The organism is Actinomadura sp. NEAU-AAG7 (assembly GCF_018603865.1).
Classification (GTDB): Bacteria; Actinomycetota; Actinomycetes; order Streptosporangiales; family Streptosporangiaceae; genus Spirillospora; species Spirillospora litoris.
In genome coordinates this window covers 530,788-587,063 of sequence record NZ_JAHFZY010000003.1, presented here as the reverse complement: position 1 = coordinate 587,063, position 56,276 = coordinate 530,788, and the positions used below count along the sequence as shown (strand labels likewise).

Annotated in this window: 54 protein-coding genes (1 of these 54 running past the window's edge); 14 read left to right on the top strand and 40 right to left on the bottom strand. The window is 74.0% G+C overall.

Annotation, left to right across the window (positions count from 1 at the left end; all coding sequences use genetic code 11):
• Positions 1-68: 68 nt before the first annotated feature.
• From KLI87_RS17325 to KLI87_RS17240, 18 genes are all read right to left on the bottom strand, one after another.
• Positions 69-1,532 (bottom strand): glutamate synthase subunit beta, encoded by a 1,464-nt coding sequence (locus KLI87_RS17325; RefSeq protein ID WP_156218420.1) that lies wholly within the window; start codon positions 1,530-1,532, stop codon positions 69-71.
• 15 nt (positions 1,533-1,547) lie between these two features.
• Positions 1,548-6,107, bottom strand: a complete 4,560-nt coding sequence (gene gltB / locus KLI87_RS17320) for a glutamate synthase large subunit (RefSeq protein WP_214617856.1) — start codon at positions 6,105-6,107, stop codon at positions 1,548-1,550.
• A 324-nt stretch (positions 6,108-6,431) separates the two neighbouring features.
• Positions 6,432-7,595 carry a hypothetical protein gene (locus KLI87_RS17315; RefSeq protein WP_214617855.1) on the bottom strand — a complete coding sequence of 388 codons (1,164 nt, stop codon included), beginning with the start codon at positions 7,593-7,595 and terminating at the stop codon, positions 6,432-6,434.
• Between the two features lie 64 nt (positions 7,596-7,659).
• A complete protein-coding gene (locus tag KLI87_RS17310; protein WP_214617854.1) occupies positions 7,660-8,469 on the bottom strand; it encodes a hypothetical protein in 810 nt (269 codons plus the stop codon).
• An 81-nt stretch (positions 8,470-8,550) separates the two neighbouring features.
• On the bottom strand, positions 8,551-9,273 hold the full coding sequence (locus tag KLI87_RS17305) for a VIT1/CCC1 transporter family protein (protein WP_214617853.1): 723 nt from the start codon (positions 9,271-9,273) through the stop codon (positions 8,551-8,553).
• A gap of 23 nt (positions 9,274-9,296) precedes the next feature.
• On the bottom strand, positions 9,297-10,565 hold the full coding sequence (gene lgt / locus KLI87_RS17300; protein ID WP_214617852.1) for a prolipoprotein diacylglyceryl transferase: 1,269 nt from the start codon (positions 10,563-10,565) through the stop codon (positions 9,297-9,299).
• 11 nt (positions 10,566-10,576) lie between these two features.
• Entirely contained in the window at positions 10,577-11,377 is an 801-nt protein-coding gene (locus tag KLI87_RS17295; protein WP_173390849.1) for a thioredoxin domain-containing protein, read from the bottom strand.
• Between the two features lie 144 nt (positions 11,378-11,521).
• Complete coding sequence (locus KLI87_RS17290) at positions 11,522-12,298, bottom strand: thioredoxin domain-containing protein (RefSeq protein WP_156218426.1); 777 nt, start codon at positions 12,296-12,298, stop codon at positions 11,522-11,524.
• Between the two features lie 57 nt (positions 12,299-12,355).
• A complete protein-coding gene (locus KLI87_RS17285) occupies positions 12,356-12,847 on the bottom strand; it encodes a vitamin K epoxide reductase family protein (protein ID WP_156218427.1) in 492 nt (163 codons plus the stop codon).
• Between the two features lie 224 nt (positions 12,848-13,071).
• Positions 13,072-13,884 carry a tryptophan synthase subunit alpha gene (trpA, locus tag KLI87_RS17280; protein ID WP_214617851.1) on the bottom strand — a complete coding sequence of 271 codons (813 nt, stop codon included), beginning with the start codon at positions 13,882-13,884 and terminating at the stop codon, positions 13,072-13,074.
• A complete protein-coding gene (gene trpB, locus KLI87_RS17275; protein WP_214617850.1) occupies positions 13,881-15,095 on the bottom strand; it encodes a tryptophan synthase subunit beta in 1,215 nt (404 codons plus the stop codon). The genes trpA and trpB overlap by 4 nt, the downstream gene beginning before the upstream one ends.
• 118 nt (positions 15,096-15,213) lie before the next feature.
• On the bottom strand, positions 15,214-16,017 hold the full coding sequence (trpC, locus tag KLI87_RS17270) for an indole-3-glycerol phosphate synthase TrpC (RefSeq protein ID WP_156218430.1): 804 nt from the start codon (positions 16,015-16,017) through the stop codon (positions 15,214-15,216).
• A gap of 92 nt (positions 16,018-16,109) precedes the next feature.
• Positions 16,110-16,553 carry a DUF2752 domain-containing protein gene (locus tag KLI87_RS17265; protein ID WP_308166049.1) on the bottom strand — a complete coding sequence of 148 codons (444 nt, stop codon included), beginning with the start codon at positions 16,551-16,553 and terminating at the stop codon, positions 16,110-16,112.
• Between the two features lie 75 nt (positions 16,554-16,628).
• Positions 16,629-17,306 (bottom strand): response regulator transcription factor, encoded by a 678-nt coding sequence (locus KLI87_RS41555; RefSeq protein ID WP_214617849.1) that lies wholly within the window; start codon positions 17,304-17,306, stop codon positions 16,629-16,631.
• On the bottom strand, positions 17,303-17,956 hold the full coding sequence (locus KLI87_RS17255; RefSeq protein WP_214617848.1) for a Trp biosynthesis-associated membrane protein: 654 nt from the start codon (positions 17,954-17,956) through the stop codon (positions 17,303-17,305). Before KLI87_RS17255 ends, KLI87_RS41555 begins: the two co-directional genes overlap by 4 nt.
• Complete coding sequence (gene hisI / locus KLI87_RS17250; protein ID WP_156218432.1) at positions 17,953-18,336, bottom strand: phosphoribosyl-AMP cyclohydrolase; 384 nt, start codon at positions 18,334-18,336, stop codon at positions 17,953-17,955. Before hisI ends, KLI87_RS17255 begins: the two co-directional genes overlap by 4 nt.
• Positions 18,337-18,511: 175 nt before the next feature.
• Complete coding sequence (locus KLI87_RS17245; RefSeq protein ID WP_018657218.1) at positions 18,512-18,718, bottom strand: cold-shock protein; 207 nt, start codon at positions 18,716-18,718, stop codon at positions 18,512-18,514.
• A 253-nt stretch (positions 18,719-18,971) separates the two neighbouring features.
• Entirely contained in the window at positions 18,972-19,718 is a 747-nt protein-coding gene (locus KLI87_RS17240; RefSeq protein ID WP_156218433.1) for a TIGR03085 family metal-binding protein, read from the bottom strand.
• A 186-nt stretch (positions 19,719-19,904) separates the two neighbouring features.
• Here KLI87_RS17240 and KLI87_RS17235 point away from each other — a divergent pair, with 186 nt between their 5' ends.
• The 4 genes from KLI87_RS17235 (at position 19,905) to KLI87_RS17220 (ending at position 25,440) form a co-directional block, all read left to right on the top strand.
• Positions 19,905-21,755: an ABC transporter ATP-binding protein gene (locus KLI87_RS17235; protein WP_250903998.1), complete on the top strand. Its 1,851-nt coding sequence runs from the start codon at positions 19,905-19,907 to the stop codon at positions 21,753-21,755.
• On the top strand, positions 21,752-23,533 hold the full coding sequence (locus KLI87_RS17230) for an ABC transporter ATP-binding protein (protein WP_156218435.1): 1,782 nt from the start codon (positions 21,752-21,754) through the stop codon (positions 23,531-23,533). The genes KLI87_RS17235 and KLI87_RS17230 overlap by 4 nt, the downstream gene beginning before the upstream one ends.
• A 114-nt stretch (positions 23,534-23,647) precedes the next feature.
• A complete protein-coding gene (locus KLI87_RS17225; protein ID WP_214617846.1) occupies positions 23,648-24,895 on the top strand; it encodes a hypothetical protein in 1,248 nt (415 codons plus the stop codon).
• 86 nt (positions 24,896-24,981) lie between these two features.
• Positions 24,982-25,440 (top strand): hypothetical protein, encoded by a 459-nt coding sequence (locus KLI87_RS17220; RefSeq protein ID WP_214617845.1) that lies wholly within the window; start codon positions 24,982-24,984, stop codon positions 25,438-25,440.
• A 15-nt stretch (positions 25,441-25,455) separates the two neighbouring features.
• On the opposite strand, the gene KLI87_RS17215 is transcribed toward KLI87_RS17220, so the two are convergent.
• Positions 25,456-26,055, bottom strand: coding sequence for a 1-hydroxy-2-methyl-2-butenyl 4-diphosphate reductase (locus KLI87_RS17215; RefSeq protein ID WP_173390850.1), 600 nt, complete (start codon positions 26,053-26,055; stop codon positions 25,456-25,458).
• 144 nt (positions 26,056-26,199) lie between these two features.
• Between KLI87_RS17215 and KLI87_RS17210 the strand changes: the two genes are divergently transcribed.
• The gene (locus KLI87_RS17210) at positions 26,200-26,532 is read left to right on the top strand and encodes a hypothetical protein (RefSeq protein WP_156218438.1); all 333 of its coding nucleotides are present in this window, start codon (positions 26,200-26,202) and stop codon (positions 26,530-26,532) included.
• Positions 26,533-26,584: 52 nt separating this feature from the next.
• Positions 26,585-27,760: a winged helix DNA-binding domain-containing protein gene (locus KLI87_RS17205; protein ID WP_156218439.1), complete on the top strand. Its 1,176-nt coding sequence runs from the start codon at positions 26,585-26,587 to the stop codon at positions 27,758-27,760.
• Between the two features lie 17 nt (positions 27,761-27,777).
• Here KLI87_RS17205 and KLI87_RS17200 read toward each other — a convergent pair whose 3' ends face one another.
• The 9 genes from KLI87_RS17200 to KLI87_RS17160 all read right to left on the bottom strand — a co-directional run bounded on the left by KLI87_RS17200 (position 27,778) and on the right by KLI87_RS17160 (position 34,730).
• Positions 27,778-28,368: a hypothetical protein gene (locus KLI87_RS17200; protein ID WP_214617844.1), complete on the bottom strand. Its 591-nt coding sequence runs from the start codon at positions 28,366-28,368 to the stop codon at positions 27,778-27,780.
• Positions 28,369-28,473: 105 nt separating this feature from the next.
• The gene (gene hisF, locus KLI87_RS17195; RefSeq protein ID WP_214617843.1) at positions 28,474-29,235 is read right to left on the bottom strand and encodes an imidazole glycerol phosphate synthase subunit HisF; all 762 of its coding nucleotides are present in this window, start codon (positions 29,233-29,235) and stop codon (positions 28,474-28,476) included.
• Complete coding sequence (priA, locus tag KLI87_RS17190) at positions 29,232-29,951, bottom strand: bifunctional 1-(5-phosphoribosyl)-5-((5-phosphoribosylamino)methylideneamino)imidazole-4-carboxamide isomerase/phosphoribosylanthranilate isomerase PriA (protein WP_156218441.1); 720 nt, start codon at positions 29,949-29,951, stop codon at positions 29,232-29,234. Before priA ends, hisF begins: the two co-directional genes overlap by 4 nt.
• A gap of 54 nt (positions 29,952-30,005) precedes the next feature.
• Positions 30,006-30,653, bottom strand: coding sequence for an imidazole glycerol phosphate synthase subunit HisH (hisH, locus tag KLI87_RS17185; protein ID WP_214618104.1), 648 nt, complete (start codon positions 30,651-30,653; stop codon positions 30,006-30,008).
• The gene (locus KLI87_RS17180; RefSeq protein ID WP_156218442.1) at positions 30,650-30,820 is read right to left on the bottom strand and encodes a hypothetical protein; all 171 of its coding nucleotides are present in this window, start codon (positions 30,818-30,820) and stop codon (positions 30,650-30,652) included. The genes hisH and KLI87_RS17180 overlap by 4 nt, the downstream gene beginning before the upstream one ends.
• A gap of 2 nt (positions 30,821-30,822) precedes the next feature.
• A complete protein-coding gene (gene hisB, locus KLI87_RS17175) occupies positions 30,823-31,416 on the bottom strand; it encodes an imidazoleglycerol-phosphate dehydratase HisB (RefSeq protein WP_214617842.1) in 594 nt (197 codons plus the stop codon).
• Positions 31,413-32,531 carry a histidinol-phosphate transaminase gene (locus KLI87_RS17170; RefSeq protein ID WP_214617841.1) on the bottom strand — a complete coding sequence of 373 codons (1,119 nt, stop codon included), beginning with the start codon at positions 32,529-32,531 and terminating at the stop codon, positions 31,413-31,415. Before KLI87_RS17170 ends, hisB begins: the two co-directional genes overlap by 4 nt.
• Positions 32,528-33,835: a histidinol dehydrogenase gene (gene hisD / locus KLI87_RS17165; protein WP_214617840.1), complete on the bottom strand. Its 1,308-nt coding sequence runs from the start codon at positions 33,833-33,835 to the stop codon at positions 32,528-32,530. The genes KLI87_RS17170 and hisD overlap by 4 nt, the downstream gene beginning before the upstream one ends.
• Positions 33,836-33,914: 79 nt before the next feature.
• Positions 33,915-34,730, bottom strand: a complete 816-nt coding sequence (locus tag KLI87_RS17160) for a PhzF family phenazine biosynthesis protein (protein WP_214617839.1) — start codon at positions 34,728-34,730, stop codon at positions 33,915-33,917.
• A gap of 168 nt (positions 34,731-34,898) precedes the next feature.
• On the opposite strand from KLI87_RS17160, the gene KLI87_RS17155 reads away from it, so the two are divergent.
• Both KLI87_RS17155 and ybaK read left to right on the top strand, forming a co-directional pair.
• Positions 34,899-35,570 (top strand): LON peptidase substrate-binding domain-containing protein, encoded by a 672-nt coding sequence (locus tag KLI87_RS17155; RefSeq protein ID WP_214617838.1) that lies wholly within the window; start codon positions 34,899-34,901, stop codon positions 35,568-35,570.
• A gap of 23 nt (positions 35,571-35,593) precedes the next feature.
• Positions 35,594-36,091, top strand: coding sequence for a Cys-tRNA(Pro) deacylase (ybaK, locus tag KLI87_RS17150; protein WP_156218444.1), 498 nt, complete (start codon positions 35,594-35,596; stop codon positions 36,089-36,091).
• Here the strand turns inward: ybaK and KLI87_RS17145 are convergent.
• Positions 35,975-36,577 carry a hypothetical protein gene (locus KLI87_RS17145; protein WP_308166048.1) on the bottom strand — a complete coding sequence of 201 codons (603 nt, stop codon included), beginning with the start codon at positions 36,575-36,577 and terminating at the stop codon, positions 35,975-35,977. The genes ybaK and KLI87_RS17145 overlap by 117 nt on opposite strands.
• Before the next feature lie 131 nt (positions 36,578-36,708).
• Here KLI87_RS17145 and KLI87_RS17140 point away from each other — a divergent pair, with 131 nt between their 5' ends.
• Positions 36,709-37,422 carry a DUF6882 domain-containing protein gene (locus KLI87_RS17140; RefSeq protein ID WP_156218445.1) on the top strand — a complete coding sequence of 238 codons (714 nt, stop codon included), beginning with the start codon at positions 36,709-36,711 and terminating at the stop codon, positions 37,420-37,422.
• A gap of 157 nt (positions 37,423-37,579) precedes the next feature.
• On the opposite strand, the gene dnaE is transcribed toward KLI87_RS17140, so the two are convergent.
• Positions 37,580-41,110 (bottom strand): DNA polymerase III subunit alpha, encoded by a 3,531-nt coding sequence (gene dnaE, locus KLI87_RS17135; protein ID WP_214617837.1) that lies wholly within the window; start codon positions 41,108-41,110, stop codon positions 37,580-37,582.
• A 193-nt stretch (positions 41,111-41,303) separates the two neighbouring features.
• Positions 41,304-42,161, bottom strand: a complete 858-nt coding sequence (locus KLI87_RS17130; RefSeq protein WP_156218447.1) for an AraC family transcriptional regulator — start codon at positions 42,159-42,161, stop codon at positions 41,304-41,306.
• Positions 42,162-42,502: 341 nt separating this feature from the next.
• On the opposite strand from KLI87_RS17130, the gene KLI87_RS17125 reads away from it, so the two are divergent.
• The 3 genes from KLI87_RS17125 (at position 42,503) to KLI87_RS17115 (ending at position 43,943) form a co-directional block, all read left to right on the top strand.
• Positions 42,503-42,844, top strand: a complete 342-nt coding sequence (locus KLI87_RS17125) for a chorismate mutase (RefSeq protein ID WP_214617836.1) — start codon at positions 42,503-42,505, stop codon at positions 42,842-42,844.
• Positions 42,845-42,906: 62 nt separating this feature from the next.
• A complete protein-coding gene (locus KLI87_RS17120; protein ID WP_214617835.1) occupies positions 42,907-43,641 on the top strand; it encodes an AzlC family ABC transporter permease in 735 nt (244 codons plus the stop codon).
• On the top strand, positions 43,638-43,943 hold the full coding sequence (locus KLI87_RS17115) for an AzlD domain-containing protein (protein ID WP_214617834.1): 306 nt from the start codon (positions 43,638-43,640) through the stop codon (positions 43,941-43,943). The genes KLI87_RS17120 and KLI87_RS17115 overlap by 4 nt, the downstream gene beginning before the upstream one ends.
• Positions 43,944-43,959: 16 nt before the next feature.
• On the opposite strand, the gene KLI87_RS17110 is transcribed toward KLI87_RS17115, so the two are convergent.
• From KLI87_RS17110 to KLI87_RS40085, 3 genes are all read right to left on the bottom strand, one after another.
• Positions 43,960-44,892 carry an RluA family pseudouridine synthase gene (locus KLI87_RS17110; RefSeq protein WP_156218450.1) on the bottom strand — a complete coding sequence of 311 codons (933 nt, stop codon included), beginning with the start codon at positions 44,890-44,892 and terminating at the stop codon, positions 43,960-43,962.
• Positions 44,892-45,455, bottom strand: coding sequence for a signal peptidase II (lspA, locus tag KLI87_RS17105; protein WP_308166047.1), 564 nt, complete (start codon positions 45,453-45,455; stop codon positions 44,892-44,894). The genes KLI87_RS17110 and lspA overlap by 1 nt, the downstream gene beginning before the upstream one ends.
• Before the next feature lie 68 nt (positions 45,456-45,523).
• A complete protein-coding gene (locus tag KLI87_RS40085) occupies positions 45,524-45,904 on the bottom strand; it encodes a TraR/DksA C4-type zinc finger protein (protein WP_246250205.1) in 381 nt (126 codons plus the stop codon).
• Positions 45,905-46,648: 744 nt separating this feature from the next.
• Between KLI87_RS40085 and ileS the strand changes: the two genes are divergently transcribed.
• Positions 46,649-49,828 carry an isoleucine--tRNA ligase gene (gene ileS / locus KLI87_RS17095; protein ID WP_308166046.1) on the top strand — a complete coding sequence of 1,060 codons (3,180 nt, stop codon included), beginning with the start codon at positions 46,649-46,651 and terminating at the stop codon, positions 49,826-49,828.
• Between the two features lie 103 nt (positions 49,829-49,931).
• Positions 49,932-50,693: a DUF1707 domain-containing protein gene (locus KLI87_RS17090; RefSeq protein WP_308166045.1), complete on the top strand. Its 762-nt coding sequence runs from the start codon at positions 49,932-49,934 to the stop codon at positions 50,691-50,693.
• A gap of 234 nt (positions 50,694-50,927) precedes the next feature.
• Here KLI87_RS17090 and KLI87_RS17085 read toward each other — a convergent pair whose 3' ends face one another.
• The 6 genes from KLI87_RS17085 to ftsZ form a co-directional block, all read right to left on the bottom strand.
• Positions 50,928-52,286 (bottom strand): hypothetical protein, encoded by a 1,359-nt coding sequence (locus tag KLI87_RS17085; protein ID WP_214617833.1) that lies wholly within the window; start codon positions 52,284-52,286, stop codon positions 50,928-50,930.
• 138 nt (positions 52,287-52,424) lie between these two features.
• Positions 52,425-53,345 carry a DivIVA domain-containing protein gene (locus KLI87_RS17080; protein WP_214617832.1) on the bottom strand — a complete coding sequence of 307 codons (921 nt, stop codon included), beginning with the start codon at positions 53,343-53,345 and terminating at the stop codon, positions 52,425-52,427.
• Between the two features lie 50 nt (positions 53,346-53,395).
• On the bottom strand, positions 53,396-53,680 hold the full coding sequence (locus tag KLI87_RS17075; RefSeq protein WP_214617831.1) for a YggT family protein: 285 nt from the start codon (positions 53,678-53,680) through the stop codon (positions 53,396-53,398).
• A gap of 21 nt (positions 53,681-53,701) precedes the next feature.
• A complete protein-coding gene (locus tag KLI87_RS17070; protein ID WP_156220930.1) occupies positions 53,702-54,250 on the bottom strand; it encodes a cell division protein SepF in 549 nt (182 codons plus the stop codon).
• Between the two features lie 278 nt (positions 54,251-54,528).
• A complete protein-coding gene (pgeF, locus tag KLI87_RS17065; RefSeq protein WP_214617830.1) occupies positions 54,529-55,260 on the bottom strand; it encodes a peptidoglycan editing factor PgeF in 732 nt (243 codons plus the stop codon).
• Positions 55,257-56,276, bottom strand: the 3' portion of a protein-coding gene (gene ftsZ / locus KLI87_RS17060) for a cell division protein FtsZ (protein ID WP_214617829.1). The gene runs 447 nt beyond the window's last position; the window shows 1,020 of its 1,467 coding nt (coding positions 448-1,467); the start codon falls outside the window, past its right edge — the gene reads right to left on this strand; its stop codon occupies positions 55,257-55,259. Before ftsZ ends, pgeF begins: the two co-directional genes overlap by 4 nt.

Below are 56,276 nucleotides of genomic sequence, written 5' to 3'. Positions count from 1 at the left end.
CTCCGTGCCCAGGCGGTGGGTGCCCAGGCGGTGGGTGCCCAGGCGGTGGGTGCTCAGGCGGTGGGTGCTCAGGCGATCGGACGCGCGGTCGGCGGGATCGGGTACGGCAGCGCCGTCTCCCCGCTGAGGTAGGCGTCGACGCCGTGCGCGGCGGCGCGGCCCTCGGCGATCGCCCAGACGATCAGCGACTGGCCGCGGCCCATGTCGCCGGCGGCGAACACGCCGTCCACCGACGTCCGGTAGTCGGCGTCGCGGACGACGTTGCCGCGCTGGTCCAGCTCGACGCCGAGCCGGTCGAGCAGCCCCTCGCGCTGCGGGCCGAGGAAGCCCATCGCGAGCGTGACCAGCTCCGCCGGGATCTCCCGCTCGGTGCCCTCGATCGGCTTGAACCCGGTCGAGGGGCCGCCGACCTCGACGAGCCGCAGCGCCCGCACGTTCCCGTCGGCGTCGCCCACGAACTCCGTCGTGGACACCGCGTACACGCGGTCGCCGCCGAGCCCGGCGAGCTCCTCGTGGGCGCTCTCCATCTTGAACAGCATCGGGTAGGTCGGCCAGGGCTGGGCGTCGGGCCGGGTCTCCGGCGGCCTCGGCATGATCTCCAGCTGGGTGACGGACGCGGCGCCCTGCCGGATCGCGGTGCCGACGCAGTCGGCACCGGTGTCACCGCCGCCGATCACCACGACGTGCTTGCCCTTCGCGGAGATCGGCGACTCGGCGAAGTCGCCCTCCTGCGCCCGGTTGGACGGCGGCAGGTACTCCATCGCCTGGTGAACGCCGTTCAGCTCCCGCCCGGGGACGGGCAGGTCGCGCCAGACGGTGGCGCCGCCCGCGAGGACGACGGCGTCGTGGGAGGCGCGCAGCTCGTCCGCGGTGACGTCGACGCCGACGTCCACCGACGTGCGGAACGCGGTGCCCTCGGCGCGCATCTGCGCGAGCCGGCGGTCCAGGTGCCGCTTCTCCATCTTGAACTCGGGGATGCCGTAGCGCAGCAGGCCGCCGATCCGGTCGGCGCGCTCGTACACCGTGACGTCGTGCCCGGCGCGGGTGAGCTGCTGCGCGGCGGCGAGCCCGGCGGGCCCCGAGCCGACGACCGCGACCTTCTTGCCGGTCTTCACCGCGGGCGGGCGCGGCCGCACCCAGCCCTCGGCGAACGCCCGGTCGATGATCTCGACCTCGACCCGCTTGATCGTCACCGGGTCCTGGTTGATGCCGAGGACGCAGGCGCTCTCGCACGGGGCGGGGCACAGCCTCCCGGTGAACTCCGGGAAGTTGTTGGTGGCGTGCAGCCGCTCGATCGCCTCGTGCCAGTCCCCCCGGTAGACCAGATCGTTCCACTCGGGGATGAGGTTGCCGAGGGGGCAGCCCTGGTGGCAGAACGGGATGCCGCAGTCCATGCAGCGGCTCGCCTGCCGCTCCAGCCGGTCGGTGCCGAAGTCCTCGTAGACCTCCGACCAGCTCCGGATGCGGACGTCGACCGGGCGGCGCTTCGGAAGCTCCCGTCCGGCGGTCAGGAAACCCTTCGGGTCGGCCATGTGCGGATCCCCCTCTCAGCTCTGCGCGGCGGCCATGACGGCCTCGTCGACGTCGCGCCCCTCGGCCTCGGCCTGGGCCATCGCGTCCAGGACGCGCCGGTAGTCACGCGGCATGATCTTGGTGAAGCGGAGCGCGGCGGTGTCCCAGTCGGCCAGCAGCCGCGCCGCGACCCGCGACCCGGTCTCGGTGAGGTGCCGCGCCGCCAGCGTCCGGACGAACTCCAGGTCGGCCTCGTCGAGCGGCTCCAGGTCGACCATCTCGCCGTTGACCCGCTCGGGCACGAGGTCCAGGACGTAGGCGATCCCGCCGGACATCCCCGCCGCGAGGTTGCGCCCCGTCCGGCCGAGGATGACCGCGCGGCCGCCGGTCATGTACTCGCAGGCGTGGTCGCCGACGCCCTCGACGACGGCGGTCGCGCCGGAGTTGCGGACGCAGAACCGCTCGCCGACGACGCCCCGGGCGAACAGCTCGCCCGAGGTCGCGCCGTACAGGATGACGTTGCCGCCGATGATCTGCTCCTCGGCCGCGAACGCCGAGCCCGGGTGCGGGCGCAGCGTCAGCCGCCCGCCCGACAGGCCCTTGCCGACGTAGTCGTTGGCGTCGCCGACGAGCCGCAGCGTGATCCCGCGCGGCACGAACGCGCCGAAGGAGTTGCCCGCCGAGCCGGTGAAGGTGACGTCGATGGTGTCGTCGGGCAGCCCGCCGCCGCCCCACGTCCGGGTCACCTCGTGGCCGAGCATCGTGCCGACCGTCCGGTTGACGTTGCGGATCGGCAGCTCCAGCCGCACCGCGTCACCGAACGCGATCGCGCCCTCGGCGAGCTGGATCAGCGTGTTGTCCAGGGCCTTCTCCAGGCCGTGGTCCTGCTCGGCGACGCGGTGCAGCGCCGCGCCGGGCGCCCGCTCGGGCGCGTGCAGGATCGGCGCGAGGTCGAGCCCGGCCGCCTTCCAGTGCTCGACGGCCTCGCGGGTGTCGAGCATCTCGACGCGCCCGACCGCCTCCTCCAGCGTCCGGAAGCCGAGCGCCGCGAGGTACTCGCGGACCTCCTCGGCGACGAACTCGAAGAAGTTGACGACGAACTCCGGCTTCCCGGCGAACCGCTCGCGCAGGACGGGGTTCTGCGTCGCGACGCCGACCGGGCAGGTGTCGAGGTGGCAGACCCGCATCATCACGCAGCCCGACACCACGAGCGGCGCGGTCGCGAAGCCGAACTCCTCGGCGCCGAGCAGCGCCGCGACGACCACGTCCCGGCCGGTCTTCATCTGCCCGTCGGCCTGCACGACGATCCGGTCGCGCAGCCCGTTCAGCAGCAGCGTCTGCTGGGTCTCGGCGAGGCCCAGCTCCCACGGCGCGCCCGCGTGCTTGAGCGAGGTGAGCGGCGAGGCGCCGGTGCCGCCGTCGTGCCCGGAGATCAGCACGACGTCGGCGTGCGCCTTGGACACCCCGGCCGCGACCGTCCCGACACCGACCTCGGAGACGAGCTTGACGTGCACCCGCGCCGCCGGGTTCGCGTTCTTCAGGTCGTGGATGAGCTGCGCGAGGTCCTCGATCGAGTAGATGTCGTGGTGCGGTGGCGGCGAGATCAGCCCGACGCCCGGCGTGGAGTGCCGGGTCTTGGCGATCCACGGGTAGACCTTGTGGCCGGGGAGCTGGCCGCCCTCGCCGGGCTTGGCGCCCTGCGCCATCTTGATCTGGATGTCGTCGGCGTTGGTGAGGTACTCGGAGGTGACGCCGAACCGGCCGGAGGCGACCTGCTTGATCGCGCTGCGGCGCAGGTCGCCGTTCTCGTCCGGGACGAAGCGGGACGGGTCCTCCCCGCCCTCGCCGGTGTTGGACTTGCCGCCGAGCCGGTTCATCGCGATCGCGAGGGTCTCGTGCGCCTCGGCCGAGATCGAGCCGTAGGACATCGCGCCGGTGGAGAACCGCTTGACGATCTCCGATACCGGCTCGACCTCCTCGATCGGCACCGGCGGCCGCTCGCCCTCGCGGAGCCGGAACAGGCCCCGCAGCGTCATCAGCCGCCCGGCCTGCGAGTCGACCCCGGAGGTGTACTCCTTGAAGATCTCGTACCGGCGGGTGCGGGTCGCGTGCTGGAGCTTGAACACCGTGTCCGGGTCGAACAGGTGCGGCTCGCCCTCGCGGCGCCACTGGTACTCGCCGCCGACCTCCAGCGTGCGGTGCGCGGGCTCGTTGCCGCCCGCCGGGTAGGCGCGGCGGTGCCGCGCGGCGACCTCGCGGGCGAGCACGTCGAAGCCGACGCCGCCGAGCCGGGACGTCGTCCCGGTGAAGCAGCGCGCCACCACGTCCGCGCCGAGCCCGATCGCCTCGAAGATCTGCGCGCCGGTGTAGGACGCGACCGTGGACACGCCCATCTTCGACATGACCTTCAGGACGCCCTTGCCGTAGGCCTTCACGAGGTTGCGGACGGCCCGTCCGGACGGCACGCCCTCGATCGCGCCGCCGCGGACGAGGTCCTCGACGGTCTCGATGGCGAGGTAGGGGTTGATCGCGGACGCGCCGTACCCGATCAGCAGCGCCATGTGGTGGCACTCGCGGGCCTCGCCGGTCTCGATCACGAGGCCGACCCGGGTGCGGGTCTTCTCCCGGATCAGGTGGTGGTGGACGGCGCCGGTGAGCAGCAGCGACGGGATCGCGGCGCGGGCGGAGTCGGCGCCGCGGTCCGACAGCACGATGATCCGCGCGCCGGCGTCGATGGCCCGGCTCACCTCGGAGTTGATCTCCGCCAGGCGCGCCTCCAGCGCCGCTCCCCCGCCGGCGACGTCGTACAGGCCGTGCACGACGTGGGCGTGCAGGTGCGGCAGCGAGCCCTCGTCGTCGATGTGGATGATCTTGGAGAGCTCGTCGTTGTCGAGGATCGGGGTCGGCAGCACGAGCCGCCGGCACGAGTCCGGGCCGGGCTCCAGGAGGTTGCCCTCCGGCCCGAGCGTGGACTGGAGCGAGGTGACGAGCTCCTCGCGGATCGCGTCCAGCGGCGGGTTCGTGACCTGCGCGAACAGCTGCTTGAAGTAGTCGAACAGCAACCTCGGACGCTGCGAGAGCACCGCGACCGGGGTGTCGGTGCCCATCGAGCCGATCGGCTCCGCGCCCGTCCGCGCCATCGGCGACAGGATGACGCGCTGCTCCTCCAGCGTGTAGCCGAACGTCTGCTGGCGCTTGACGAGCGTCTCGTGCGTCGGGATCTCCCGCTCGCGCTGCGGCAGCTCCTCGAACCGGACGAGGCCCTCGTGCAGCCACCGGCCGTAGGGGTGCTCGGCGGCCAGCTCGGCCTTGACCTCGTCGTCCTCGACGATCCGCCCCGCCTCGGTGTCGATCAGGAAGATCTTGCCGGGCTGCAGGCGGCCCTTGCGGACGACCTTGGCGGAGGGGATGTCCAGCACCCCGGCCTCGCTCGCCAGCACGACCAGGCCGTCGTCGGTCACCCAGTAGCGGCCGGGGCGCAGGCCGTTGCGGTCCAGCACGGCGCCCGCGAGCGTCCCGTCGGTGAAGCTGACGCTGGCCGGGCCGTCCCACGCCTCCATGAGCGTCGAGTGGAACTCATAGAACGCGCGGCGCTCGGCGTCCATCTCCGCGTGGTTCTCCCACGCCTCGGGGATCATCATCAGCACCGCGTGCGGCAGCGACCGGCCGCCCAGGTGCAGCAGCTCCAGGCACTCGTCGAAGGAGGCCGTGTCGCTCGCCTCGATGTCGATCACCGGGAAGATCCGGGACAGGTCGCCGGGGATCAGGTCGGAGGCCAGCAGCGCCTCGCGGGCGCGCATCCAGTTCCGGTTGCCCTTCACCGTGTTGATCTCGCCGTTGTGGGCGATGAACCGGTACGGGTGGGCCAGCTCCCAGGCCGGGAACGTGTTGGTCGAGAAGCGCGAGTGGACCAGCGCGATCGCGCTGGTGAAGCGGGGGTCGGACAGGTCGGGGAAGAACGGCTGGAGCTGCGGGGTCGTCAGCATCCCCTTGTAGACCATCGTCCGGCTGGACAGGCTCGGGAAGTAGACCGGCGCGTCCTGCTCGGCGCGCTCGCGCATGCAGAAGACGGCACGGTCCAGCTCCAGGCCCGCCTTCCCCTCGTGCGGGCCGCCGGCGGCGGGCGCCACGAAGAGCTGGGCGAAGTGCGGCATGACCCGCCGCGCGGCGGGGCCGGTGAAGTCGGGGTCGTAGGGCAGCTCGCGCCAGCCGAGGACCGTCAGGCCCTCCTCCGCGCAGAGCGCCGCCACCTGCGCGACGGCGGCCTCGCGCTCGTCGCGGCCCGCGGGCAGGAACGCCAGCCCGGCGGCGTACCGGCCCGGCTCGGGCAGCGCGAAGTCGCAGACCTCGCGCAGGAACGCGTCGGGGATCTGGACGAGGATGCCGACGCCGTCCCCGTCGTCGGGCTCGGCGCCGACGGCCCCGCGGTGGTCCAGGTTCCGCAGGACGGTCAGCGCGTTCTGGACGATGTCGTGGCTCTTGCGTCCGTGCAGGTCGGCGACGATGCCGACGCCGCATGCGTCGTGCTCGTTCGCCGGGTCGTAGAGCCCCTGGGAATGGGGGCGGCCCGGTGGTGTGAGGGCAGCAGAAGCCATCGACCCTCCCGTCGTCGTCGTGTCGGTTCACTGCTTCGGTGTCAGTGCAGACCGGGACGACGTTGGCCCTGCTGCGGTGAGATGACATTACAGCACTGTCGGGATCATGCCCGACTACACCGGATCGCGAAACTTCTCCGCGCTCATCGGCTGTGCGACATCTCTGAGTGGTTTAGACCAGGATAGCCGGAGGCCCCGCCGGGACAGGGCATCCGATCCCGGTGAAAATCATCACCGGGGAGGGATGTTTACCGGCGGGAGGCAGAGAGTTGCTCAGAGTGGCCGGTCGGCTTCTCTCTGAAGGCGCGGGTGAGTCGGGGCGGGTCAGCGGGGGGCGCGGGCCGCCCGGCCGAGGACCGCCGGGGCCTTGCCGCCCTCGATCAGCAGCGACAGCAGCGTCTCGTCGCGCTCGTCGCCGCCGCCGTCCAGCCGCTGCGCCCAGGACACGACCGCGAAGTGGCCCATGGCGAGGCCCCGCGCCATCCCGAAGCCCTGGCCGAACGCGCCGAGCGGCCCGGTCGCGGCCGGCGGCCGGACGAAGCCGCCGCCGCGCGTGCGGTCGAGCAGCCCCACGAACCGGTCGGCGTCGGCGGAACCGGCCAGGTTGAACACCGCGACGGCCATGCCGTAGGCCCGCTCGCCCCGGCCCGTGCTCGCGTACAGGCCCCGCGCCGCCTGCGTGCAGCCGCCGCGCCGCAGGTCGGCGGCGACGGTGGCGCCCCAGACGGCGGCGGCGCAGTCGCCGTCCAGTCGTTTGGTACGCAGAGTCAACTTCACGTCACTGTCGGGTACCGGAATTGTCGCCGCCGAGGGCGGGAACGCCTCGCCGGCCGTCAGCGGTCCCGCGTCGGACGTGCGCGCGGCGATCCCCGCGTAGGCGGCGGACGTCGGCGAGCTGGAGTAGGACGTCGGCGAGGGTCCGCTCCCCGCCGGACGGCCGATGACCGCGGCGGGCGCGTGGGTCGGGACCGGGTCGTCGCCGCCGCGCAGCAGGACCACGGCGCCCAGCCCGACGATCACCACCGCGCCGAGCGCGCCCGCGGCCCCGAAGTAGGCGCGGGACCCGAGCGCGGCGCGCGGGCGCCGGGCCGATCCGGGGTCGCCGCCGGAGGCGGCGGGGCGGCGGGGCGTGCGGGAGCCTCCGCGCCCGGAGGGGCGCTTGCGGCCCTTGGCGGGACGCCGCGTCTCGCGCGGCGCCGCGGCGTACACGGGTTCCTGGTACGCCTGGTCCTGATACGCCTGATCTTGGTAGGACGCGTCGTCGTAGGGCGCCTCGTAGCCGGCGGGGTCCTGGTAGGGGACCTCCGGACGGGGGACCTCGGGGCGCGGGGCGGGGCGGGGGCGCCGACCGGGGCGGCCCTGCCCGGCGCCGCGGGGCGCGGCGGACCGGCCGGACGTGCGGCGCGGGGCCGCCCGCCCGCGGCCGGAGCGGCTCACCGGGGCTCGGCGGGGACCGCCCTCGCGGCGGCCCGGGTCATCGGAGTCCACGACCGCGCAGACTACAACCCGCGGGGCCGTGCCGCGCGAGGCCGCGCCAGGGGCCGCCGCCGGGTCACGGCCGCTTCCCGCCGCCGGTCCCGCCGCCGACCAGGTCGAGGCGTCCCCACACGAAGTCGGCGGGCTTCTCGATGACCAGGCTCACATCGATCATCTCGTTGAGCGAGGCGGGCTGGACGCCGCCGGCCCGCTCCACCCAGGTGATCACCACGTAGTGGCCGTAGGTCTTGGCGTAGGCGGCGCTGAACCCGGCACCGAACTCGGGGACGCCGGGCGGGTTCAGCGGCCGCACCCAGCCCGCGCCGGTGGCCCGGTCGAGGTCGCGCTGGACCTGCTTCACGCCCTCCTCGTCGGCCATGTTGATCGCGATGAACTGGCCGACGTACTTCTTGTCCGAGCTGACGTAGGCGCCGCGCACGATCTGCGTGCAGCCGAGCTTGGCGAGGTCGCCCTGGAGCCGGGCGCCCCAGGTGGCGCTCTTGCAGTCGGAGGTCACGTTGGAGGCGCCCAGCGTGAAGGCGTACTTGCCCGAGGTGAGCCTCTTGGCGTCGCCGCCGAGCGCCTCGCCCTCGCTGACGGGGCGCTTGTCGGCCTGCCGCGAGGCGATCGCGGTGAAGCCCTCGCCGCTGAAGTCGGGCGTGTAGGCGGTCGGCAGGACGTCGCGCGGCGCCTTGCCGCCGTCCCCGCCGCCGCCGAGCAGCAGCACGGCGGCGATCGCGACCACCACCGCGACCAGCGCGGCCGCCCCGCCGTACAGCAGCTTGCGGTTCGGGGGCTTGCGGCCGGGCTTGTCCGCGGGCCAGAAGTCCCGTCCGCCCTCGCCGGGGGCCTGCTGGGGGGAACCGGTGTCACGAGCCTCGATCACGCCCCGGAGCTTAGCGGTCCGCACCGCCCCCGCGTGGCCAAAAGGGCGTTTCATCCGGGTTCTTTGGCACCGTCCACCGGGCTAAAGGCCGTTGGCGCCGATCAGCGCGCCGACCCCGTAGGTGATCGCCGCCGCGGCGCCGCCGAACGCGAGCTGCCGGAACCCCCCGTACCACCAGGCGCGGGAGGTCACCCGCGACACCAGCGCCCCCGCGCAGAACAGCCCGAGCGCCGCGAGCACGGCGGCGGGCCACAGCGAGGAGGCGCCCAGCAGGTAGGGCAGCACGGGCAGCAGCGCGCCCACCGCGAACGACAGGAACGACGACCCGGCCGCCAGCACCGGCGAGGGCAGGTCGCCCGGGGTCACCCCGAGCTCCTCCCGGGTGTGGACCTCCAGCGCCTCGTCGGGGTCGCGGGACAGCTGCCGGGCGACCTCGGCGGCCGTCGCCGGGTCGACGCCGCGCGCCTCGAAGACCTCCGCCAGCTCCCGCTCCTCGGCCGCCGGGTGCCGGGCCAGCTCCAGCCGCTCCACCTCGATCTCGGCCTGCGCCAGCTCGCTCTGGGACGCGACGGAGACGTACTCCCCCGCCGCCATCGAGAACGCGCCCGCCGCGAGCCCGGCCAGCCCCGCCAGCAGGACCACCTTCTGGCCGCCCTGCCCGCCCGCCATGCCCGCGATCAGCGCGAAGTTGGACACCAGGCCGTCCATCGCGCCGAACACCGCGGGCCGCAGCCAGCCGCCGCTGACGTCGCGGTGCTGGTGGTGGTTCTCCGGGGTCCGGCTGCCGGTTCGCTCGCTGGTCACCTCGCCGCCGGACCCCTTCGCGTCTACTTCCCGTCCTTGACGGGCTCCCCCTTCGCCGCGTCCTCGGACGCGGCGTCGTCGTCGCCGTCATTGTCCCCGGGCTCGCCGTCCGCCGCGCCGGCGGGGTCCTGCCCGACGCCCTTCGCGCCCTTCTCCGCGTCCTGCCCGCCCTCGGGGTCGCCCTCGGGGGCGTCCTCGGGCCCGTCCTCGGCCTCGGCCTCGGCGGGCTCGGGGGCTTCCTCGGACGTCTCGTCCCTGGGAGCCTCCGGCTCGCCGCTTTCGGGCTCCGGTCCGGGCTCGGGCTCGCCCGCCTCGGCCTCCGGCTCGTCCGGCTCCTCGGCGGGCCCCTCGTCCTTCGCCCCGGGCTCGGCCTTCGCCCCGGGCTCGGCCTCCGGCTCCCCCTCGGGCTCCGCCCCTCCGCCGGACGGGGCGTCCGCGGGCTCCTGCCCGACGGCCTCCACGCCGGTGCGGCCGCGGGCCAGGTAGAGGTAGGCGACCGCGCCCACGAAGACGACGATCGAGGTCCAGTCGTTCAGCCGCATGCCGAGGAAGTGGTGGGCGTCGTCGATGCGCAGCGCCTCGATCCAGAACCGCCCGACGGTGTAGGCGGCGACGTACAGGAAGAACGCGCGCCCGTGCGTGAGCTTGAATTTCCGGTCGGCCCAGATCACGAGGACCGCGACCCCGATGCACCACAGGAACTCGTACAGGAACGTCGGGTGGTAGGTCGCGACGTCGGCGTACTTCGGGTCGAGCGGGGCGAGGCCGCCGTCCGACAGCCGGGGCCGCTGCTCCCGGTCGATCTTGAGGGCCCAGAAGGAGTCGAGCGGCCGCCCGTACAGCTCCTGGTTCCAGTAGTTGCCCCAGCGGCCGATCGCCTGGCCGAGCGCGATCCCCGGCGCGACCGCGTCGCCGAGCGCCAGCACCGAGATGCCCCGGCGGCGGCAGCCGATGATCGCGCCGACCGCGCCGAGGACGACGGCGCCCCAGATGCCGAGGCCGCCCTTCCAGATCTCCAGCGCGTGCGCGGGCTCGCCGTTCTCCCCGAAGTAGCGCTGGTAGTCGGTGATCACGTGGTAGAGCCGCCCGCCGACCAGGCCGAACGGGACGGCCCACACCGCCACGTCCACGATCACGCCGGGCGCGCCGCCCTTGGCCGCCCAGCGCCGCTCGCCGAGCCAGACCGCGACGACGATACCGATGATGATCATGATCGCGTACGCGCGGATCGGTACGGGCCCGAGGTGCCAGACGCCCTGGGACGGGCTCGGGATGAAGGCGAGCGGCTGCATGGGCGTGAACGTTACCGCGTCGCGGCGTCTCCCGGGGCATTCCCGCCATGCGGGGCCGGGGCGTCCATCCGGGCCCCGGCGACGGCCTCGCGCAGCGCGTCCGGCGACCCGAGCAGGTCGTCACCGGCCTTCCTGCCGTCCAGCGCCAGGTACGGGGTGGAGTTCACGCCGACCCTGCCCGCGTGGGCGGAGGACTGGTCGACCCCCTCCATCATCCGCTGCCCGCTCACGCAGTCGGCGAACTCGGCGCCGGTCACGCCGACCTGCGCCGCCAGCTTGATCAGCTCCGGTTCGGTGAACCCGATCTCGCCCTCGGCGGGCTGGTTGGCGTAGAGGGCGTCGTGGTACTTCACCCACCGGTCGGCGGGCGCGCACAGGGCGGCGTTCGCGGCGCGCCGCGAGTTGGACATGAGCGGGTCCTGCTGGAACAGCTGGAACGGCCGGTAGACGACCTTGGCCCGGCCCTGCGCCGCGAGCTCCTTGAGCGTCCCGCCCTGGCGCTCCTCCAGCGCCAGGCACGCGGGGCACTGGAAGTCCTCGTACAGCTCCAGCACGGGCGCGGTCACGCCCGGCCGCGCCATCGCGACCGACCCGTCCGGCTGCCGGACGGCCGGCGCCAGCGCCCCCTTGTACTCCCCGACGCGGGTCCCGTCGTCCCGCCCCAGCACCACCACGACGAGGGCCACCGCCGTCGCCGTGACGGCCAGGGCCCCGAGGAGGACCACCAGCGCCCTCCGGCGCCGTCCCCTCGCGTAGGCGTTCGCCCGCTCGTCCACATGCCGGTGGCGCGCGGACTCCTCCTGTTCGGCCATGCTCATCGATCCCCCGATCGGCCGGTCAGATGCTTGCTGAGCAGCGTACGAGCGCGGGGGCGGACGGACGCGCGCGCCGCGCCGTTCCCTGCGGAACGGCGCGGCGCGCGATGCTCGCCGGGCGAGCGGGTCAGCCGGTGGCGGTCACTTGCCGCCGCCCGCCTGGGCGATGGCCGCCTTGAGGTCGCCGGGGTTCATGAGCTGGCTCTGCAGGTCGAGCTGCTTGCCGTCCAGGAAGACCGTCGGGGTGCCCTCGACCTTGCGGGTCTCCAGGGCGTACTTGGTCATCTGGTCGACCTGGGCCTTCTTCTGCTCGTCCCGGACGCACTTCTCGAAGTTCGGGTCGGTGACGCCGACGTCCTTGCCCCACTTGACGAGGTCGTCCGGCGAGAAGCCCTTGGAGCCCTCGTTGGGCTGGAACTTGAACAGCGCGTCGTGGTAGGAGACCCACTTGTCGGCGGGCACGCACAGCGCCGCCTCGGCCGACCGCAGCGAGTTGATCTTGATCGGGTCCTTCATCTGGCCGAACAGATGGAAGGGCCGGTAGACGACCTTGACCTTGCCCTCGGCCGCGAGCTGCTGGACGGTCTCGCCGCTCTTCTCCTCGAACTGCTTGCAGATCGGGCACTGGAAGTCCTCGAAGATCTCCAGGACCGGCTTGGTCACGCCCGCCTTGGCCATCACGATGGACCCGTCGGCGTCGCGGCTGAGCGGGGCGAGCGCGCCCTGGTGGACCTCCGCCTTGCCGTTCTTGTCGCGCTGGTCCATGACGATGACCACCGCCACGACGACCACGGCGACCGCGACCACGGCCCCGACGACGATCGCGAGCAGCCGCCGCTGCTTCTGCCGCGCCGCCTGCCGCTTGCGCTCGGCGGCCAGCTTCTCGCGCGCGGACCGCTCTCGTGCGGCCTTGCTCATGGGTGGTTCTCCTAGGGATGGGGGCCGCGACTGCCGCGCGGCGTGGTCCCGGCGAGACTAGTCGACCTGACCGATCCGCCGGAATTCGTCGAACAGGACGAGTAGGAACAGCACGACGGTGATCGCGTGGACGCCGGTGCACCACAGGCAGATCTTGTGCAGGATCGCCAGTTCCACTGTGACCAGGTAGACGACCATCAGCACGCCCGTGCAGACGGCCAGCAGCCGTCCCCAGCGCAGGGGCGGCCACGGCGAGCGCAGCGCCCACGGCGTGATCAACGCGGCGAAGCCGACGAAGAAGGCCAGCCCGAGCAGCGGCATCGGGATCCCGACCAGCGTCGAGTACTTGCTGGTGGTGACGGCGTGGCAGTCGACGGTGCCCGACGCCGAGCAGGTCAGCGCCTCCTCGTGGTAGTGCGAGATCGTCAGGTACACCGAGATCCCGAACCCGGCCAGGGTGAGCACCCAGGCCGCGGCCTGGAACCACAGCGGCCGGGGCGGCTCGCTCGCCGTCCCGGCCCGTTCCCGGGCCGTCATCTCTCGCGTCATCGTGATCCTTCCAGGACCGCCTCGCTGCGCCGGCGAACACACCCTACGGGAGAGCGGGGCCGCCACAAGCATGAACCGTGCGCCGGCGGCGTCGAGTTCCCAGAACGGAGGAAAACGTCCACGGAAACGAAAAGGCTCCGTAATTCCGTGGACGTTTGCCACATCCGCACAGCCGTTCACGGACGCCCCGACGCGCCTCGGGGGGCGCTGCCGCCTCGGGCGCCTCAGGCGCCCTTGCGGACCCCGGCGGCCAGTTCCTCGGTGAGCGCCCGGACCCCGGCGATCCCGGACGCGAGGTCGGGGGCCTCCAGCAGCCGCCGGACGAACGCCGAGCCGACGATCACGCCGTCGGCGAACCCGGCGACCTCGGCCGCCTGCGCGCCGTTGCCGACACCGAGCCCGAGGCCGATCGGCAGCCGCGCGCCGGACCGGCCGATGATCTCCCGGGTGCGCTCGACGAGCCGGGGCGCGCCGGTGTCGACGGCGGTGCGGGCGCCGGTGACGCCCATCAGCGACGCCGCGTACACGAACCCCCGGCACGCGCCGGTCACGGTCTCGATGCGCTCGTCGGTGGAGCTGAGCGCGACGAGGAAGACCCGGTCGAGCCCGTGCTCCTCGGACGCCGCGAGCCAGGCGCCGCCCTCCTCGGGCGTCAGGTCGGGCGTGATCAGCCCGCTGCCGCCCGCCGCGGCCAGGTCGCGCGCGAACGCGTCGACACCGTAGTGGTCGACGGGGTTCCAGTACGTCATGACGAGGGTCGGGGCGCCGGTGGCGGCCACGGCCTCGACGGTCCGGAACACGTCGGCGACGCGGACGCCGCCGACGAGGGCCTGGTGGACGGCGTCCTGGATGGTGGGGCCGTCCATCATCGGGTCGGTGTAGGGCAGGCCGATCTCGATGACGTCGCAGCCCGCGTCGACCATCGCGGTGGCGGCCTCGACCGCGCCCTCGACCGAGGGGAACCCGGCGGGCAGGTAGCCGACGAGCGCGGCGCGGCCCTCGTCGCGGGCCCTGTCGTAGGCGTCCCGGACGCTCATTCGACGTCCCCTTCCGGCATCAGGCCGAAGAAGGAGGCGGCCGTGTGCATGTCCTTGTCGCCGCGCCCGGACAGGCACACCACGACGGTGGCGTCCGGCCCCAACTCCCTGCCGACCTTCAGGGCCCCCGCGAGCGCGTGCGCGGACTCGATGGCGGGGATGATCCCCTCCGTCCGGCACAGCAGCGCGAACGCCTCCATCGCCTCGGCGTCGGTGATCTCCCGGTACTCGGCGCGCCCGGACTCGTGCAGCCAGGAGTGCTCGGGGCCGACGCCGGGGTAGTCGAGGCCGGCGGAGATCGAGTGGGTCTCCATGGTCTGGCCGTCGCCGTCCTGAAGCAGGTAGGTGCGCATGCCGTGGATGACGCCGAGCGAGCCGCCGACCAGCGTCGCGGCGTGCCGGCCGGTGGCGACGCCGTCGCCGCCCGCCTCGAACCCGTACAGCCGGACGGAGGCGTCCGGGACGAAGGCGTGGAACGCGCCGATCGCGTTGGACCCCCCGCCCACGCACGCGACGACCGCGTCGGGCAGGGCGCCGGTCAGCTCCAGGCACTGCCGCCGCGCCTCGACCCCGATGATCCGCTGGAAGTCGCGGACCATCGTCGGGAACGGGTGCGGGCCCATCACCGAGCCGATGCAGTAGTGGGTGTGCTCGACGCTGGCGACCCAGTCGCGGAACGCCTCGTTGCAGGCGTCCTTGAGCGTCCTGCTGCCGGTGCGGACGGGGACGACCTCGGCGCCCAGCATCCGCATGCGGGCGACGTTGAGCGCCTGGCGCTCGGTGTCGACCTCGCCCATGTAGACGGTGCACTCCAGGCCGAGCAGTGCCGCCGCCGTGGCGGTCGCGACGCCGTGCTGGCCCGCGCCCGTCTCGGCGATCACGCGGGTCTTGCCCATCCGCCGGGTGAGCAGCGCCTGCCCCAGCACGTTGTTGATCTTGTGGGAGCCGGTGTGGTTGAGGTCCTCGCGCTTGAGCAGCACGCGGGCGCCCGCGTGCTCGGAGAAGCGCCTCGCCTCCGTCAGCAGGCTCGGGCGGCCCGCGTAGTTCGCGAGCAGGTCGTCCAGCTCGGCGGTGAAGGCGGGGTCGTTCTTGGCGGTCTCGAACTCGCGGGTGAGCTCGTCCAGGGCCGCCATCAGCGCCTCGGGCGCGAACCGTCCGCCGAAGGGGCCGAAGTGGCCGCTCGCGTCGGGGACGGCGGTGTCGGTGGTCATGAGGGAAACGCGTCCTGTCGGGAAGTCGAGAGAAGGGGCCGTCTGATCAGTGGATCGGGACGGCCCGCCATCGCTCCCGCAGCGGCTCTGCCAGCATGCCCGTCACCCTACCGCCGGCCTAGCCCTGCCTGAGCGCCGGGTGCGCGCCCGCGGCGACCAGGTCGGCGACGGCGGCGCGCGGGTCCTTGCCGATCACCAGGCTCTCCCCCACCAGCACCGCGTCGGCGCCGCTGGAGGCGTAGGCGAGCAGGTCGTGCGGGCCCCGCACGCCGGACTCGGCGACCTTGACGACGTCCTTGGGGATCAGCGGCGCGACCCGGGCGAACACGCCCCGGTCGACCTGGAGGGTGCGCAGGTCGCGGGCGTTCACGCCGATGACCTTGGCGCCCGCCTCGACCGCCCGCGCCGCCTCCTCCTCGGTGTGCGCCTCGACGAGCGGCAGCAGCCCGATGGACTCGGCACGCTCCACCAGCGACACCAGCGCGTCCTGCTCCAGCGCGGCCACGATCAGCAGCGCCATGTCGGCGCCGTGGGCCCGCGCCTCCCAGAGCTGGTAGGAGCTGACGATGAAGTCCTTGCGCAGGACGGAGACGTCGACGCTCGCGCGCACGGCGGCGAGGTCCTGGAGGCTGCCGCCGAAGCGGCGCCGCTCGGTCAGCACGCTGATCACCCGCGCGCCGCCGGCCTCGTAGTCGCGGGCCAGCGCGGCCGGGTCGGCGATCGCGGCGAGCGCGCCCTTGGACGGGCTGCTGCGCTTGACCTCGGCGATGACCGACACGCCCTGCCCGCGCAGCGCGGCGAGCGCGTCGCGCGGGGACGGGGCCTGCGCGGCCTTCTCCTTGAGTGCGTCGAGCGGAACCTCACGCTGCCTGTCAGCGAGATCGGCCCGGACGCCCTCGATGATCTCGTCCAGCACGCTCAAGGTGATAGGCCCCCTATTTCCGGTCGTTCCGTGCACCGATCGTAGCCGCCCCTCCGGACGGTCCCGGCACCCGGGAGCCCCCGCCCGCCCGCTCAGGGGGCAAGGGCATGACCGAAGGGCAGATTCCGGACGATCCAGTACACCGCGAGCACCCCGACGAACCCGTACGCGATCACGGGCCTGAACAGGAGGGACCTCATCGGGAGCCCCCGCGAGGCCAGGTAGGTCCACCGGAGGTACATGTACGCGAACACCGGCAGCAGCAGGAACAGCAGCGGGTTGAAGCCGAACGCCGTGCCCGCGTCCCCGTGGGTGAGCGCGTGGACGAGCCGGGTCGCCCCGCACCCGGGGCAGTAGTACCCGGTCATCGCCAGGAAGGGGCACCCCGGGTAGTGCCCCGGCTCGTTCGGGTCGCGGAAGGCGACGACGACCGCGCCCGCCGCGACCGCGCCCGCCACGAGCAGCTGGGGGCGCAGGGCCCGCAGCGGCGCCCGCTCACCGGATGGGCGCGGCGGCTGGACGGGCACTCGGGTCACGTCCCAACCTTAGACCGCGCCGCCCTGCCCGCCGCCCTGCCCGCCAGCCTGCCCGCCGCCCTGTCCGCCATCGCCTTACCTGTCGAGGACGTAGCCGACGCCCCGGACGGTGCGGATGGGGTTGTCCTCGCCCAGCTTGGCGCGGAGCTGCGCGACGTGGACGTCGACCGTGCGGCTGCCCGCCCCGGCGCCCGGCCCCCAGGCGGCGTCGAGGAGCTGCTCCCGGGTGAAGACGCGGCCCGGGTTGCCCATGAGGAACTCCAGGAGGTCGAACTCGGTGACGGTGAGCGCGACGCGGCGGTCGCCGACGCTGGCGGAGCGGCCCCGGGTGTCGAGCGCGACGGGACCGGCGTGCAGCAGGCCGGGCGGCTCGGGGATCCCGGTGCCGCGCAGCGCCTCGGCGACGGCGCCGACCAGGACGCGGGGCGCGAAGGGTCGCTCGACCCGGCGGTCGCCGAGGACGCGGGCGAGGGCGGCGTCGACGGGCCCGGTGACCGCGATGACGGGGGCGGGCGCGGCGGCGTCGGCGACGCGCCGGTACAGGTCGGCGGGAAGGGCGGACACCGAGAGGTCGAGGACGACGACGTCGGGCGCGGCGCGTCCGGCGGTGGCGGGCGCCGCGGCCGGGTCGGGTTCGATCTCCACCTCGAAGCCCTCGCGGGCGAGGTAGCGGCGCTGGAGCTCGGCGACGGCGGGGTCGTGCTCGGCGACGAGGACGACCCCGGCGCCGGGCCCGCCCGGGTCGGCGGTCACGGGCGGCCGGACCGGCGCGCGGTGGGGTCCTCACCTCGGTCGAGGGACTTCCAGAGGGCGGACGCGTCGGCCCCGGCCTCCTCGCCCGCCTCGCCGGTGGCCCCCGCGTCGCCGGTGGCCGCCGCGGCCTTCGCGGCCGCGGGCGCCGGGGCGCGGCGGCCGGAGGCGCGGTCGTAGCGGGACGACATCCCGGGCCAGCGGGCGCCGCGGACCAGCGTGAGCAGGCCGCCGACCGCGAGGACGACCCCGCCGGTCACCGACACCATCCACCACAGGTTCACGTCGATCGCCGGATGCGCGTCGAGGCTGACCAGCGTGCTGCGCTCGCCCGCCGCGTCCAGCACGCGGGAGTCGCGCACGGCGGCGGTCGAGGCGTACACGACGCCGGCGCCGAACGCGGCGGTCAGGGCGCCGATGGCGGCGCGGACGCGGCCGGAGGTGGCGAACAGCGCGGCGAGCGCCGCCAGGCCCGCGAGCGCGCAGGCGCCCGGCGCGCCGCCGAGGTCACGGCCGCTGAGCTGGTGCGCGACGGGGGTGATCGAGTCCCCGGCGTGCACGGTGGCCCAGGTCCGCCCGGCGGCGAGCAGGGCGAGCCCGGACCCGGCGGCGCACAGCAGCGCCGTCAGGCCGCGTTCGCGCCCGGGGGTCATGAGCCGGAGTCAGGGCGTTCCCCGACCACGGCGGTGAGGGGGTCGGCGTCCCAGCACGTGCGGTCGCCGGTGTGGCAGGCGGCGCCGACCTGGTCGACCTTGACGAGGATCGCGTCGGCGTCGCAGTCCAGCGCGACCGACTTGACCCACTGCTGGTGCCCCGAGCTCTCGCCCTTCACCCAGTACTCCTGGCGGCTGCGCGACCAGTAGGTGCAGCGGCCCGTGGTCAGCGTGCGGTGCAGGGCCTCGTCGTCCATCCAGCCGAGCATGAGCACCTCACCGGTGTCGTACTGCTGGGCGATGGCGGGCAGCAGCCCGGCGGGGTCGCGCTTCAGCCGGTCTGCGATCTTCTGGTCCAGGTTGGACGGTCGAACGGACATGGGCTCCATTGTGCCCGCTGCGGCGGCGAGGGCGGGACCACCCCCGCGCGCACGCGCGAAGCGCGCCGTCCTGGGGGCGCGAAGCCCCGTTCCCAGGGACACGAGCCACCGGCCCCGGGACACGAAAGGGCCCGTCCCCGGAGAGGGGACGGGCCCTGACGTACGACTACGGGCCTTACAGGGGGACGACCTGGTCTGCCTGCGGCCCCCGGTTACCCTGCGTCACTTCGAACTGGACGCGCTGGTTCTCGTCCAGCGTGCGGTATCCGGAGGACTGGATGGCCGAGTAGTGCACGAAGACGTCGGGACCGCCGCCGTCCACGGCGATGAAACCGAAGCCCTTCTCGGCGTTGAACCACTTCACGGTGCCCTGCTGGGGCATGTCTTTCTCCTTGCGGCAAAACACGGGCCCACACCTCGCGGGCCCGGCGCGGTCGCTGCGGAACGCCCTCGCCCCCGGTACGGTCCCGGAAAAGCCAAAACGCCCGCTGCCATCAGTCCGCGGGCGTCTGGACAAACGATCGAGAACCACGACTGCAACCGACGGGCCCCACCGTATCACCGGTTCCACGTAAAGCGGAGGAGCTACAAGGCTTGCGTTTCTTCTCTCGGCGAACCCTGCCGTTACCTGCCCGTTAAAGACTCCAACCGGTCTCGGTCAGGGTCTTGACAGAGTCCGTGGGCCCGGTGAGCCGGACGCGCGCCGCGTCCCGGCGGCCGACGGCCCACAGGACGAGTTCCCCTACGGGACCATGGACGCGCACGGGGCCCGGCACGCCCCGCCCCGCCGCGCGGCGCGGGCCGCCGCGTCCGCGCCGGTCGCCGCCGGAGACCCGCAGGCTGCGCCCGTCCGGCTGCACCAGCGTTACCTCAACGTGAACTTTTCTTAGGACAAAGCGGGCAATTTTTATCCTGCGCCAGAGGAGTTCCTCTAGTTCGCCCGACAGCTCCCTGGGCTCCCAGTCCGCGCCCGCACGCAGGACGTCCTCATGGTGGACAAAGAACTCCACGCCGTTGGCGATTTTGTCCATACCGGGAAGGGCTGCCGGGGAGAACTTCGGCGGACCCTGCCGAAACCGTTCCACCAGCACATCGAAGGGGACGGTGCGCGCCGCGCGCCGCCTGACGCGCTCGGTGTAGAAGGCGAGCGGCTGCAGGAGTATTCCCGGCCCGGCGTCCACCCGCCCCTCCCGGACGACGAGATGGGCGGCGAGGTCACGGGCGTCCCAGCCCGCGCACCGGGTGGGCGCGTCCGGGCCCGCGGCGGCGAGCGCGGCGGCCAGCGCGCGCCGCTCCTCGCGGACCGGATCGGTCCCCCGGGAGTGGCCGCCGGGCCGTTGCCTTCGAGGGCCAACCGCGGCGTCGTCGTCGGGCGTGCTCATTGCATGATCGTAGGCCGGGGCGACCGCGCCGGGAATAAGCATCCCCGGCGGATGGTAGGCATATCCAGGCCCGCATACCCCCCGAGCGCGGAACTCTGGGGGCATTTCCCCCGGGCGCCGCCGATCGAGGAGTACGCCGTGCCGCCAGCGTCCAGTCGCGCCCGCCCACCCGTCCTGCGCGAGGGAATGCGCGTGCTGTGGGTGGCCGTGCGGGCCGAGCCCCGCGCCTTCACGGTCTCCGTGCTCGCCAGCGCGCTGTACGCGGCGATGACGGTGACGACCGCGCAGGTGCTGGGCTGGGCGACCGAGGAGGTCGTGCTCCCGGCGTTCCGGTCGGGGCACACGACGGCCGGGGCGCTGGCGGGCGCCGCGACGGCCATCGTCGGCGTCGCGGCGCTGAAGGCGCTGGGCGTGGCGGGCCGCCGGTTCTACGCGGGGCTCGTCCAGTACCGCATGCAGGCGTCCTACCGGCGCGCGGTCACCCGGCAGTACCTGCGGCTGCCGCTGGCCTGGCACCACCGGCACCCGACGGGGCAGCTGCTGTCCAACGCCAACGCCGACGTGGAGGCGACGTGGGCGCCGCTCGCGCCGCTGCCGATGGCGGTCGGCGTCGTGTTCATGCTGCTGATCGCGGCGGCGTCGATCATCGCGACCGACCTCGCGGTCGCGGCGGTCGCGTTCCTGATCTTCCCGGCGATCGCGCTGGTCAACGTCGCCTACCAGCGCCGGCTGTCGCCGGTGGCGACCCGGGCGCAGCGGCTGCGCGCCGAGGTCAGCGAGGTGGCGCACGAGAGCTTCGAGGGCGGCCTGGTCGTCAAGACCCTCGGCCGCGAGCAGGACGAGACGGAGCGGTTCCGGGCCCGCGCGGAGGAGCTGCGGGACGCGAACGTGGCCGTCGGCCGGATCCGGGGCATGTTCGACCCGGTGCTGGAGGCGCTGCCGAACCTGGGGGTGCTCGCGGTCCTGCTGATCGGGTCGATGCGGCTGGACTCGGGCGCGATGACGGCGGGCGACCTGGTGCACGTCTCCTACCTGTTCACGCTGCTGGCGTGGCCGATCCGGGCGCTCGGCTGGGTGCTGGCGGAGGTGCCGCGCAGCGTCGTCGGCTGGGAGCGGGTGCGCGGCGTCCTGGACGCGAGCGGCTCCCTCCCCTTCGGCGGCGCCGCGCTCGGGGAGGACAAGGCGGCGGCGCTGGAGGTCCGCGGCGTCCGCTTCGCGTTCGAGGGCGCCGCCGAGGGCGGCGGGGGCGGGCGCGAGGTCCTGCACGACGTGTCGTTCTCCGCCGCCCCCGGCCGGACGGTCGCGGTGGTGGGCCCGACGGGGTCGGGCAAGTCCACGCTGACGTCGCTGCTGGTCCGGCTGGTCGACCCGGCGGACGGCTCGGTGCTGCTGGACGGCGTGGACCTGCGCGACGTCCGGCGGGGCGGCGTGGCCGCGTCGGCCGCGCTCGTCCCGCAGCAGACGTTCCTGTTCGACGACACCGTGCGGGGGAACGTGACACTCGGGCTGGACGTCCCCGACGAACGGGTCTGGGAGGCGCTGCGCCTCGCGCAGGCCGACGGGTTCGTCGCGGGCCTGTCCGGCGGGCTCGACACGCAGGTCGGCGAGCGGGGCGCGACGCTGTCGGGCGGGCAGCGCCAGCGGCTCGCGCTGGCGCGCGCGCTGGTGCGGCGGCCCCGGCTGCTCGTCCTGGACGACGCGACCTCCAGCGTCGACCCGCAGGTCGAGGCGCGCATCCTGCAGGGCCTGCGGGAGGCGCAGTCGGCCGGGGACGGCTCGGGCGTGACCGTCGTGGTCGTCGCCTACCGCAAGGCGACGATCGGGCTGGCCGACGAGGTGGTCTACCTGGAGCGCGGGCGGGTCACCGCGCGCGGCGCGCACGCCGAGCTGCTGGAGACGTCGGAGGGCTACCGCGACCTGGTCAACGCCTACGAGCGGGCCGAAGCGGAGCAGGAGGCCGAGCAGCAGGCCGGGCAGGAGGCCGGGCAGGAGATCGAGCGGGGGGCCGCCGGGGGCGGCGAGGAGGCCGTGGCATGACGACGCTGAGCGGGACGTCCACGACGGAGGGCGCGCTGAGCACGCTGCGGCGCGGGCTGGCGCTGAGCCCGGAGTTCCGGGCCGGGCTGCCGGTGACGCTGGCGCTCGCGCTGGCCTCGACGGCCGGGCGGGTGGTGGTGCCGATCGCCGTCCAGCAGACGATCGACAAGGGCCTGGACCGCGCGGGCGGGCCCGACCTGCCGTTCATCCGGACGGCGGTGCTGCTGTGCGCGGTCGCCGTGCTGCTGACGGCGCTGTGCGCGTACGCGATGAACGTGCGCCTCTACAAGTCGTCCGAGGGCGGGCTGGCCTCGCTGCGGGTGAAGGCGTTCCGGCACGTCCACGACCTGTCGATGCTCACCCAGAGCGGGGAGCGGCGCGGGGCGCTGGTGTCGCGCGTGACGGGCGACGTCGACCAGATCAGCAACTTCATGCAGTCCGGCGGGCTCATGTTCATCGTCTCGATCGGCCAGCTGGTCGTGGCGAGCGTGCTCATGCTCGTCTACTCCTGGCAGCTCGCGCTGCTGGTGTGGGTGGCGTTCGTGCCGCTGGCGTTCGTGCTGCGCCGGTTCCAGCGGATCGTGTCGGCGGCCTACACGCGGGTCCGCGAGCGCATGGGCGACCTGCTGGCGGCCGTCAGCGAGTCGGTCGTGGGCGCGCCGGTGATCCGCGCCTACGCGGCGGAGGAGCGCACCGGGCGGCGCGTGGACGAGACCGTGGACACCCACCGCCGCATGCAGACCCGCGCCCAGGCCATGGTCGCGCTCACGTTCCCGGTCAGCGAGCTGGTCGCCGCGCTGGCGACCGCCGCCGTCGTCGTGGCGGGCGTGCTGCTGGGCGTGGGCGGGCACCTGACCGCCGGTGAGCTGGTCGCGTTCCTGTTCCTGGTCACGCTGTTCGTCAGCCCGATGCAGACCGCCACCGAGGTGCTGAACGAGGCGCAGAACGCCATCGCGGGGTGGCGGCGGGTGCTCGGCGTGCTGGACACCGTGCCCGACGTCGCCGACCCCGGCGAGGGCGGCGAGTCCCTGCCGCGCGGGCCGATCGAGGTGCGGTTCGACTCCGTCGGGTTCGCCTACCCGGGCGGGCCGCCCGTCCTGCACGACGTGGACGTGACGATCGCGCCGCGCAGCCGCGTCGCGATCGTCGGGCAGACCGGGTCGGGCAAGACCACGTTCGCCAAGCTCCTCACCCGGCTCATGGACCCCGCGTCCGGGCGGGTGCTGGTGGACGGCGTCCCCCTCGACCGGGTCAGATTCTCCTCCCTGCGGGAGCGCGTCGTGATGGTGCCGCAGGACGGCTTCCTGTTCGACGCCTCGCTCGCCGACAACATCCGCTACGGCAGGCCGGACGCGTCCGACGGCGACCTCGCGGCCGCGCTGGCGGAACTGGGCCTCGCCGACTGGCTGGAGGGGCTCCCCGACGGCCTCGCGACCCCGGTCGGGCAGCGCGGCGAGTCGCTGTCGGCGGGCGAGCGCCAGCTCGTGGCGCTGGCCCGCGCCTACGTCGCGGGCCCCGACCTGCTCGTGCTGGACGAGGCGACCTCGGCCGTCGACCCGGCGACCGAGGTCCGCATCCAGCGCGCGCTGGACGGCGTCACCCGGGGCCGCACCGCGATCTCCATCGCGCACCGGCTGTCCACCGCCGAGGCCGCCGACGAGGTGATCGTGTTCGACGCCGGCCGGATCGTGCAGCGCGGGCCGCACGCCGAGCTGGTCGCCGAGCCGGGGGTCTACGCCGACCTGTACGCGTCCTGGACGGCGCAGCGGGGTATCTGAGACCGTGCTGGGGCCGGTGCCCGCGCGGTACCGGACCGGTCTCGGACAGTGAGGACAGCACGGCCAGGGGTAAAGCACTTGCCCGTTATCTGCTTGAGTGCGCATTCTGCTGGGGTGAGCGACAAGGTGTTGGAATCGGCGGGCACGCTGCACGGACAGTTGCAGCGGGGGTTGGGCAGGGCCGCGCGGCGCGCGGCCGACAGCGCGGGGGCGGGCGAGTTCGTCTACGACTGCATACGCCGCGATCCCCGGTGGGATCCGCAGTGCGAGTCGCGGGGGCTGTACTACGCGCGCCTGATGGTCGATCTCGAACTGCCGTCCGGGCCGGTCGCCGAGCACCTGTTCGACCCGGTCGACCAGAGCGACCCCGACGACTGGCGGGTCGAGCTGGCGCTGGACGTGCTGTCCCACCTCGTGCGGCTGAGCAGGCGGGAGGCGGGGCTGCTGCTGCGCCGCTACGCCGAGGAGGGCGCGCACTGGTTCGACGCGCTGGACGTGCTGGTGGAGCTGGGCGACCCGGCCCTCACGATCGGGCTGGACGAGCTGGCCGCCGCGCGCTGCGACGACCGGACGCTCGGCATGCTGATACCGGGCGGCTACAACCCGGTGATCGAGACGTGGGCGGCGCGGCAGCCGCGGATCGCGCGGGCGCTGGCCCGGCGGCGGGAGGCGGGCCGGGCGCGCCGGCCGGCGGGCGCGGGCGCGCGGGGCGGCGAGCGCACCGAGGCCGAGCTGCTGGAGCTGGCGCGGCGGCAGGGCGAGGGCTCGATCGGGGCGATCTTCGAGCTGGGCCGCCGCCGGACGCTCGCGCTGCTCGACCTCGCCGAGGAGCTGCTCCCCGCCAGACCCAGCAGGTTCGGCGGGGCCGTCTGCCGGGCGCTGCGCGAGTACGGGCCCGAGACGCTGCCCCGGGCGCGCACGTGGGCGGCGCAGCGGGGCGGCTGCGAGGACATGGGGCTGCGGATCCTCGCCCGCTACGGCACCCGGCAGGACATCCCCTTCCTCATGGACGAGCTGCGCGGCGCCGTCGGCCGCCGCGAGTGGTGGGACGCCGCGAACCCGATCGAGGGCCTCGGCCGGCTGCGCGCGGGCGAGGCCGTCCCGCTGCTGAAGACCGCCTGGACCGAGTCGACCTACGCCTACCTGCGCCCGCGCATCCTGACCGCGCTGACCCGCACCGCCCCGCACACCGCCGAGTCCTACACGGTCGAGGGGCTGTGGGACTGCGAGGAGGGCGTCCGCCGCGAGGCCGTCCGGCTCGCGCCACTGACCGACGAGACACGCGTCCGCCTGCAACGCCTGCATCTGGACACGGCCGAGGACCACGACATCCGGGCGGCGGCCGCCGCGCGCGCCCTCTGAACCCCCGTCCGCCCGCCGGCTGAACCCGCCCGGCGCGGGACGCGTACTGCACGGTCGAAGCGCGTCTCACCCCGGGAGGAACGGCCATGGGCTTCACCCACCACCTCGGCGCGGCCAGGCTGCTGCGCGGCGCGGCCGTCCTCGCGCTGGCGCTGCCGTCGACCGCGGGGTGCGCCGGGCAGGACGGCGGGCACCGCGGGCACGGGGCCGGGGAGAGGGCGGGCACCCCGGCGAGCCTCGACCAGCTCGCCGCGCGCACCGGCTGCACGCTGACCGGCCACCGCAGGGCCCAGGAGCTCCAGCAGGGCAACTGCGCGAACTCGCGCGGACGGTACGTCCTGGTCAGCTTCACCACCGACCGGGGGCTGACCTCGTGGATGGCGGAGGCCAAGCCCTGGGGCGGCTCCTACCTGGTCGGGACGCGCTGGGTCGCCGTCAGCACACCGGCGACCCTCCAGACGCTCCAGAAGGACCTCGGGGGCCGCATCATGTCCGGCGACGCCCACAGCGGCATGCCGGACATGCCCGGCATGAACCACGGGTGATCCGGGGTGCCGCGCTCAGGGGGCCCCGCTGATCAGGAAGGCCGCCCAGCGCTCCAGCGCGGGCCCGGTGCGCGCCAGCACCCGCCGCGCCATGAGCCCCCGGGCGAAGGTCCCCGGGTGCAGGAGGGGGCGGCCCGGTCCGTCCACGACGACCCGGACGGCCGCGACCGGACGCCCGTCCGCGCACTCGGCCACCACGCCCGACTCCATGTCGGCCACCCGCGCGCCCTGCTCGGCCCAGACGGCCCGCTCCGCGCCCCCCACGACGTGGTCGGTGGTGACCAGCGGCCCGACCTGGACGCTCAGGCCGTCCCTGATCAGCTCCCCGGCCAGCAGCGGCACCGCGTGGCAGCGGACCGGGTCGCCGCCGCCCCGGATCTCGTCGGCGACCAGCACGTCGCCGGGGCGGAGCCGCGCGTCGAGCGCGCCCCCGAACCCCATCGTCACCAGCGCCGCGCACGCCGCCGGGAGCCGGTCGGCGCGCCGGGCGCGGTAGCCGACCACCACGACCGGGGTCGCGGCGAGGCCGCGCCGCACCGCGCGGGCCTCCATCCGCAGACCGGCGCACACCACCGGGCCGACGATGGCGGGCGGGTAGACGCCTGTACTGGTCACCGCCCCAGCGAAACACGCCGCCGGGCGAAGTTCCAGCTCGCGCGCCGACGAGGCGCCCTCACCATGAAGTACTACGGACGCGCCCCGCAAGTCCCGTCTCCGGGAGGACGGACGGGCGGGCGGCCGCGTCCTAGACTCGCCGGCATGACCTCCTCCGTACGCCGGAAGCTGGCCGTCCTGCCCCTGATCCTGCTGCCGCTCGGCGCCCTCGCGGCGTGCGACGGCGAGAACTCCAAGACCGACTGCAACGCCAACTCCTGCACCGTGACCTTCGACCGGGGCGTGGACGCGAGCGCCTCCATCCTCGGCGTGAAGGCCGAGCTGGTCGACGTCAAGGGCGAGACGGTCACGCTCAAGATCGCCGGACAGCGGGTGACGGTCCCGGTGGGCGACGGGCAGCAGTCCGACGGATTCGACGTCTCGGTGCAGTCCGTCACCGACGACCACGTCGTCGTGAAGATCTCCCACAACGGCTGACGGCGCGGGCGGGGGCGCCCGCGCACGGGGGCGGAGCGCATAGGATTCGTTCATGCGTTCGATGACCATCGCGGAGCGGCGCGCGCGCCTGGCCCGGCGGCACCGGCTGGCGCCCGCCGACCGCACCGACGACCCCGCCGCGATCGCCCGTTCCCTGGTGGTGCTGCACGCCACCGACCCCGCGACGGTGTTCCTGTCGGTGGCGGCGCGCAGCGCGCGGGCCGTCCCGGCCGACGTCGAGCGGGCCCTGTACGACGACCGGTCCCTGCTGCGGATGCTCGCGATGCGGCGCACCATGTTCGTGGCGCCGGTCGAGCTGGTCCCGATCCTCCAGGCTTCCACGGCCGAGGCGCTGGCCGACAAGCAGCGCCGCACCTACACGCGGTTCGTCGAGAAGGCGGGCGTGGTCGAGGACGCCGACGCCTTCTTCCGGGACGTCGCCGAGAGCGCCCACCGCGCCCTGCTGGCCCGCGGCGAGGCGACCGGCGCGCAGCTCGGCGCCGACGAGCCCCGGCTGCGCACCCAGATCGACCCGGCGCCCGGCAAGTCCTACTCCAAGCCCACGAGCATCACGACCTGGGTGCTGGTCACCCTCGGCTGCGAGGGGCGGATCGTGCGCGGCCGCCCGAACGGCACCTGGATCAGCAGCCAGTACCGCTGGTCGCCGGTCGAGGCGTGGCTGCCCGGCGGCATCCCCTCCGTCCCCGCCGACGAGGCCGCCGCCGCGCTCGTCGAGCGCTGGCTGCGCGCCTTCGGTCCCGCGCCGCTCAGCGACCTGCGCTGGTGGACGGGCTGGAGCGCCACCGCCGTCCGCAAGGCCCTCGCCCCCCTCGACGTCGCCGAGGTCGACCTCGGCGGGACGACCGGCCTCGTCCTCGCCGACGACCTGGAGCCGGCCGCCCCGGCCGAGCCGTGGGCGGCGCTGCTGCCCGCCCTCGACCCGACCCCGATGGGCTGGCAGGAGCGCGGCTGGTTCCTCGGCGGGCACGGCCCGTCGCTGTTCGACCGCAACGGCAACATCGGCCCGTCCCTGTGGTGGGACGGGCGGATCGTCGGCGGCTGGGCGCAGCGCGCCGACGGCGAGATCGTCCTGCGGTTCCTGGAGGACGCCGGCGCCGACGCGCGGGCCGCCGCCGAGCGGGAGGCCGAGCGCATGGCCGCCTGGTACGGCGGCATCCGCGCGGTCCCGCGCTTCCGCACACCGCTGGAACGCGAGCTCACCGCCTGACCCGGCCGCCGCCCCGATCAGTACGGGTGCACCAGGGCCTGGTCGCGGCGGCGCCTGGCGTTGTTGCGGCGGATCGCCACGAACGCGAACCCGAGGACCGCGAACACCGTCAGCGGCAGCCCGACGACCAGGGACATGCCGAGGTAGAAGTCCTGGGTGTCGTCCGGCGTCACCAGCACCCGGCCGCCGGGGCCGCGGCAGGTCAGCAGCCCCTGCCCGCTCACCGGCGCCTCGAACGTGGCGGCGTAGGAGTAGCCCGCCTTGTCGTTGGCGCTCCAGGAGTTCTTGCGCGTCAGCCTGACGTCACTGGACTGGCTGCCCTGCTGGACGGTGCAGGCGTAGGGCGCGGACTGGCCGCTGCGGACGTACAGGAAGTAGTTGTAGCCCCCTACCAGGTCCACGGCCACGCCCTGCCTGGGGTCGCCCGACTTCGGTGACGCCGAGGCGACGCCGGGGTCGTTCACCGCGAGGCCCACCATGAGCCCGATCGCGATCAGGGCCGCGGCGAGGAACGCGACCGGCAGCGCGTACCAGCCCGCGCTCGGCTTGATCGGCGGCGGCGCCCAGGCGGGGCCCGGGGGGAGCGGCCCCCCGGGCGGCGGTCCCATCGGTGGATTCGCCCCGGGCCACATCGTCGCACTCCCTCTTGCCGTGTTCTGATCGCCACGATCCCAGACAAACCGGCGACCCGCCAGCGCCGCCCCGAAGGCCGTTCAGCGGACGGGCCGCCCCGCCGCCTCCAGCGCCGCCTTGACCTCGGGGATCGTCAGCTCGCCGAAGTGGAAGACGCTCGCGGCGAGGACCGCGTCGGCGCCCGCCTCGACCGCGGGCGCGAAGTGCGCGACCTCCCCCGCGCCGCCGCTGGCGATGACCGGCACCGTGACCGCAGCGCGCACCCGGCGGAGCATCTCCAGGTCGAAGCCCGCCTTGGTGCCGTCGGCGTCCATCGAGTTCAGCAGGATCTCCCCGACGCCGAGGTCCTGGCCGCGCCGGGCCCACTCGACCGCGTCGATGCCGGTGCCCTCGCGGCCGCCGTGGGTGGTGACCTCGAACCCGGACGCGGTGCCCGGCGCGCGGCGCGCGTCCACCGACAGCACCACGCACTGCGACCCGAACCGGTGCGCGGCCTCGCGCAGGAACTCCGGCCGCGCGATCGCGGCGGTGTTCACCGACACCTTGTCGGCGCCCGCACGCAGCAGCCGGTCGACGTCCTCGACGGTGCGGACGCCGCCGCCGACGGTCAGCGGGATGAACACCTGCTCGGCCGTGCGCCGCACCACCTCGTAGGTGGTGGACCGGTCGCCGCTGGAGGCGGTGATGTCCAGGAACGTCAGCTCGTCGGCGCCCTCGGCGTCGTAGCGGCGGGCCAGCTCGACCGGGTCGCCCGCGTCCCGCAGGTTCTGGAAGTTGACGCCCTTGACCACGCGCCCGGCGTCGACGTCCAGGCACGGGATCACCCTGACCGCCACGCTCACCTGACGGCCTCCAGGGCCTCTTCCAGCGTGAACGCGCCCGCGTACAGGGCCTTGCCGACGATCGCGCCCTCGACGCCGTCCGGGACGAGCCCGGCGAGCGCCCGCAGGTCCTCCAGCGACGAGACCCCCCCGGAGGCGACGACCGGCCTGTCGGTGCGCGCGCACACCTCGCGCAGCAGCTCGGTGTTGGGGCCGCGCAGCGTGCCGTCCTTGGTGACGTCGGTGACGACGTAGCGCGGGCAGCCGTCCTCCTCCAGGCGGGCGAGGACCTCCCACAGGTCGCCGCCCTCGCGCGTCCAGCCCCGCGCGGCGAGGGTCGTGCCGCGCACGTCCAGGCCCACCGCGATCCGGTCGCCGTGCGAGGCGATGATCTTCCGGCACCAGGCGGGGTCCTCCAGCGCGGCGGTCCCGATGTTGACGCGGGCGCAGCCGGTCGCGAGCGCGGCCTCCAGCGAGGCGTCGTCGCGGATCCCCCCGGACAGCTCGACCCTGACGTCCAGGCGCCCGGTGACCTCGGCGAGCAGCTCGCGGTTGGAGCCGCGGCCGAACGCGGCGTCCAGGTCGACGAGATGGATCCACTCCGCCCCCGCCCGCTGCCACGCGAGCGCGGCCTCCAGAGGCGCGCCGTAGGACGTCTCGGAGCCGGCCTCGCCCTGCACCAGGCGGACCGCCTGGCCGTCGGCGACGTCGACCGCGGGAAGGAGCGTCAAAGTCATGCGGAAACCCTATCGAGGCGGAGAGGACTGATATCGGTGGTCAGGCGAGCGTGGTCAGGCCAGCGTGGTCAGCCAGTTGCGCAGGAGCGCGGCGCCCGCGTCGCCCGACTTCTCGGGATGGAACTGGGTCGCGCACAGCGGGCCGTTCTCCACGGCGGCGACGAACCGGTCGCCGTGCTCGGCCCAGGTGACCAGCGGGGGCTTCAGATGCCCGGTCGGGTCGGGCTCCAGCTCCCAGCGGCGCGCGGCGTAGGAGTGCACGAAGTAGAACCGGGTGCCGGGGTCGATCCCCGCGAACAGGTCCGACCCGGAGGGGGCGTCCACCGTGCTCCACCCCATGTGCGGGACGACCGGCGCCTCCAGCCGGTCGACCGTGCCGGGCCACTCGTCGCAGCCCTCGGTGGTGACGCCGTGCTCGATGCCCTTGGTGAACAGGATCTGCATGCCGACGCAGATGCCGAGGACGGGCCGTCCGCCCGCGAGGCGACGGCCGATGATCTGCTCCCCGCGCACCGCGCGCAGGCCCGCCATGCACGCGGCGAACGCGCCGACGCCGGGGACGACCAGCCCGTCGGCGCCGAGCGCGGTGTCCCAGTCGGAGGTCACGGTCACCTCGGCGCGGGACCCGGCGGCGCGGGCGAGCGCGCGCTCGGCCGAGCGCAGGTTCCCCGAGCCGTAGTCCAGGACGGCGACCCTCCTCACAGCCACAGCACTCCCCCGGCGACCGCGAGCCCGGCCAGCACCAGCACGACCAGCGCCGCGATCTTCAGCCCCTGCTTGACGAAGCTGTAGACGCCCGCGAGCAGGAACGCCGCGACCGCGAAGACCACGACGTTGCCGTAGGTGAACTCCACCCCGCCGACCTCCACGGCTACAGCGCCCCCTTGGTGGAGGGCACGCCGTGCACCTTCGGGTCGAACGCGACCGCGTCGCGCAGCGCACGGGCGAGGGCCTTGAACTGCGCCTCCACGATGTGGTGGGCGTTGCGGCCGTAGGGGACGTGGACGTGCAGCGCGATCCGGGCGTGCGAGACGAACGATTCGAGCACGTGCCGGGTCATCGTCGTGTCGTACTCGGGGCCGATCATCGGGGCCATGCCCGCGGGCTCGGAGTGCACGAGGTAGGGGCGGCCCGACACGTCCACCGTGACCTGCGCGAGCGCCTCGTCCAGCGGGATCGAGGCGTCGGCGAAGCGGTGGATGCCGGCCTTGTCGCCGAGCGCCTCGGCGAAGGCCTGGCCGAGCGCGATCGCGGTGTCCTCGATCGTGTGGTGGCTGTCGATGTGCAGGTCGCCGGTGGTCTTGACGGTCAGGTCGAACGACCCGTGCTTGCCGAGCTGGGCCAGCATGTGGTCGAAGAACCCCACGCCGGTCGCCACGTCGACCCGTCCGGTGCCGTCCAGGTCGATCTCGACGAGGACGCGGGTCTCGCTGGTCCCGCGTTCGACCCGTCCCTTGCGCGTCACGAACTCTCCTCCAGTGCTTGCGGATCACTCAGGGCGGCGCTCAGCGCGGCGCGGAACGCGGCCATCTCCGCCGGGGTCCCGACGCTGACCCGCAGCCATTCCGGCGGGCCCACCTCGCGGATCAGGACGCCGCGCGCCAGCATGCCCTCCCAGACCGCGCGGCGGTCGGGGAACGTCCCGAACAGGACGAAGTTGGCGTCGGAGTCGGCCACCCGCAGCCCCAGCCCGCGCAGCCACGCGACGGTCCGGTCGCGCTCGCCGCGCAGGGCCTCGACGCCGCCGAGCAGCTCCTCGCCGTGCGCGAGCGCCGTGCGGGCGACCGCCTGGGTCACCGCCGACAGATGGTAGGGCAGCCGGACGAGCAGCAGCGCGTCGACCACCGCCGGATGGGCGGCGAGGTAACCGAGCCGGGTCCCGGCCATCGCGAACGCCTTCGACATAGTCCGCGTGACGATCAGGCGCGGGTGGCGCTCCAGCAGCGTCAGCGCGGACGGGGTGCCGGCGCGGCGGAACTCCGCGTACGCCTCGTCCACCACGACCATGCCGGGCGCGGCGCGCAGCACGGCCTCGATCGCCTCCAGCGGCAGCGCGGTGCCGGTCGGGTTGTTCGGCGAGGTGAGGAACACGACGTCGGGCCGGTGCTCGCGGACGGCGGCGACCGCGCGGGCCGGGTCGAGGCCGAAGTCGGCGTCGCGGGAGGCGTCCACCCAGCGGGTCCCCGACACGCGGGTGATGATCGGGTGCATCGAGTACGACGGCTCGAAGCCGAGCGCGGTGCGCCCCGCGCCGCCGAACGCCTGGAGGATCTGCTGGATGATCTCGTTGGAGCCGTTCGCGGCCCACACCCGGCGGCCGGACAGGCCCGCGCCCGGCGTGTCGGCGTTCAGGAACGCCGCGAGGTCGTCGCGCAGCGCGGCCGCGTCGCGGTCGGGGTAGCGGTTGAGGGTCCCGGCGACGTCCATGACGGCCTCGCCGAGCGCCTTCACCAGCCGCTCGGACGGCGGGTAGGGGTTCTCGTTGGTGTTCAGCGCGCAGGGCACGTCGAGCTGGGGGGCGCCGTAGGGCTCCCGGCCGCGCAGGTCGTCGCGGATCGGCAGGTCGTCCAGCGAGGTCACGAGGGCACCTCCCAGCCGAACCGGGCCTTCAGCGCGGCGCCGTGGGCGGGCAGGTCCTCGGCCTCGGCGAGCGCGACGACGCGCCCGGTGGCCTCCGCGAGCGCGTCCCGGTCGTACTCGACGACGTGGACGCCGCGCAGGAACGACTGCACCGACAGCCCCGAGGAGTGGCAGGCGCAGCCGCCGGTCGGCAGGACGTGGTTGGACCCGGCGAGGTAGTCGCCGAGCGACACCGGCGCGTGCCGTCCGACGAAGACCGCCCCGGCGTTGCGGACGCGGGCGGCGACCTCCGCCGCGTCGGCGGTGTGGATCTCCAGGTGCTCGGCGGCGTAGGCGTCCACGACGGCCAGGCCGGCCTCGACCGAGTCGACCAGGACGATGCCGGACTGCCGCCCGGCGAGCGCCTCGGTGATCCGCCCGGTGTGCTTCGTGCGCGCGACCTGCGCCGCCAGCTCGGCCTCGACCTCGCCCGCGAGCCGCGAGGAGTCGGTGACCAGGACGGCGGCGGCGAGCACGTCGTGCTCGGCCTGGCTGATCAGGTCGGCGGCGACCTCCGCCGCGTCGGCGGTGCCGTCGGCGAGGATCGCGATCTCGGTCGGGCCCGCCTCGGCGTCGATGCCGATCACGCCCTTGAGCAGGCGCTTGGCGGCGGCGACGTAGACGTTGCCGGGCCCGGTGACGAGGTCGGCGCGGGCGCAGTCGGCGGTGCCGTAGGCGAACATCGCGACGGCCTGGGCGCCGCCGACGGCGTGCACCTCCTCGACCCCGAGGAGCGCGCAGGCCGCGAGGATCGCCGGGTGCGGCAGCCCCCCGAACTCCTTCTGCGCGGGCGAGGTGACCGCGAGCGACCCGACCCCGGCCTCCTGCGCGGGGACGACGTTCATGACCACGCTGGAGGGGTAGACCGCCCGCCCGCCCGGCACGTACAGCCCGACCCGCCCGACCGGGATCCACCGCTCGGTGACCGTGCCGCCCGGCACGACCTGCGTGGTGACCTCGCCGCGGCGCTGCGCCCGGTGCACGACGCGGGCGCGGCGGATGCTCTCCTCCAGCGCGTCCCGGACGGCCGGGTCGAGCCCGGCGAGGGCCGCGTGGATCTCCTCGACCGGGACGCGGCTGCTCTCCCGGTCCACCCCGTCGAACGCCCTGGTGTGCTCCCGGACCGCCGCCGCGCCGCGATGGCGCACGTCCGCGCAGATGGGCCGCACCTTGTCCAGGGCGGCCTCGACGTCGAGTTCGGCGCGGGGCAGCACGGAGCGCAGGTCGCCCGGAAGGGGACCGCGCAGGTCGATACGGGAAATCACCCGCCCAGTCTACGGAGTGCGCACGGGTCACCGTCGCATCGCCCGCACGGCGTCTCACGTGCCGAGACGCGCCCGGTGGTCAGATCCGCAGCGTCCCGTCCAGCACGGTGACGGCGGTGCCGGTGAGGACCACCCGGTCGCCGCGCAGCTCGGCCCGCACGTACCCGCCGCGCTCGGACGCCTGGTAGCCGGTCACGGCGGCGCGGCCGAGCCGGGCGGCCCAGAACGGGGCGAGCGCGCAGTGCGCCGACCCGGTCACCGGGTCCTCGCCGTCGCCGAGCAGCACCCGCGCACCGAAGAACCGGGAGACGAAGTCGTACCCGCCTCCGGGCTCGGCCGCCGCGGCCGTGACGATCACGCCGCGCGCGTCGATCTCGGCGAGCGCGGCGGTGTCGGCGGCCAGCCCCCGCACCGACGCCTCGTCCGCGACCTCGACGAGCAGGTCGTTCTGGTCGTTGCGGCCGGTCCACAGCGGCGCGGCGCCGAGCGCGCCGGCCAGGCCCTCCGGCGGGTCCACCCGCGCGGCGGGGACGGCGGGGAAGTCCATCGACAGCGACCCGTCGGCGGCGCGGGTGACGGTGAGCACGCCGCTCTCGCGCGTCCGGAACCGGATCGGGGCGCCCGCGTCGACGGTGCCGGTGTCGTAGAGGGCGTGGGCGCTCGCGAGCGTGGCGTGCCCGCACAGCGCGACCTCGACGAGCGGCGTGAACCAGCGCAGCTCGAAGTCGGCGTCCGGGTCGGGCAGGGGGCGGACGTAGGCGGTCTCCGAGTGCTTCATCTCGGCGGCCACCCGCTGCATCCAGCCGGCGTCGGCGGCGTCCTGGAGCAGGCAGACCCCCGCGGGGTTGCCGGCGAACGGGCGGGCGGTGAAGGCGTCGACCACGAGCATGCGCATGATCGTGACGCTACGCGCCACCGCGCGTCCGGAAGGAGGGCCAATCGGCGAAAAGTGGCCCATCGCTTCAGATTGTGAGAATTCCACAATGGGGAGATCATCGGTCCCGGCGTACGCTGGCGCACGGGGCGCCGTGCCGGAGGCGTCCCGCGAGCGTGGGAGAACCCTGTGACCGAGCGGCTCGCCCTGTTCCCGCTGGGCACCGTCCTGTTCCCGGGGCTGGTGCTGCCGCTGCGCCTGTTCGAGGGACGCTACCGCCTGCTGATCGCCGACCTGCTGGAGCGGCCCGAGCCGCGCCGGTTCGGGGTCGTCGGGATCGAGCTCGGACACGAGGTCGGCGACGACGGCGCACGGCGGCTGGCCGAGGTCGGCTGCGTCGCCGAGGTGCGCGAGGCGACGCCCCGGCCGGACGGCCGGTACGACATCGTGACCACCGGGACCAGCCGGTTCCGGCTGAAGGGGCTGGACCGCTCCCGCCCCTACCTCCAGGGCGAGGTGGAGTTCCTGCCCGAGGAGCCGGGCGGCGACCCCGAGCCGTCCGCGCGCCGCGTCCGGCGGCTGTTCCGGCTGTACCGGGAGCGGCTGCGCTCGGTCGGCATCGCGCCCGGCGGCGACCCGGACGACCCCGACCTGCCGGACGACCCGGTCCGGCTGTCCTACGTCGTCGCGGCCTCGCTCGTCCTGGACGGCCACGAGAAGCAGCGGCTGCTGGAGGCCGAGGACGCCGCGCTCCGGCTCGCCGCCGAACGCGACCTGCTCGCCCGCGAGAACCGCATCCTGGACGCGCTGCCGACGATCCCGGCGGGCCAGTTCCTGGACGGCTCGTTCCACCCCAACTGAAGGGGGCGGGCAGACTGTCCCCCATGAGCGCTGCCAAGGCCAAGGGGGCCAAGGGGACACCGGCCACCCTCGCCGCCGCCGAGGCCGGGATCGAGTTCACGCTGCACGCCTTCGAGGCCGACCCGGACGCCGAGTCCTACGGGCGGGCCGCCGCCGACGCCCTCGGCCTGCCCCCCGAGCACGTCTTCAAGACCCTGCTCACCGAGGTGGACGGGCGGCTCACCGTCGGCGTCGTGCCGGTCTCGGCCAGCCTGGACCTGAAGGCGCTCGCCGCCGCCGCGGGCGGGAAGAAGGCGCGGATGGCCGACCCGGCCGACGCCGAGCGCGCCACCGGGTACGTCGTCGGCGGGATCAGCCCGCTCGGGCAGCGCCGGAGGCTGCCGACCGTGCTGGACGCGTCGGCCTCAGCGCTCGGGACCCTCTACGTCTCCGCCGGACGGCGCGGCCTGGAGATCGAACTCTCCCCCGCCGACCTCGTCCGCCTCACCGGGGCCGTGCTCGCCGCCATCGCCCGAGGGTAGCCGCCGGAACACCAGCTCCAGCAGCCCGTACGCGGCGACCGCGAGCACCGGCCAGAACACCAGCACGCCCTTGGCGCGCAGGTCGGCGACCCCCTCGACGACGGTGCCGTCGCGGCCGTGCCGCACCGCGTCGCGGTAGCCGTCCAGCCCGACCATGTGGCCGGTCCGCCACGCGAGCACCGCCGCCGCCGCACCGCCCGCGACCAGCCCGAGCAGCAGCGCGACATCGTCGAAACGGCGGCCCACCGCGTAGGCGGCGGCCCCGCAGCAGAGCCCGGCGACCAGCGCGATCAGCGCGAACCGCACGTCGACGCCGATCGGGCCCTGGCCCTCGGGATCGGCGAGCAGCGGCTCGCCCTGCACGATCACATACCGCACCGTCGGGGCGGTCTTCGCCCACAGCAGCCCGAGGGGCGGCCCGAGCAGCGCCACGAGAGCGGTGGTGGCGACCCAGGTCGCCAAGAGCCTCCCGGCCGGTCGCCGCACCTCGTACGCTCCTTGGTGGAAGTGTCGTCTGACAGCGAAAGCCTAGCCTGCCCGCGTCGGCCGGATCGACCGTCACAAGGTGCCCGATTCCCGCCCACAGCCGCCTCGATCACTGGGATAATGTGCCCGACATGTCCGGATTCAGTCCCGCGTTCGAACGCCTCGGCGCCGCCCTGGCGGCCGTCGTCCTGCAACGGCAGGAGACGCTCGCCGAGTTCCTCCCGCGCGAGGACTGGAGCGCCGACCTGACCGCCCGCACCTACGCCAGCGGCGGCGTCACCGTACGCGTCTCGCTGCTCGGCAGCTACGCCGCGCGCGAGCGCACCTGGCTGTGGGGCTGGGCCAACCCCCAGTTCGGCCCCGACCACCCCGCCGTCGCCCCGACACTGATCATCCGCACCCTCGGCGAACGGCTCGGCGTCACCGAGTTCACCACCCCCGAGGTCGACCTGTCCTGGTACGAGGGCCCCGCCGGGCACGGTGGCGAACTCGTCGCGATGGCCGCCGGCGGCGTGCTCGGCGGCGCCGGATACATCGGCGCCGGATACGACGGCGGCTCCGCCTACCTCCACGTCGACGACCCCCAGGCGCCGCCCGCCGGATGGGACCCGGTTCCCGTCCCCCGCCTGCTGTCGAACGCCACGAGCCTGTTCCCGCACGAGCCCCGCCTCACGCTGGCGGGGCTCCTGTCCCACCACCGCGTCCCCTACCGCCAGACCGACGCCCTCACCGAACTCCGCCCCCCCGGCGGCCCCACCACCCGGGCCCACTTCGACAACCTCGGCCGCTTCATCCACTGGGAAAGCGTCGAACCCGTCCCGGTGCCTTCGGCGTCAGGCGCTTAGAGTGGTGTGGTAAGCCCAGCCCGCGGCGACCTCCACGTTGCGATCGCGTCCGAAGGCAGATTCGAGCCAAGCGGGAATCTGATCGCGAAGCGAGCCGTCAAGGCGAGTTCGGAGCGCGCCCAGCGCCCGACGCCGAGGGCACCGCGATGAACACTGGTCAGCCCAGGCAGGAGGGGCCCAGGAGTTGCTTCAGGTCGCCCATCAGGGCGGGGGACGGCGCCACGCGTAGGCGGTCGTCCAGGCGGACCACCGTGGTGCGCGGGCCGTTCTGCAGGTGCAGGTGGACCTCGGCCGTGCCCGGGTGGGTGATCAGCACCTCCTTGAGGCGCGTGACGGTCGGGGGGGTGCAGCGGCCCAGCGGGAGCGTGACCGACAGCGGGCCGGTCGCGTCGGTGATCGTCAGGTCGGGCTGGACGACCTCCATCGCGATGATCTTCGCGACGTCCTCGCGGCGGTCCAGCCGGCCCTTGACGACGAGGATCGCGTCCTCGGCGAGGAGGGTCGAGCACAGCTGGTAGGACGAGGGGAAGCACATCACCTCGATGGAGCCGCCCAGGTCCTCCAGCTGGAACATGGCCCAGGAGTTGCCCTGCTTGGTGACCTTGCGCTGGAGGCCCGACACCAGCCCGGCGACGATCACGACCTGGCCGTCGGGGCGCTCGCCCCCGTTCAGGACGGCGATCGTGCAGTCGGCCTCGCGCTCCAGGATGTGCTCGACACCGAGGAGCGGGTGGTCGGAGACATACAGGCCGAGCATCTCCCGCTCGAAGGCGAGCAGGGTGGTCTTGTCCCACTCCTCGCTGTCGGGGATCGCGACGGCGAAGGCGTCCTCGGCGTCGTCGTCCTCCAGCGCCCCGAACAGGGAGTCCTGCCCGATGGCCTCCTTGCGCTTGATGTCGATGACCGAGTCGATCGCCTGCTCGTGCGCCATCAGCAGCGCCTTGCGGCGGTGGCCGAGCTCGTCGAAGGCGCCCGCCTTGATCAGCGACTCCACGACCCGCTTGTTGCAGACGATCGGCGGGACCTTGCTGAGGAAGTCGTTGAAGTCGGCGTAGGCGCCCTTCTCGCGGCGGGCCGCGACGATGCCGTCCACGACGTTCGTGCCGACGTTGCGGACGGCCGACAGCCCGAACCGGATCTCGGTGTCGCCGAGCGGGGTGAAGTCGGCCTCGGAGGTGTTGACGTCGGGCGGCAGGACCTTCAGGCCCATCCGGCGGCACTCCGACAGGTAGAGGGCGCTCTTGTCCTTGTCGTCGCCGACCGAGGTGAGCAGGCCCGCCATGTACTCGGCCGGGTAGTTGGCCTTCAGGTAGGCCGTCCAGTAGGAGACCAGCCCGTAGGCGGCGGAGTGCGCCTTGTTGAAGGCGTAGTCGGAGAACGGGACGAGGATGTCCCACAGCGTCTTCACGGCCTCCTTGGAGAAGCCGTTGTCGATCATGCCCTGCTCGAACCCGACGAACTGCGCGTCCAGCTCGGCCTTCTTCTTCTTGCCCATGACCCGGCGGAGAAGGTCCGCCTTGCCGAGCGTGTAGCCCGCCACCTTCTGCGCGATCGCCATGACCTGCTCCTGGTAGACGATCAGGCCGTAGGTCGTGTCGAGGATCTCGCGGAGCGGCTCCTCCAGCTCGGGGTGGATCGGCGTGATGTCCTGCTGGCCGTTCTTGCGGAGCGCGTAGTTGGTGTGGGAGTTGGCGCCCATCGGGCCCGGCCGGTACAGGGCGCCGACGGCGGAGATGTCCTCGAAGTTGTCGGGCTTCATCAGCCGCAGCAGCGAGCGCATCGGGCCGCCGTCGAACTGGAACACCCCGAGGGTGTCGCCGCGGGCGAGCAGGTCGTAGGTCGGCTGGTCGTCCAGCGGCAGCGAGAGCAGGTCGACGTCCACGCCCTTGTTCTTCTTGATGCCCTTCAGCGCGTCGTCGATGATCGTCAGGTTGCGCAGGCCGAGGAAGTCCATCTTCAGCAGGCCGAGCGTCTCGCAGGTCGGGTAGTCGAACTGCGTGATGATCGCGCCGTCGGCGTCCCGGCGCATGATCGGGACGTGGTCGGTGATCGTCTCACCGGACATGATGATCCCGGCGGCGTGCACGCCGGTCTGCCGGATCAGCCCCTCCAGACCCTGCGCCAGGTCCATGATCTGCTTGACGTCGGTCTCTTCCTCGTACAGCTTGCGCAGCTCGCCGGCCTCGCCGTGGCGCGGGTGCTTGTCGTCGAAGATGCCCGACAGCGGGATGTCCTTGCCCATGACGGCGGGCGGGAACGCCTTGGAGATCCGGTCGCCGAGCGCGTAGGGGAAGCCGAGGACGCGGCCCGCGTCCTTGATGGCGGCCTTCGCCTTGATGGTGCCGAACGTGGCGATGAAGGAGACCTTGTCCGCGCCCCACTTCTCGGTGGTGTAGCGGATGACCTCGGCCCGCCGGTCTTCAGGGAAGTCGATGTCGATGTCGGGCATGGACGCGCGCTCGGGGTTCAGGAACCGCTCGAAGATCAGCCCGTGCGGGATCGGGTCGAGGTCGGTGATGCCCATGGCGTAGGCGATCAGCGAGCCCGCCGCGCTGCCGCGCCCCGGGCCGACCAGGATGCCGTTCTCCTTCGCCCACATGATGAAGTCGGCGACGACGAGGAAGTAGGACGGGTAGCCCTTGCCGAGGATGACGTCCATCTCGTACTCGGCCTGTTTCCGGTACCCGTCGGGCAGGCCGTCGGGGAAGCGGCGCTCCAGGCCCTTCCAGACCTCCTTGCGGAACCAGCTCTCCTCCGTCTCGCCCTCGGGGACGGGGAAGCGCGGGCTGAGGTCGCGGTACTCGAACATGCCCGCCGGGTCGACCCGCTCGGCGATCAGGAGGGTGTTGCGGCACCCCTCCTGCCAGATGTCGGAGGTGTCGATCGCCCGCATCTCGTCGGCCGTCTTGATGTAGTAGCCGCTGCCGTCGAACCGGAACCGGTCGGGGTCGGCGAGCTGCTTGCCCACCTGCACGCACAGCAGCGCGTCGTGCGCGGTCGACTCCGACTCGTGGGTGTAGTGCGAGTCGTTGGTCACCACCGGCTTGATGTTCAGCTTCCTGCCGATGTCGATCAGGCCCTGCCGGACGCGGCGCTCGATGTCGAGGCCGTGGTCCATCAGCTCAAGGAAGTAGTTGTCCTTGCCGAGGATCTCCTGGAAGGTCGCGGCGGCCTTGAGCGCCTCGTCGAACTGGCCGAGCCGCAGCCGTGTCTGGACCTTCCCCGACGGGCAGCCGGTCGTGGCCATCAACCCGTCCGCGTGCTCGGCGAGCAGCTCCTCGTCCATGCGCGCGTACTTGAAGACGAAGCCCTCGGTGTAGGCGCGGCTGGAGAGCTTGAACAGGTTGTGCAGGCCCGTCCGGTTGCGCGCCCACAGCGTCTTGTGGTTGATCAGACCGCCGCCGGAGACGTCGTCGCGCTTCTGGCTCGGCTCGCCCCAGTGGACCTTCTTCTTGTGGTAGCGGGACTCCGGCGCCATGTACGCCTCGATCCCGATGATCGGCGTCACCCCGGCGGCCGTCGCCTGCCTGTGGAAGTCGTAGGCGCCGTGCATGTTGCCGTGGTCGGTCATGGCGATCGCCGGCATCTCCTGCCGCCCGACCTCCTCGAACATCTGCTTCAACCGGGCGGCTCCGTCGAGCATGGAGTACTCCGTGTGAACATGCAGATGAACGAACGAGTCCGCCATGCCTGATGCGCCTCCTGCTCGTCGACATGCGACCGCGCACGTACGGATCCGCACGTGTTGGTCGCCATCGGTCCCGGGGGAAGATCGCCGCTCCGGGGCTGGGCCCGGAACGACGCGGTCCTGAGAGCCTAACCCCCATCCCGCGCCGCCGGGGACCCGACGCGCCGTCGTCCCTTACGTCCCGTCCGTCTCACTACGCTCGGTGGGCGCGCGTCCGCGCGGCGCTCTGGTAGGCGCCGGGCGGGACCCCGACCGTCCGCTTGAAGTGGCGGGTCAGGTGGGCCTGGTCGGCGAAGCCCGTGCGGGACGCCACGTCCGCCGGGCGCAGGCCCTCGTCGAGCAGCGTCCGCGCCGCCCGCACCCGCACCTGGTTCAGGTAGGCGTGCGGCGGCAGCCCCACCCGCTCCCGGAACGCCCTCAGCAGCGGGAACGGGCGCGTCCCCACCAGTTCGGCCAGCTCGTCCAGGGACGGCGGGTCGAGGAGGCTGGCCTCCAGGATGTCCCGCGCGTCGCGGACGGCCGGGGGCAGCGCGGCCGGGCCGGCGTCCCCGCGCACCTGCTTCGCGTGCCGGGTCAGCAGCCCCGCCAGCGCGACCCGCAGCAGGGACGAGGCGGCCAGCGCGTCGCCTCTCTCACCGGCCCGGTGGAACGCGCGCAGCCGTCCCGCCGCGGCCGGGTCGTCCAGCACGGCCGGGAACGCGATCGTGCCGCGCGGCGCGCCCAACTCCCGGGCGATCCCGCTCACCAGCTCCACCGGCGGGTAGATCACCCGGTACGCCCAGCCCTCGGGCACGCCCGCCTGCCCGGTGTGGACGACGCCCGGATTGACCACCGCGAGCGAGCCGGGCCCGGCCCGCTCCAGGCCGCCCGGCAGGTCGAACTCCTCGACACCCGACTCGATCAGCGCGATCGTGTGGCCGGGGTGCGCGTGCCGGGTGAACCGGTGCGTCACGTAGCGCGCCCGCAGCAGATCGACCTCCGGCAGCGCCGGATGCCGGAAGTAGCGGGCGACCTCTCCCCCCGGGCCGCCCTTCGCGTCCGATCCCCCCATGTCCGACATGGTAGCCACGGCCGTCTCACGGGACGAGACGACAGGTCCCGGGAACTGGCGTTCACCCGGCCGCCCGCCCTACCATCGGGGCCATGGACCGCCGCCACTTCGCGTTTACGCAGCCGGCTCCGGGCGAGCCGGTCGGCGAGCCGACCTGAGCGACGACCCCGGAGCCGGCCAAGGCAGAGACCCCCACGGGCTCTGCCTTTTCCGTTGGACGCGTCCCGTCGGACGCACACGCCTCGTGAGCCCGCGCCCCGCGCGCGGGCACGACCATGGACGAGCGCGGCTCCGGTAACGGCTCCCTTCGCGACCGGCCGCCGCCGCAGGAGGGAACACGCATGCAGGACCAGGTGATCGGAGAGGGCGCGGCCCGCACCGCGTCGGGGGAGCTGCGGGTGGCGCTGCCGCCGGTGGCGGAGATCGGCTCGCTCGCCGAGGCCCGCGCGGCGATCGACGGCCTCGACGCGGCGCTCGCCGTCCTGCTGGAGCGCCGCGCGGCCGTCGCGGCGGTCGTCCAGCGGCTGAAGCCCGTCGGCGGCTTCGCCGGGCGCAGCCCCGAGCGCGAGCGGCAGATCGTCGAGGCGATGGCCGAGCACGCCCCCGCCCTCGGCGCCGAGCGGCTGGCCCGGATCATGAACGCCGTCATCGAGGCCGGGCTGGAGGCCGCCGCGTCCCGCTGAGGGGCCGCCCGGCGCAAGAACGTTCAAGATAGGGCGGCGGGACCGCCGTTAGCGTCGCCGCCATGACCTCGACAAGACCCCCCGGCTCCGCGGCCGTGCGGGAACCGGCGGTGGACGGGCGGCGCGCCGCCGTGCGGGACGGCCTCGGGGTGGGCGTCGCCGTCGGCGTGTCCGGGCTGGCGTTCGGCGCCGCCGCGATCACGGCGGGCCTGTCGGTGGCGCAGACCGCCGTGCTGAGCCTGCTGGCGTTCACCGGCGCGTCGCAGTTCGCGCTCGTCGGCGTGATCGGCGGGGGCGGCGGGCTGGCCGCCGGGACGCTCGGCGCCGTCCTGCTCGGCGGCCGCAACGCCCTGTACGGGCTGCGGCTGGCGAGCGCGCTGGACGTGCGGGGCTGGCGCCGGCTGCTCACCGCGCAGGTCGTCATCGACGAGACGACGGCGGTCGCGACCGCGCAGCAGGGCCGGGCCGCGATGCGCGCCGGGTTCTACAGCGCCGCCGTGACCCTGTACGCGATGTGGAACCTGACCACGCTGCTGGGCGCGGTCGGCGCGGCCCGGCTCGGCGACCCCGAGACGCTCGGGCTGGACGTCATCGGGCCCGCCGTGTTCCTCGCGCTGCTCTGGCCGCGCCTCACCTCCGCCCGCGCGCCGGACGGCGCGCGCGGCCAGGTCGGGGTGGCCGCGGCCGCCATGGCGATCGCCGTCGCCGCGACGCCCGTGCTGCCGCCCGGGGTCCCGGTGATGCTGGCCGCCGTCACGGCGCTGCCCGCCCTCCTGTCGCGGAAGGCGGACCGGTGAACGTCTGGATCGCGGTCGTCGCCACCGGGCTCGGCTGCTACGCGCTGAAGCTCGGCGGGCTCGTCATCCCGCAGCGGGTGCTGGAGGACGCCCGGGTGCGGCGGTTCACCGACCTGGTCCCCGTCGCGCTGCTGAGCGCGCTCATCGCGGTGCAGGCGCTCGCGGACGGCAGGACGCTGGAGTTCGACGGCGCCCGCCTGGCGGGCCTGGGCGCGGCGGTGGCCGCGCTCCTGCTGCGGGCGCCGTTCCTGGTCGTGCTCGTGGTCGCGGCGGGGGTCGCCGCCGGGCTGCGCCTCCTGTGAGGAGGGTGGGCCGCGGTCAGGACTCGTCGGAGACGATGTCGAGCGCGCGGGCCAGGTCGGCCGGGTAGGGGCTGGTGAACTCCACCCACTCGCCGGTGCCCGGGTGCTCGAAGCCGAGCCTGGCGGCGTGCAGCCACTGGCGCGTCACGCCGAGCCGAGCCGCGAGGGCCGGGTCGGCGCCGTAGGCCATGTCGCCCACGCACGGGTGCCGGATCGCGGACATGTGCACGCGGATCTGGTGGGTGCGGCCCGTCTCCAGGTCGATGTCGAGCAGCGACGCCGCCCGGAACGCCTCCACGGTGTCGTAGTGGGTCACCGACGGCTTGCCGCCCGCCACCACCGCGAACCGCCCGTCGCCGGAGGGGTGCCGGTCGATCGGCGCGTCCACCGTCCCGCGGAACGGGTCGGGGTGCCCCTGGACGAGCGCCTGGTAGCGCTTGTCGATGCGGCGCTCCTTGAACGCCCGCTTCAGCCGCGAGTAGGCGACCTCGCTCTTGGCGACGACCATCGCGCCCGTGGTGTTGGCGTCGAGCCGGTGCACGATCCCCTGCCGCTCGGACGCGCCGCTGGTGGCGACCGTGTGCCCGGCGCCGAGCAGCCCTCCGAGGACGGTCGGGCCCGTCCAGCCGGTGGTGGGGTGCGCGGCGACGCCGACCGGCTTGTCGACCACGACGATGTCGTCGTCCTCGTACAGGACGCCCATGCCGGGGACCGGCTCGGCGACCGGCGCGGGCGGGGCGGGCGGCGGCGGCAGCGTCACCTCCAGCCACGCCCCGGCGTGCAGCCGCTCGGACTTGGTGGCCACCTCGGCGCCGTCCAGCAGGACGTCGCCGGCGGCGATGATGTCGGCGGCGCCGCCCCGGGACAGGCCGAACAGCCGGGCGAGGGCCGCGTCGATCCGCTCCCCCTCCAGCCCGTCGGGGACGTGGATGCCGCGCACCTCCCCCATCACGGCTTGTCCCCCGCGTCCTCGGTCTTCTCGGTCTTCTCGGCCTTCTCGGCGGGCGGTTCCGCGTCGCCGGCGGGAGGCTCGGCGGGCTCCTCCTTGCCGGTGAGGCGCGTCCCGTCGATCTGGAGGCCGCGGGCGGCGAGCACGACGGCGAGGATCCCGCCGCACACGATCGCCGAGTCGGCCAGGTTGAACACCGGGTAGTGCGGCAGCTGGATCCAGTCGACGACATGGCCCTTCAGCGGCGCCGGGGCGCGGAACAGCCGGTCGATGAGGTTGCCGATCGCGCCGCCGAGCAGCAGCCCGAGGCAGATCGCCCAGGGCAGGCTCCGCAGGTTGCGGGCCGTGCGCAGGATCGCCACGACGACGCCGGACGCGATCACGGTGAACACGATCGTGTAGCCGGTGCCGATCGAGAACGCGGCGCCGCTGTTGCGGGTCTCGCGCAGGGTCAGCAGCCCGCCGAGCAGCTCGATCGGCTCCTCGTTCTGGAGCGCGGCCACGACGATCGTCTTGGACAGGAGGTCGGCGGCGAGCGCGGCGAGCGCCACGGCGACCAGCACGCCGACACGGCGCGGCCGAGGAGATCCCGTGGATTCCCCGGCCCCGCCCTCTGGGTTCGTTGAGTCGCTCAGCGACGTTCCTCGCGTTGTTTGCATGTCACACACAGGGTCGCACGCGGGAAGACCTGGAGGCGCGCCTTGCCGATCGGCCTGGCGCACGACTCGCAGGTTCCGTACGTGCCCCCGTCCATCCGCTGGACGGCCCGCTCGATCTGGGTGAGCAGGTCCTGCGAATTGTAGGACAGCGCGAGCTCGTGCTCGCGCTCGTAGGTCTTGGCGCCCGCGTCGGCCTGGTCGTCGCCCGCGCCCTCGCTGGTGTCGCCCTCGGCGATCTGGCTCGCGGACGCGGCGATCTCGGCGCGCAGCGCGGCGATCTGCTTCTCCAACCCGGCGCGGACCTCGGCGAGCTCGGCGGCGGTCCAGTGCCCCTCGCCCTCGCGGACGGGCAGCTCGGCGGCCTTCGCGGCGGCCTCGCCGTTCGCCCTGCCGCCGGCCTTCCGGGCCTTCGGCGCCTTCCCGGCGGTCTTACCGGCCTGGCCGCTCTTGGCCGCGCCGCGGCGGCCGGCGGGCCCCGCCGGCGCCGATCTCGTGCCCCGGGTCTTCTTCCCGGAGGACCTCTCCCCGGAGGGCGTCTCGCCCTTCCCAGCGGCGGCCATCTCGGCCTCCCTCGCGCTGATCGCCTCGACAGGCAGTGCGGGCAGCATAAGTCCCCTTTCCCGGGCACGGCAAACGACCTGGCGTTTGTTACCGACCGCTTATGCCCGGGTGCAGATCGTCGAGAAACCCCGGAGATCGCAGAATCATCGGAAAGGAAGGGCGCGGCGGCCGCCGGGAGCGCGCCCCGGTGGTATCGGGAAGAGGAACCGCCCCCGGTACGTTAAAGTCGGTCTGAGCAGTGGTGTCGACAGGCCCTGATGGGGACGCCTGCCGCCGCACGCAGCCATGAGCGACCCGGGGACGGTGCGAGCCCGGGGGCGAGCCCGGCGGTTGATCACCCCGGAGCCGCCGGAGGAACCGCCCGAGCGCCGCGAGGCGGCGGGCCCAGTAGAACCGGCGGTCGGCACCGCAACGAAGTGGGCCGCGCCGTGCCGGCGTGGCCAAGGAGGGTGGTACCGCGGGGCGCGTCCGGACGATCCGGGCCGCGGCCTCGTCCCTCCGGTCAACGTCTCACGTCGATCCGGAGGTCCGCCCAAGTGAGCCGCCGTAGTTTCCGGCCGCTGCCCGCGCAGGTCGATCTGCCCGCCCTGGAGCGGGACCTGCTGCGCCGCTGGCGCGACAGCAAGGTTTTCGAGCGCTCGCTGGAGCGCACCGCGTCCGGCCCGCGCTGGATCTTCTACGAGGGGCCGCCCACCGCCAACGGCATGCCCGGCGTCCACCACGTCGAGGCCCGCGTGTTCAAGGACGTCTTCCCGCGCTTCAAGACCATGAAGGGCTACCACGTCCCCCGCAAGGCGGGCTGGGACTGCCACGGCCTGCCCGTCGAGGTGGCCGTGGAGAAGGAGCTCGGGCTCACCGGCAAGAAGGACATCGAGGAGTACGGCGTCGCGGAGTTCAACGACCGCTGCCGCGAGTCGGTGCTGCGGCACGTGGACGCCTTCGAGGAGATGTCCGAGCGGATGGGCTTCTGGGTCGACACCGACCAGGCGTACCGGACGATGGACCCCGAGTACGTCGAGGCCGTCTGGTGGTCCCTCAAGGTCATCTTCGACAAGGGGCTGCTGTTCCGCGACTTCCGGATCACGCCGTACTGCCCGCGCTGCGGCACCGGCCTGTCCGACCACGAGCTGGGCCAGCCCGGCGGGTACGAGACCGTCACCAGCCCGTCGGTGTACGTGCGGCTGCCGGTGACCTCCGGCCCGCTGGCCGAGCTGGGCGCCTCGCTGCTGGTCTGGACGACGACGCCGTGGACGCTGGTGGCCAACACCGCCGTCTCCGTCCGCGCCGACGTGACCTACGTCGCCGCCCGCCCGGCGGGGTCGGACGAGGTGCTGGTCGTGGCGGAGGCGCTGCTGGAGAAGGTCCTCGGCGCGGACGCCGAGCGCCTCGCCGCCTTCCAGGGCTCGGAGCTGGAGCGCACCCCCTACTCCCGGCCGTTCGACCTGGTCGAGATCCCGGACGCGCACTACGTCGTCCTCGGCGACCACGTCACGGTCGAGGACGGCACCGGGCTCGTCCACACCTCGCCCGCGTTCGGCGAGGACGACATGGCCGTCTGCAAGGCGTACGGTATGCCGGTCGTCAACCCCGTCGGCCCGGACGGGCGGTTCCCGCGCGAGCTGCCGCTGGTCGGCGGCAAGTTCTTCAAGGACGCCGACGAGCCGCTCACCGACGACCTGCGCGCGCGGGGGCTGCTGTTCCGCGGCGGCCACTTCGAGCACAGCTACCCGCACTGCTGGCGCTGCCACACGCCGCTGCTGTACTACGCGCTCCCCGCCTGGTACATCCGCACCACCGAGATCAAGGACCGGCTGCTGGAGGAGAACGAGAAGACGAACTGGTTCCCCGAGACGGTCAAGACCGGCCGGTACGGCGAGTGGCTGCGCAACAACGTCGACTGGTCGCTGTCGCGGAGCCGCTACTGGGGCACGCCCCTGCCGCTGTGGGTGTGCGGCGAGGACGAGGACCACATCACCTGCGTCGGCTCCCTGGAGGAGCTGGGCGAGCTCGCGGGCAGGGACCTGTCCGCGCTGGACCCGCACCGCCCCTACGTGGACGACGTCACCCTCCCCTGCTCCGCGTGCGGGGGCGAGGCCCGCCGCGTCCCCGACGTCATCGACGCCTGGTACGACTCCGGCTCGATGCCCTTCGCGCAGTGGGGCGCGCCCCACCGCAACAAGGAGGTCTTCGAGAGCTCCTACCCGGCCCAGTACATCTGCGAGGCCCAGGACCAGACCCGCGGCTGGTTCTACTCGCTCATGGCCGTCGGGACGCTCGTCTTCGACCGCTCGTCCTACGAGGACGTCCTGTGCCTCGGGCTGATCCTCGCCGAGGACGGCCGCAAGATGAGCAAGCACCTCGGCAACGTCCTGCGCCCCATCCCGCTGATGGACGAGCACGGCGCCGACGCGGTCCGCTGGTACATGCTGGCCAGCGGGCTCCCCTGGGCGTCCCGCCGGGTCGGGCACTCGGCCCTGGAGGAGATCGTCCGCAAGGTCCTCCTCACCTACTGGCACACCGCGTCGTTCTTCGTCCTGTACGCGAACGCGGCGCAGGCGCAGGGCCGCGCGTGGACGCCGGACCGCCTCGCGGAGGCGCCCGCCCCCGCCGACCGCCCGCTGCTGGACCGCTGGGCGCTGGCCGAGCTGCACCGCACGACCGCCGAGGTGGACGCGGCGCTGGAGCAGTACGACACCGCCCGCGCGGGGCGCCGCCTGGCCGAGTTCGTCGACGACCTGTCCAACTGGTACGTCCGGCGCTCCCGCCGCCGCTTCTGGGAGGGCCCGGAGACGCCGGAGGGCGCGTCGGCGTTCGCCACGCTCTACGAGTGCCTGGAGACCCTCACCCGCCTCATGGCGCCGATGGTCCCGTTCGTGACCGACCACGTCTGGGACGTCATCCGCCCCGAGGACGCCCCCGAGTCGGTGCACCTCACCGACTGGCCGTCCGCGCGCGAGGACCTCCTCGACCCGGAGCTGAGCGCGCGGATGGCGCTGGTCAGGCGGCTGGTGGAGCTCGGCCGCTCCGCGCGCGCCGCGAGCGGCGTCCGGACCCGCCAGCCCCTCGGCCGCGCCCTCGTCGGCGCCCCGGGCTGGACCTCGCTGCCCGAGCAGCTCCGCGTCCAGATCGCCGAGGAGCTGAACGTGCTGGCCTTCGAGGAGCTGTCCTCGATCGGCGTCGACCTGGTGGAGTACGAGGTCAAGCCCAACTTCCGGGAGCTCGGCAAGCGGTACGGCAAGGACACGCCGAAGGTCGCGGCGGCCGTGAAGGCCGCGGAGCCCTCGGCCCTCGTGCACGCGCTGCGCGACGGCGGCGCCGCCGAGGTGCGGGTGGCCGACCTCGGCACCGTCCCGCTGGCGCCCGGCGACGTCATCGTCACCGAGCGGCCGCGCAGCGGGTGGGCCGTGGAGAGCGCGGCGGGCGAGACCATCGCGCTCGACCTCACCGTCACGCCCGAGCTGCGCCGCGCGGGGCTGGCGCGGGAGGCCGTCCGCCTCGTCCAGGAGGCGCGCAAGGCCGCCGGGCTGGAGGTCACCGACCGCATCGAGCTGTGGTGGCAGGCCGCCGGCGACGACCTCGCCGAGGCGCTGCGCGCGCACACCGCCGAGGTCACCGCCGAGGTCCTCGCCACCTCCATGTCCGAGGGGCGCCCGGACGGCCTGAGCGCGGGCCGCGACGACGAGCTGGGCCTCACCTACTGGCTCCGCAAGGCCTGACCCCGCGTGCGCGCCGGGGGCCGCCCCCCGGCGCGCACGACGGCGGGGCCCAACATCCGCATAGGGCTTTTTCGCGACACATCGCGTTTGAGATGATGGCGGGGTGAACCTTCCCGAGCAGCCCTCCGACCCCACCTCCCCCGCGCGGATGCGCGCCTCGGACGCCGACCGCGACCGGGTCGCCGACCGGTTGCGCGAGGCCCTGGCGGAGGGCCGCATCACGCCGGAGGAGCACGCCGAGCGCATCGACGCCGTCTACGCCGCCAAGACCTACGCCGACCTGGAGCCGGTGCTGAGCGACCTGCCGTCCGCCGAGGTGCCCCGGGTGGACCTGCGCAAGCCGGATCCGCTCCCGCCGCCCCTGCCGCAGTCGTCCACGCTCGCGGCGGTGTTCTCCGGCGTGGAGCGCAAGGGCCGCTGGCTGGTCGAGGAGAACACCACGGTCGCGTGCGTGTTCGGCGGCGCCGACCTGGACTTCCGCCAGGCCGTGCTGAGCCGCCGCGAGGTGACGCTCACCATCACCTGCCTGTTCGGCGGCGTGAACATCACCGTCCCGCCGGGCGTGCGGGTGCTGCCGTCCCTGACGGCGGTCTTCGGCGGGACCGACTGCGCCGAGGACGACACCCTCGACCCGGACGCCCCCGTCATCCGCCTGGCCGGCTTCGTCGCCTTCGGCGGCGTCTCGGTCGAGCGCCGCGAGGTGGGCGAGGCGAACGGCCGCCGCCGCCGGCACGAGGAGCACCACCGGCGCCACCTCGACCGCCACGCCGAACACCTCCGGCACCGCGAACACCGCCGCGAGCTGCGCGACGAGCGCCGCGACCGCCTACGCGAACTCCGCGCCGAACGCCACCGCCGAACCTGATCCCACCAAGCGCTGAAGCCCGAACGCGCCAGGGCCGTCCCACAGCTCCAAGGAAACACGCAAGGCTTTGCCCCAGTCCGCGCGACGACCTCACCCCGCACGCGGGCGCGTAGCCGACCGGTGGGGGCGAAGCCGGAGGCGAGCCCCCACCGGGAAGATCGCGAAGCGATGCCGCGCCCGCCCAAGGCGCGGTCAAGGGGGCGAGCCGCCAGGCGAGCCCCCTTGGGCCGGGCCTTAAATGGACACAGCGCGATCGGGCTGGCAGACGAGGCAGGGGGTGCAGCCTCGGGCCTTGGCCTCGGCGCGGGAGAGCGACTCCAGGTCGTCGGCGTCGTCGCCGATGTCCTCGATGAGCGCGCAGTCGGTGCGGTGGTAGCGCTTGGTGCCGCTGAGGATGCGCACCTGCGAGCCGTCACCGTCGGACGCGTCGCCGGATTCGTCGGAGGCGTCGTCGGGGGCGTCGGTGGACGCGCCGCCGGGCGTGTCGGCGGCCTCGCCGGCGGGCGGCTCGTCGGCGTCCGCCGTGGCGGGCTCGGGCTCGTCCACCGGGACGGGGTCCGCGGCGTGCCGGGGCGCGTGCTCGTCGTCGGCGTCACGGGGGCGGGGCGCCGCGGGCTCGGGCGCCTCCGGCTCGGGCGTGTCCGGCTCGGGCTCGGGCTCGGCCCGGTCCTCCGGCTCGGCCTCGGGGGGCTCGGTGACCGTGGGGAGGTCGGTCACCGTCGCCTGCTCGGAGGGCCTGCCGTCCGGCTTCGGGTCGATGGACCAGGCGGCCTTCGCCGGGGCGGGCGCGGCGGGCGCGGCGGGCTCGGTGCGCGGGATCTCGGCCGTCTGGTCGAGGCCCGGCGACGGGGCCGGCGCGGCGAAGGGTGAAGGGGAGGGCGCCGGCGCCGGGGCGGGCTTGGCGAGACCGGACAGGCCGTTGTCGGCGTGGGACGCCGCGGGGAGGCCGCCGGCGGGCTTGGTGAGGTCGGGCCGGGTGAGGTCGGACCTGCGAGGCTCCGCCCGGGGCGCGCCGTCCTTGGGCGCGGTGACCGACACCGCGGCGCGCGCCGCCAGTGCGGTGTCGGGCATGCAGGCGGTGCAGGGGCTGAACCCCTCCTCCTTGGCCTCGGCGTAGGTGAGCTCCTCGGTGTCCCGCCCGGCGAGCTGCCGGCAGGTGTCCAGGTGGTAGCGCTTGCGGCCGCGCACGACGAACACCACGGCGTCCTCGGGGACGTCGACCGGTGGGCCGGGGATCTCCGGCGCGTCGTCGGCCGGCTCCGCCGGGGGCTTGGCGGCCGGTACCGGGGGCTTGGCCGCGGCCGGGACCGGGGGCGTGGCCGGGACGGCGGCGGGAGGAGCCGGACGCTTGCGCTTGGAGCCCTGCTTGCGGCTCGCGGAGGCCGGGGCCCCCGCTCCGAAGAGCTCCTTGCGCCGCAGGACCACCCCGACGATCAGGCACACGGCGGAGACCGTGCTCACGGCGATCGAGATGTAGATCACCGTAAGCGCGTCCAGGCCGAAGACCTGGGCGCTGTCTCCGTTGCCGGCGACGATGCCCGCCACGAGCAGGGCGATCGCCACCACGACGAGGACGCCACTCAGGATGATCACAGGGTCTCTCCCCCTCGTTCAAGCCGCTCGGCTCCGGGCCGCGTGGGCCCGGTGGTCGGCACGCCGGCGCCGCTGGACGGCGGCGCTGCCGTCACGCGCGTGGCGGTCGGCACGACCCTATCGCCTGCGGCGCCCGCGTCAGCGCCTCTCGTGCGGCGGGTTGTCGCCACCGCCCGAGTGGAACGCGCCGGTCGCCGAGTGCTGGACCTGCTGGTGCTGGGCCGGCTCGGCGGGCGGCGGGAACGGGGTGGCCGTCGTGGCGCCCGCGCCGTTGCGGTTCTCGGCGTGGGGAAGGGCGCCCTGCGGGCCGGTCTGCGGTCCCGCCTGGGGGGCGGTCTGCTGCGGCGGGGAGGGGACGGCGGCGAACGCGCCGGTCTCGGTGCTGCCCGCCTCCAGGTCGCGCAGCTGGCCCTCCAGGTAGACCTTCAGGCGGCTGCGGTACTCGCGTTCGAACGCGCGCAGGTGGTCGACCTCGCGTTCGAGCTCCTCGCGCTGCTGCACGAGCGAGCCCATGACCTGGCGGTGCCGCTCCTGGGCGTCGCGGTCGAGGGCCTCGGCGCGCGAGCGGGCCTCGCTGACGATCTGGTCGGCCTGGCGGCGCGCCTTGCCGAGGATCTCCTCGGCCTCGCGGCGGGCGCGGCCGAGCGTCTCGTCGGCCTCGCGCCGGGCGTCGGCGATCGCCTGGTCGGCGGTCTGCTGCGCCAGCGCGAGCACGCGCGCGGCGGTGTCCATGTTGTCCTCGCCGGTGGAGGCGGGCGCCATGCCGAGGCCGCCCATCACGGGCTCCGGCTCGGGCTGGGGCTGCGGCTCGGGGCGCGGCGGCTCGGGGATCTTCTGCACGTCCGGCTTGGGCTCCACGATGGGAGCGGCCATGGCGGGGACCTTGCCGCGCAGGCACTCGGCGAGCTTGGCCCGCAGCTCCTCGTTCTCCTGGATGAGGCGGTCGAGCTCGGCCTCGACCTCGTCGAGGAAGGCGTCCACCTCCTCCTCGTCGTACCCCGGCCTCAGCCTGGTGGTACTGAACTGCTTGTTCCGCACATCGGCGGGTGTCAGCGGCATGTTCGTCTCCTTGGCGCGCTTGGAGTCTGTCCCCAAAGGACGGTATCCGATCAGAGCCTCTGCACGAAGATGATCATGACCCAGACCACAAGGATGAGGAAGGTGAAGCTGAGGTCCAGCGCCACGTTACCCAGACGGAGCGGCGGGATGAAGCGCCTGAGGAGTTTCAGTGGCGGATCGGTGACGGTGTACACCGCCTCGGCGATCACCAGCACCACCCCGGTCGGCTTCCACTGCCGGGCGAACGACTGCAGGACTTCCAGGATCAACCTCCCGATGAGGAAAAGGAGGAAGAAGTACAGCACGTACTGCAGTACGAGTCCAACGATGTTCACGGACACTCTCGCTTGTGGCTGTCAGCTTTGGTTGAAGAACCCTCGTTCTGCCATCCGGGCCTTGTCCTCCGCCGTCACCTCCACGTTGGCGGGTGACAGGAGGAACACCTTGTTCGTAACACGCTCGATGCTCCCATGCAGGCCGAACACGAGACCAGCCGCGAAGTCGACCAGACGCTTGGCGTCGCTGTCGACCATCTCGGTCAGGTTCATGATCACCGGCGTGCCCTCCCGGAAGTGCTCCCCGATGGTCCTTGCCTCGTTGTAGGTCCTAGGGTGCAGCGTAGTGATACGCGCGAGGTCGGTGGTACCGGACTCGTAGAGTGCCACGGAGCGTCGCTCGACGGGGGACGGTGCGTGATGCTCGCGATCGCGGTCCGCGCCGTCCTCGGCTCGGGTAAGCTGACCGCCGGATTCGTCCTCGCGGCGACGGCCCTGACCGGTGTCGGTCTCCTCGTCGTAGACCTCGTACTCGTCGTAGTCGTCGTACTTGCCGTACTTGTCGTCGTCGTAGCGGTCGTCCTCCACGAGGCCGAGGTAGACCGCCATCTTGCGCATCGCGCTGGCCATACGCCCCTCCTGTGGCCGCGGCGTCCGGCACGTCCGGCCGCCGTTGGACTGATCCGACTGGGCTGTTCGACAACGTGGCACGCTTTCCGGCAGGTACCACTGGGGGGACATTACCTGACGATTGCCCGTCGGCCGCCGAGCAACGCCGTAGCGACCCGCGGGTGTGTCGCGACCCACCCGATCGCCCGCTCGATTGACCGCCCGGCCGCCGCCGGACGGCCGGAGCGCGCCGCGCTCCCCGGAGCCCCGCTCAAGGGTGGCACCGGGGAGGCGCGGAGTCACGCGCCTTTTTCCCTGAGCCAGACGTAGCCGGCGAAACGTCCGGTGCGTCCGTTGCGGCGGTAGGAGAAGAGGTCGCGGGTCTCGATGGTGCAGCGCGGGTCGACCTGCACGCCGGTGACGCCCTCGGCGGCGAGCTGCGCGACGATCCCCGCGCGGATGTCGAGCCCGGGGGTGCCCTTGGACGTGGTGGCGTACGCGGCGGGCACGACGGCGGCGACGTCCGCGCGCATCGCCTCGGGCACCTCGTAGCAGCCGCCGCACGCGGCCGGGCCGATCGCGGCGCGGATGCGGGACGGGTCGGCGCCGCGTCCGCACATCGCCTTCACCAGCGCGGGGACGACCCCGGCGGCGGTGCCGGGGCGCCCCGCGTGCGCGGCGCCGGCGACGCCCGCGACGGGGTCGGCGAGCAGGACCGGCGCGCAGTCGGCGACGAGGACGGCGAGGGCGAGCCCGGGGACGGTGGTGAGGACCGCGTCCACCGGGTCGGGCAGCTCGGGGGCGGTCACGTGCACGACGTCGGCGCCGTGGACCTGCCGCATCCAGACGGTGCGGTCGGGGTCGACGCCGAGGGCGGCGGCGGCGCGCCGCCGGTTGGCGCGCACGGCCGCGGCGTCGTCGCCGACCGCGCCGCCGAGGTTGAGGGTGTCGTAGGGGGCTTCGCTCACGCCGCCGGCGCGGGCGGTGAACCCGGCGCCGACGCCGTCGCCCAGGGCGACGGGTGTGATCACTTCAGGAAGTCGGGGACGTCGAGGTCGTCGGGGTCCTCGAACACGACGGGACGGCGGCGCTCGCCGGTGGCGGGGCCGCCCTCGTTCTCGCCCGCGTGGACGCGGGAGGGGGACTCGGGTGCCGGGCGCGGCGGCGTGCGGGCGCCGGGCTCCCCCGCGTCGCGGTCGGCGGGCGGGACGGGCGCGGGGAGCGGCGCCGGGGGCGGCGGCACCGGCGGCTCGGCGCGGGCGGGCTCGCCGCGCGTGCCGCCGGCGGCGCGCTCGTCGCCCTGGCCCGCGGGCGGCTGCGCGCGTCCGGCCTGGTCGGCGGGCCGGGGCGGGGACGGGGCGGAGGCGTGCGGCGCGGCCGCGGCCTGCGCCACCGACTGCTGGTGCGCGGTCGGCTGCGCCGCGGCGCCGGTCTCCGAGCGTCCGACCCGGCTCGGGATCGGGTTCGGCGGGGCGGCCGGCGGCGGCGTGGGCCGGGGCGGCGGTGGCAGCCTGCGGCTCTCGGGCTCGGGGGCGGGCTTGTCCGGACGTCCCTCGTCGAAGCCGGCCGCGATCACCGTGACCCGGACCTCGTCGCCGAGGGCGTCGTCGATGACCGCGCCGAAGATGATGTTGGCGTCGGGCGCGGCGGCGTTGGACACCAGCTGCGCCGCCTCGTTGATCTCGAACAGGCCGAGGTCGGAGCCGCCGGAGATGGACAGCAGCACGCCGTGGGCGCCGTCGATGCTGGCCTCCAGCAGCGGGCTGGAGATCGCCATCTCGGCGGCCGCGACCGAGCGGTCGTCGCCGCGCGCCGAGCCGATGCCCATCAGCGCCGACCCGGCGCCGGACATCACGGACTTGACGTCGGCGAAGTCGAGGTTGATCAGGCCGGGCGTGGTGATCAGGTCGGTGATGCCCTGGACACCGGACAGCAGCACCTGGTCGGCCGCCTTGAAGGCGTCCAGCACGCTGACCTGCCGGTCGGAGATCGACAGCAGCCGGTCGTTGGGGATCACGATGAGGGTGTCGACCTCGTCGCGCAGCGT

Excerpts from the sequence above, each read along its gene's own strand:
- KLI87_RS17285 (WP_156218427.1), bottom strand. The coding sequence starts at position 12,847 with ATGACGCGAGAGATGACGGCCCGGGAACGGGCCGGGACGGCGAGCGAG.
- KLI87_RS17255 (WP_214617848.1), bottom strand. The coding sequence starts at position 17,956 with ATGACCCCCGGGCGCGAACGCGGCCTGACGGCGCTGCTGTGCGCCGCC.
- KLI87_RS17235 (WP_250903998.1), top strand. The coding sequence starts at position 19,905 with ATGCGCGTGCTGTGGGTGGCCGTGCGGGCCGAGCCCCGCGCCTTCACG.
- KLI87_RS17295 (WP_173390849.1), bottom strand. The coding sequence starts at position 11,377 with ATGGCCGAACAGGAGGAGTCCGCGCGCCACCGGCATGTGGACGAGCGG.
- KLI87_RS17230 (WP_156218435.1), top strand. The coding sequence starts at position 21,752 with ATGACGACGCTGAGCGGGACGTCCACGACGGAGGGCGCGCTGAGCACG.
- KLI87_RS17205 (WP_156218439.1), top strand. The coding sequence starts at position 26,585 with ATGCGTTCGATGACCATCGCGGAGCGGCGCGCGCGCCTGGCCCGGCGG.
- KLI87_RS17200 (WP_214617844.1), bottom strand. The coding sequence starts at position 28,368 with ATGGGACCGCCGCCCGGGGGGCCGCTCCCCCCGGGCCCCGCCTGGGCG.
- priA (WP_156218441.1), bottom strand. The coding sequence starts at position 29,951 with ATGACTTTGACGCTCCTTCCCGCGGTCGACGTCGCCGACGGCCAGGCG.
- KLI87_RS17080 (WP_214617832.1), bottom strand. The coding sequence starts at position 53,345 with ATGCCGCTGACACCCGCCGATGTGCGGAACAAGCAGTTCAGTACCACC.
- KLI87_RS17210 (WP_156218438.1), top strand. The coding sequence starts at position 26,200 with ATGACCTCCTCCGTACGCCGGAAGCTGGCCGTCCTGCCCCTGATCCTG.
- hisI (WP_156218432.1), bottom strand. The coding sequence starts at position 18,336 with ATGTCCGTTCGACCGTCCAACCTGGACCAGAAGATCGCAGACCGGCTG.
- KLI87_RS17240 (WP_156218433.1), bottom strand. The coding sequence starts at position 19,718 with ATGAGCACGCCCGACGACGACGCCGCGGTTGGCCCTCGAAGGCAACGG.
- KLI87_RS17125 (WP_214617836.1), top strand. The coding sequence starts at position 42,503 with ATGCAGGACCAGGTGATCGGAGAGGGCGCGGCCCGCACCGCGTCGGGG.
- KLI87_RS17160 (WP_214617839.1), bottom strand. The coding sequence starts at position 34,730 with ATGCGCATGCTCGTGGTCGACGCCTTCACCGCCCGCCCGTTCGCCGGC.
- KLI87_RS17290 (WP_156218426.1), bottom strand. The coding sequence starts at position 12,298 with ATGAGCAAGGCCGCACGAGAGCGGTCCGCGCGCGAGAAGCTGGCCGCC.
- gltB (WP_214617856.1), bottom strand. The coding sequence starts at position 6,107 with ATGGCTTCTGCTGCCCTCACACCACCGGGCCGCCCCCATTCCCAGGGG.
- KLI87_RS17325 (WP_156218420.1), bottom strand. The coding sequence starts at position 1,532 with ATGGCCGACCCGAAGGGTTTCCTGACCGCCGGACGGGAGCTTCCGAAG.
- KLI87_RS17110 (WP_156218450.1), bottom strand. The coding sequence starts at position 44,892 with ATGGGGGAGGTGCGCGGCATCCACGTCCCCGACGGGCTGGAGGGGGAG.
- KLI87_RS17130 (WP_156218447.1), bottom strand. The coding sequence starts at position 42,161 with ATGGGGGGATCGGACGCGAAGGGCGGCCCGGGGGGAGAGGTCGCCCGC.
- KLI87_RS17070 (WP_156220930.1), bottom strand. The coding sequence starts at position 54,250 with ATGGCCAGCGCGATGCGCAAGATGGCGGTCTACCTCGGCCTCGTGGAG.
- KLI87_RS17245 (WP_018657218.1), bottom strand. The coding sequence starts at position 18,718 with ATGCCCCAGCAGGGCACCGTGAAGTGGTTCAACGCCGAGAAGGGCTTC.
- dnaE (WP_214617837.1), bottom strand. The coding sequence starts at position 41,110 with ATGGCGGACTCGTTCGTTCATCTGCATGTTCACACGGAGTACTCCATG.
- KLI87_RS17140 (WP_156218445.1), top strand. The coding sequence starts at position 36,709 with ATGTCCGGATTCAGTCCCGCGTTCGAACGCCTCGGCGCCGCCCTGGCG.
- KLI87_RS17120 (WP_214617835.1), top strand. The coding sequence starts at position 42,907 with ATGACCTCGACAAGACCCCCCGGCTCCGCGGCCGTGCGGGAACCGGCG.
- trpB (WP_214617850.1), bottom strand. The coding sequence starts at position 15,095 with ATGACCACCGACACCGCCGTCCCCGACGCGAGCGGCCACTTCGGCCCC.
- KLI87_RS17220 (WP_214617845.1), top strand. The coding sequence starts at position 24,982 with ATGGGCTTCACCCACCACCTCGGCGCGGCCAGGCTGCTGCGCGGCGCG.
- lgt (WP_214617852.1), bottom strand. The coding sequence starts at position 10,565 with ATGCAGCCGCTCGCCTTCATCCCGAGCCCGTCCCAGGGCGTCTGGCAC.
- ybaK (WP_156218444.1), top strand. The coding sequence starts at position 35,594 with ATGAGCGCTGCCAAGGCCAAGGGGGCCAAGGGGACACCGGCCACCCTC.
- trpA (WP_214617851.1), bottom strand. The coding sequence starts at position 13,884 with ATGAGCGTCCGGGACGCCTACGACAGGGCCCGCGACGAGGGCCGCGCC.